Below are 57,671 nucleotides of genomic sequence, written 5' to 3'. Positions count from 1 at the left end.
GCCATGAGAAATTTAGATGATCAAGGAATCCAGCATACACCTGGCTGGGGAAGAGATGCTTTGGAATTTCTGATTCATGAGCGCAGTGTGACTGCGGTAGGTCACGAAACGTTTGATACTGATGCAGGTCTTCCTACGGCTGAGCATGGCTTGGTTAATGAATATTATCTTTTGGCTGAGGATATTTACCAAGTAGAGGTATTGTCTAACTTGGACCAATTACCTGCTAAGGGAGCTCTAATTTCTATCAGTTTCCCTAACTGGCATCAAGCTAGTGGTTCGCCAGTACGAACTTTAGCCATTTTACCATAAGAAAAAAGAGCCTGAAGTTTTACTTCAGGCTCCCTTTTTTACAAAACTTTAGAAATTTTTGAGATTTTCTTGATGAAATCTTGATAAAGAGACTGTAAAATAAAGATTGTAGGATTAACAAGTTAATACGTGTCAAATCTCTCTTTTAGAAACTAAAAATGATGCATGGGAAGGTAAAAATTTTTGAAGAATCCATATAGAATCTTACAAAAATGTAAGATTCAAAAGAAAAATGAAAGATTAGACTATGGAATACTTATATACTTTATAATAAAATAAGGACACAAGTCAAAAAAGGCTTGTAAAACAAACCTTTTCTCTTCTTATCTCATAGTAACGAACTCTTCTGATCCCGTTGGGTGAATAGCCACTGTGGCATCAAAATCAGCCTTGGTTGCCCCCATTTTGATAGCGACAGCGAAGCCTTGAATCATCTCGTCTACCCCATATCCGATACCATGCAGACCAACAACCTTTTCATTCTCACCAGCTGTGATGAGCTTGAACTTAGCCTGTTGGCGATGCTGAGTTACTGCCGAATACATGGAAGCAAAGCTAGATGTATAGAGGTGAATATTATCAGCTCCATAAGTTTTTTTGGCTTCTTCCTCGGTTAGCCCAACAGTTCCAATAGCGGGGTGGGAGAAGACGACAGTAGGAATAGTTGAATAGTCCATCTTTGCGTCTGTTTTAGCGTTGAAAAGCCGCTCGGCTAATGTACGACCAGCCTTGATGGCAACAGGAGTTAGTTCTTTCTCGCCTGTTACGTCACCTAGGGCATAGATACCTGAAACTACAGTGTTTTGGTATTCATCTACAGCGATGAAACCTCGTTCGTTGAGAGTGACACCAGCAGCTTCTAGATTGAGGTCTTGAACATTAGGTTTTCGGCCGATGGCCCAGATGACATGCTGTGCTATGTGGCTACTGCCATCTTCAAAGTGAAGTCGCAGTTGATTGTCATCTAGTTTCTCAAGTTTTGTAGGTACTTTGTGAGTGTGTAGGGCAAGACCTGTCTTATCCATTTCTTCAAGTAAACCATCTACGATATATGAATCAAAGTTCCGCAAGGGACGATCACGTCGGACAAAGAGGTCTGTTTTGACTCCCAGAGTGTGGAGGACTCCTGCCAATTCAACTGCGATATAGCCAGCTCCAACGATGGCCACAGATTCGGGTAATTCTTCCCAAGCGAAGACATCATCAGATGTTTCACCTAATTCAGAGCCAGGAATAGAAGGGATAGCAGCATGAGCACCTGTTGCAATGACAATGTGTTTAGCACGGATTAGCTCACCGTTAACCTCGACAGTGTTAGCATCAACAAAGCGACCGCGTCCTTCAATCAATTCAACTCCATTGCGCTTAAAACTTCCATCGTAAGAAGATCGAGCACGATCAATATAGGCTTCGCGATTTTTACGCAAAGTGGCAAAGTCAAACGCTTGTTTGTCTGAAGTAAAACCATAGTCAGGACCGTAGTATTGGATGGCCTCAGCAATTTGAGCACCATACCACATGATCTTTTTAGGGACACAGCCAACATTGACACAGGTGCCACCTAACTTCTTTTCCTCAATGACAGCGACCTTGGCCCCATGTTCACCAGCTCGATTCATGGTAGCGATACCTCCGCTACCACCTCCGATAGCAATCATATCAAATTCTTTCATAATGTTTATTCTCCTTCTTTCAATATGAGGTAATTGTACCCTTTTTAAGAAATGAATGCAAAAATCTGCTACGAGAAAAATTGACATTTGAGAAAGATAAAATGTCATTTGAAAATTGCTAAGTTCAAAACAATAGTTTCAGGTTATAATGTATGTTATAATGAAAAAAATTAATTAGATTTCATTTTTAAAGGAGATTCCAATGAAAAAATTGAAAAAGTGGCAGTTGACTGCTCTGATTGCTGTTCCTCTTGCCATTGTAGTAGTTGTTCTTGCTATGCTATTTTTGAATCAGAAAAATGGCAATCAAGAGGCTTTAGATTCGAAACCTCTGGTTCAAAAGGCCAAAGAAGGATCAGTAGCATCTTCTGTACTTTTGTCAGGACAAGTATCTGCTAATAATGAGCAGTATATTTATTATGATTCGACAAAGGGGGATCTAGAAGGCGTCCTTGTTAATGTGGGTGATCAAGTTACAGTCGGACAAGCTTTGGTCCAATATCGAAACACTGAGGCACAATCTAACTATGATTCCGCTGTTCGAGCTCTCAATAAAATTGACCGTCAAATTTACGAACTTCAAAATAATGGGACAGCTCCTACCCCAAGCCCAACAGCAGAAGGAGAAGAATCTGGCGAAAGCACTGCACCAGCAGTTAATACACAACAATCCTTGGATTCTCAATTAAAAGATTTGCAAGACAACCGAGCTGATGCTGCGGATAAAGTCAATAGTTCCAAACTTTTACTTGATGCTACAACTGTATTAAGTACTGTTGAAGGAACAGTAGTTGAAGTTAATCGTGATGTTTCAAAATCAACAACAGGATCTAATCAAACATTGGTCCATATTGTTAATAATGGTAATCTCCAAGTTAAGGGTGAGTTGTCAGAGTACAATTTAGCTAATCTGTCAGTTGATCAAGAAGTCAGCATTACTTCAAAAGTTTATCCCGATAAGACTTGGACTGGTAAAATTAGCTATATCTCTAACTATCCAAAAGATGCTCAGCAAGCAAGCTCAAGTGCGTCAGCTGCTGGAGGATCAGGTGGAGGATCAGGTGCTAAATATCCCTTTACCATTGATTTCACTAGCGAAATAGGTGATTTAAAACAAGGATTCTCTGTAAATATCGAAGTGAAGAATAATAGCAAGGCTATTCTTATTCCGGTAAGTAGTGTTGTTACTGATGAAGATGGGAAAAATTACATTTGGAAACTAGATGATAAGGGTATAGCTAAAAAAGTTGAAGTCACACTTGGCAATGCTGATGCTGAAAATCAAGAAGTAACATCTGGCTTAGCAAAAGATGATAAAGTGATTATAAATCCAACTGCTGATTTAAAAGATGGGCAGGAGGTAAAATCCTATGAAGAAATTAATTGATTTAAGTGGCATCAATAAGAGCTATCGCAATGGAGATCAAGAACTGCAGGTTTTAAAAAACATTAATCTTCAAGTTGAGGAAGGTGAGTTTTTAGCCATTATGGGGCCATCTGGATCTGGTAAATCAACTTTGATGAATATTATTGGTATGTTGGATCGTCCTTCTAGTGGAACCTATCATTTAGATGGGAAGGAAGTGGCTCGTTTGGGTGAAAAGAAATCAGCCAAAGTTCGTAATCAGGCAATTGGATTTGTCTTTCAGCAGTTTTTCCTCTTGTCCAAGTTAAATGCTCTTCAAAATGTTGAATTACCCTTAATTTATGCAGGAGTTTCTCAGTCTAAACGTAAGGCTTTGGCAGAACAATACTTGGAAAAAGTTGAGTTAGGAACTCGGATGCATCACTTACCATCAGAATTATCAGGTGGGCAAAAGCAGCGTGTTGCGATCGCTCGTGCCCTAGTAAATCGTCCCTCTATTATTTTGGCAGATGAGCCAACAGGGGCCTTGGATACAAAAACAGGTGAACAGATTATGGAATTGCTGACTGAATTAAATAAAGAAGGCAAAACCATCATTATGGTTACCCATGAACCAGAAATTGCAGCCTATGCTAAACGACAAATTGTCATTCGAGATGGCGTAATTTACTCTGATTCAGCGCAGAAAGGAGAAGCATAGATGCAAAACTGGAGATTTGCTATTGGATCTATTATGGGCCACAAAATGCGCTCCTTTCTAACAATGATTGGAATTATCATTGGGGTCGCTTCTGTTGTAGTTATCATGGCCTTAGGAAATGGGATGCAACAGGGAGTTACCAAAAGTTTCACGAAGGATCAACAATATGTCGCTCTGAATTATTCACCAACAAAGAGTAATTATGTTATGGGGATGAATCTTATGGAAGGTCCTGCAGGAAATGAGGGAGGCAGCCAAGAAGTTGATAACGAAGAAAACGAAGCTCCACCAGTTATTCAAGATGCTTGGGCTAAAGAGCTCTTAAAAATTGATGGAGTGAAAGGTTACTATACAACCAATGGAGGTCCATCTGCAACATTCTCTTATCAAAATAAGAAAGCGGATGGAGTATTTATTACTGGAGTTAGCCAATCTTTCTTTCAAATTAGAAAATACGAGATCTTGGCAGGTCGTACCCTCCTTCCTGTGGATTACCAGCGCTTTTCTAATGTGATGATGATTGATGAAACAGTTGCAACCTCACTTTTTGGAAGTAGCGCAGAAGCCTTAAACAAAATCGTATCAGTTGGAGATAGCAACTATCGGGTTATTGGAGTCTTTAAAGATCCCAATGCTGGTCAAAGTATGAGTATGAGTTCAGGAAGTGCTCTAATGGCGAATACCCAAGTAGCATCTGAGTTTCATTCAGAAGAAATATCGACTGTTTATGTCTATGTGCCAGAAGTCAGCCGTGTCAACGAAGTTGGGATAGAAGCAGCTAAAAAATTGACCCAGATTTCAGGAGCTCGCCAGGGTGAATATCAAATCTTGAATATGGAGAGCATGCTGGAACAGTACAAGCAGATTACAGGTACCATGACAGGAGTTATTGGTGCGATAGCAGGAATCTCACTCTTTGTCGGTGGTATCGGGGTTATGAATATCATGCTGGTGTCAGTTACCGAGCGGACTCGTGAAATCGGTCTGAGAAAAGCTTTAGGAGCTACAAGAGGAAACATCTTAACCCAATTCTTGATTGAATCCATGGTTCTTACCCTAATTGGAGGAATGTTGGGCTTAGGACTGGCTTATGGTATTAACGCGTTAATTGCTGCGGTCGTACCAGAAGATGTCTTTGGTGGACCTCCGATTGTGTCTACTACAGCTGCAGTAGGAAGTCTTGTCTTCTCAGCAATGGTTGGTGTTGTTTTTGGAATTCTACCTGCGAATAAAGCTTCCAAGTTGGATCCAATTGAAGCACTGAGGTACGAATAATGAAATTAGGAAAAGAGTTTAGGAACCTAAACTCTTTTTTTGTTTATAAAAAACACTGCTGAAGTCTAGCAGTGTCTGAATGTGAAAATTATTTCATTGTCGGGAAGAGAAGGACATCGCGAATGGTAGTCACATCTGTTAATAACATAACCAGACGGTCGATCCCAATACCCAGACCTCCAGTTGGTGGCATACCATATTCTAAAGCTTCGACATAGTCGTAGTCAATGCCAGTTGCTTCATCATCACCAAGCTCTTTAGCTTTAGCTTGGGCTTCAAAACGAGAAAGTTGATCAATTGGATCGTTCAATTCGGTGAAGGCGTTGGCATATTCTTTGGTCATGATGAAGAGTTCGAAACGGTCAGTGAAGCGTGGATCTTCTGGATTTTTCTTGGCTAGAGGAGATACTGCAACAGGATGACCATAAACAAAGGTTGGTTGAGTTAAGGTTTCTTCCACAAATTCTTCAAAGAAAGCATTAATAATATGGCCGACTTCTGTGAAGTGTTTTTCAAGGGGAACTTTCTTTTCCTTAGCCAAGGCAGTAGCTTCTTCAAAGCTCATATCTTGCCAGAAATCCACGCCAGTAATTTCCTTGATGGCATCTACCATATGAACGCGTTTAAATGGTTCATTAATCTTGATTTCAGTTCCCTGATAGTTGATAGGTCCATCTCCGCATACAGAGATAGCAGCGTGTTGAATAATGCCTTCGGTCAAGTCCATAATATCTTGGAAATCTGCATAAGCTTGGTAAACTTCAATAGATGTAAACTCTGGATTATGAGTGGCATCCATTCCTTCGTTACGGAAGATGCGGCCGATTTCATAGACTCGTTCCATACCACCTACAATAAGGCGCTTAAGGTGCAGTTCAGTCGCAATTCGAAGCACCATATCAATATTTTGGGCATTGTGATGAGTAATGAAAGGACGGGCAGCAGCACCACCTGCTTCATTGTGGAGAACAGGAGTTTCGACTTCAAGGAAGCCTTGCCCATCAAGGTAACGGCGAATTTCAGAAATGATTTTTGAGCGAGTAACAAATCGATTGAAGCTCTCACGGTTAGAAATCAAATCCAAATAGCGTTTGCGATAAATAGTCTCCACATCTGTCAGTCCATGGAATTTTTCAGGAAGGGGACGAAGTGCTTTAGAAAGGTGGGTAATATGGGTAGCTTTGATAGATAATTCTCCCATATCAGTACGCATCACTTCACCTTCAACTCCAAGGAAGTCTCCTAAGTCAGCTTTTTTAAAGATTTCATAGTTTTCTTCACCGACTTCATCTTTGCGGACGTAAATTTGAATTTGGCCCTCACGGTCTTGGATGTGAGCAAATCCAACTTTTCCTTTACCACGTTTAGTCATGAGACGTCCAGCAATAGTAGCTGTATCAGCTAAGTCGTGCAACTCTTCTTTACTTTTATCTGCGTATTTTTCTTTTAATTGTCCAGAGTTTGCAGTGCGCTCAAAACGTTTCCCGAAAGGATCAATTCCTTGCTCAGCCAGCGCAGCCATTTTTTCACGGCGAATAATTTGCTGGTCATTTAATTCTTCAAAATGTTCAGTAGTCATGTTTTCCTCCAAAAGTATTCCAATTTATTTTATCACAAAATCTATGGAAATTCACCTATATTTAGCTTTTAAGAAAGAAAAAACTGCGAATTTAAAGATTCACAGTATCAAGATTTTCAAGATGGTCAGTATTGTTCCAGTCTAGTAGAGAAAACTTCTCAAAATCAGTTGTTTCGAGGATAGTGACACTTCCATTACTGAGACCACCATTTTTTCGTATGCTACCAACTTCATAGCCAAGAAGAGTTCGAATTGAAGCCGTAAGATTAGCTCCATGTCCAACAAATAAGAGATTCTCTGCCTCTAAATCTTTTAGAGACTTGATAAAATGGATAACTCGATGGGTCGTTTGGTAAACTGATTCTGCATCAAATAAACTATGGTCAAACTGAGCAAGATTGTGCCGAAAGGCATGCATTTGGTGGGGATATATGGCAGCAATAGTTTCCCATTTGGCTCCCTCTAATTTACCTAAATTCCATTCTCGTAATTCTTCTTTTAATATAATTTCTTGCGGAAAATGATTTTCTGAATTAATGATTTGAGCTGTCCTGACGGCTCTGGATAAATCACTAGAGAATATCTTATCAAAGCGAGTCTTAGCAAGGTGCTTCCCTAGAATATGTAATTCTTCAATAGCAGTAGGTAAGAGCGGTGAATCACCTCCAGCACCCTGAAAGCGACCTTCCAAATTCCACTCAGTCTTTCCATGACGGATAAAGTATAGTTTCATAGTTTTCTCTTTCAAATGAAGTGCCTGCTCTAATCTTCTTTTATGTCAGCAAATTCTGCTTTGACAAAATCCGCCAAGTCCTGGGCCTTGATTAGAACGCTACGTCCAACTTCTCCAGCGGATACGATAATAGCTTCTCGTTCTAGAGAAACCTGGTCGATGAAGATAGGGAAGGAGTGCTTTTGGCGGATACCAACTGGATTGTTGGCACCATGAACATAGCCAGTTGTTTTTTCGAGATCCTTTTGAGGAATCATAGCAACCTTTTTATTTCCAGAAATTTTGGCTAATTTTTTCTCAGATAAATGCTCAGTAATGGGGAGAATACCAATAACAGGTCCGGTTTTATCCCCTGACAATGCTAAGGTTTTATAGATCTGAGATCGGTCGTCGATGTCTCCAGTTTCATTTTCGAGGGCATTAATTTGCAATCCTTGGTGGGGAATATTAGCCTTGGTCAAGATCTGTTCGACCAGTGTTTTTTTTAATTTTGTTTTTTTTGCCATTATTTATACTTCTCTTCTAACTGACTCATCCAAATTCCTAGCCAAATACCTAAACCAAAGAAGAAGGCTGTTATGACAAAGGTGATAATAGACGTTCCTGCATAAGTAATGCTTTCACTATTACCAGCATTTGGAATGACAATAAGCAAGGTGCTAGAAAGCACAATACCAATAATGAAATGATAGACTCGCGAATGAAAATTTTTGAGTGCATAGTCCATTGTTTTTGAAAAAGCTATGAGAGCTAAAGCACCTCCGATAGCAATTGGTAAAAATGTTCCAAAAAGATCTAAGGACTTGAAACCAGTCAGCATTGGAGTGTATAAACCTAAAATCAAAAGTAGATTAGAAGGACTAAGTCCAGGAACTAAAATCCCTAGAGCAATCAAGGCTCCCGCTAGCATAAAGGTCAAGAAATTTGCTGGAAGAGTCCCAACCATACTATTGAGAAAATAGAGGAAAAAACCAGACAGGACAAAAGTCAGCCAGAAAATAGCTATATCAATTCGATCACGGTCTGACTCGCGAACAGACTCCTTGACTAGACTAGGAATCGTCCCGATAATAGCGCCTGCAAATCCCCAAAGAACGATAATCTTATAGTGGGCTAGTAAATATTCAACTGGAAGAGAAAAGAGAGCAATTCCAAGAATCATACCTATACCAACCGGAAGGAAAAAGAGGACATTCTCCTTAAAGTTATCTTTGATATGAGCTAGAAAAGATATCATACGCTCATATATTCCCAAAATGGCGGCTAAAACTCCGCCAGAAACACCAGGCAAGATAAAACCAAGTGCGATAATCAATCCTTTAATCATTCTTGTAATCCAAGAAAACATCAAATTCTCCTTAACATGTTCAATGTAGTTTATTATAACATATTTTACTTTTAGTTAGTGAAAATTTAAGTAAAGTCCTAAAATGAGCAGAACTTGCTTAAAGTGAAAAGAAAAAATCAAGTAAAATACTTGATTTTAATTATTGTTTCCCAAATAATTTGGCATGAGTTTCCTCTCGGTTCTTTAAAGTAGAAATCTGGTTTAAGTCTAAAGGATGAGAGAAACCATTTAAAGTTCCTTGGGAAGTATATTGGTGCAAATCATAATCAATGTCAGTCTTAGGAGCAGCATTATAATAACCATTATCGGTTCCATAAGTTGGAATCCAAAGAGCTGTGAATTTCTCAGTATTTATGCTGTGTTCTTCCATGAAGTAAGTGCCTACATAAATCCCAATATTTTTCACGCCTAAAGACTCTAATTTAGCACGGAAGGCTTCGACACCTCCATTCATATCAGACATGGTTTTTTCTTCAACATCTAGCCAGTAGTAGGTCGGCTTGTATTTTGATGCGGCCTTGTAAAAACTTTCTGCCTCGTTTTCCATTTCTTTAGTCGAAGAAGCAGATACATAAGCATAGACTGCTACAGGGATGTTGCGTTTTTGAAATTCCTTGATATGGGTTTTGTATGCTTTATCCAGCCCGTTAGCATAAGTAGCAGCATTCTCTTTTTTAGTATAGGAACCGCTCTGGATACGCACAATGACTCCTGAAACATTTTTAGCCAATTGATCATAATCAATCTCGCTCGGAAGCTGCCAACCAGACAAATCGATGATTGGTTTAGTAAGATCTATTTTTTCCGAAGAGCTTGAAGAAGATGATTGGACAGTTTTTGTTTGTTCTCGTTGACCTTTCGCATTCGATAGTTGCCTACTAACCAATATTGTTAGAATAAAGCAGACAAAGAAAGCGAGTACAACAATTGGTTTTATCTTCTTTCTCATACTTTTTTTATTTTAACCTAAAATAAATAAAAAAGCAAAAAAAATCATTTATAATAGAACTTCTGAACACCTACTGTTCAAGTTTTAGCTTATTAGAAATTTATTCATTTTAAAAGTTCTTGAATATCTTTTTCAATATTTTGAGGAGATGTTTGAGGAGAGTAGCGTTTCATCACATGGCCTTCTTTATCTAAAAGAAATTTGGTGAAGTTCCACTTAATATCTTTAGATAGAAATCCCCCCTTTGCCTCTTTAAGCCATGTATATAGTGGGTCAGCTTTTTTCCATTTACGTTAATCTTTTGAAAACGGGGAAAGCTGGTCTGATAGTTTAGGTTACAGAAATTGTTGATTTCTTCTGCACTTCCTGGAGCTTGATTTTTAAACTGATTGCAGGGAAAATCTAATATTTCAAATCCTTCACCATGATAGCGAAGATATAATTCCTGCAGTCCTTTATACTGTGGAGTAAATCCGCAGCCAGTTGCTGTATTTACAATGAGTAAGACTTTCCCATTAAAACTGTCCAGTGAAAGCTGGCTGCCATCTTGTTTTTCGACAGAAAATTGGTAAACATTCATAGTTTTAGACCTCCAATCAGTTGTTTTCTTACATTTTATCATAAGATTTTGCTACATTGCGAAAAGGATATGGCTTTTTTTTCGTTTTGAAAAATGATATAATGTACAATGAAATTTTAGAAAATTTAGGTGAAGTATGAAGATTGACAAACGACACCTATTAAACTACTCTATCTTAATTCCCTATTTGATTTTATCAGTTTTAGGCTTGATTATTGTCTATTCAACAACCAGTGCGACCTTGGTTCAGTCAGGTGCTAATTCTTTTAAATCAGTTATAAGCCAAGGCATATTTTGGATTCTGAGTTTAATAGCAATTGTTTTTATATATAAGGTAAAGATCGATATTTTTAAGAAACAAGAGGTTTTGTTCGGTTTCATTTTAGTGGAAGTGATCCTGTTACTCTTATCGCGTTTTATAACTCGTGCAGTAAACGGAGCACATGGTTGGCTTTTTATTGGCGGGGTTAGTATTCAGCCTGCCGAGTATCTGAAAATTCTGCTGGTCTGGTTCTTAGCACTGAGGTTTTCAAGAAAGCAGGAAGAGATTGAAATATATGATTATCAAGCTTTAACTTTTAACCGGTGGTTACCCAGAACGTTAAGTGATTGGCGTACTATCACAGGAATTTTGATAGGTATCGTTGTTATCATGCCGGACTTGGGGAATGCTACTATTTTAGCTTTGACTGTCCTAATAATGGTTTCTGTAAGTGGTATTGGACATCGATGGTTCTCAGCCATGCTAGGAATACTGGTAGGAACTTCGACCTTGATCCTATCCAGTATTTGGCTGCTTGGTGTAGAAAAAGTCTCCAAGGTTCCTTTGTTTGGATATGTTGCCAAGAGGTTTAGTGCCTTCTTTAATCCCTTTACAGATGTGTCAGGAGCAGGGCATCAACTTGCGAATTCATATTATGCGATTGTAAACGGAGGCTGGTTTGGATTAGGACTTGGAAATTCAATTGAAAAACGAGGCTATTTACCCGAAGCGCAGACAGATTTTGTTTTTTCAATTGTTATCGAGGAATTGGGCTTTATTGGTGCTAGCTTAATTTTAGCCCTACTGTTTTTCCTAATCTTGCGAATCATTCTGGTAGGTATTCGAGCTAGAGACCCTTTTAATTCAATGGTGGCTTTGGGAATTGGAGGCATGATGCTGACCCAAACCTTTATAAACATTGGAGGGATCTCAGGATTGATTCCTTCAACAGGGGTGACTTTTCCATTCCTATCACAAGGTGGGAATAGTCTCTTAGTTCTGTCAGTTGGAATTGCCTTTGTACTCAATATTGATGCCAACGAAAAACGAAACAATATCAATCGTGTTTTAGAAGAAACTTTGTGAGACCGGCTGGTTGTTAGCTAGTCTTTGTCCTTAAATAGAAAGGTTCAGACCATGTCATTTAATAAGTTAGAAAGCTTTAGTAATAAAGATGTTATTCGAGAAGAAGTTTCCATTTTGACGGACTTACTTACTGATGTTACGCGTAAAATTCTTAGTCCTGAGACATTCGAAAAGATTGAAATGATGCAGGACTTAGCTGTTCACTCCAAATACCAGGAACTAAAGGAAATCGTAGAAGAACTAACAACAGAAGAAATGGTCTATATTTCTCGTTATTTTTCTATTCTGCCACTCTTGATTAATATTTCTGAAGACGTTGATCTAGCTTATGAAATCAACCATCAGAACAATATCGACCAAGATTATCTTGGAAAGCTGTCAACAACTATTGACTTGATTTCAACGCGGGAGAATGCAAAAGAAATTCTAGAGAATTTAAATGTTGTTCCGGTACTGACAGCTCACCCAACTCAAGTTCAAAGAAAGACAATGCTGGATCTGACAAATCATATTCACACCCTTTTGCGTCAGCATCGAGATGTTAAGGCTGGTCTGGTTAATGAGAAGAAGTGGCTAGGCAACCTTCGTCGTTATATCGAGCTCATGATGCAGACAGATATGATTCGGGATAAGAAGCTAAAAGTAACCAATGAAATTACCAATGTTATGGAATACTACAACAGCTCTTTCCTACAAGCCATTACCAATTTTATGGTCGAATACAAACGCTTGGCAGAAGAGCGGGGTATCAAGTTGGATAATCCTAAACCTATTACCATGGGAATGTGGATTGGTGGTGACCGGGATGGGAATCCTTTTGTAACGGCAGAAACTTTGAAATTATCAGCCACTCTCCAGAGTGAAGTCATTCTCAACTATTACATTGACAAGGTTTATACACTTTATCGTACTTTTTCTCTGTCAACAAATCTCTCAGAAACTAGTCAGGCAGTAGCAGAAATGGCTGCTTTGTCAACTGATAAATCTGTTTATCGTGAAAATGAGCCTTACCGCCGTGCCTTCCACTATATTCAGTCCAAGCTGATTCAGACCTTGCTGTACCTGAAAGAAGGAAACTTTTCTAATGAAGGTCAGCGCTTGACTGATCAAGCTGAGAAAACATTATCTGCCAAGACAACTCCTTCTGTGAGTAATAAGGGACGGGAAATTATTCCAAACTATATTCAGTCTCGTATCAGTGAAACCTTAACTGAGTTGAAGAAGGAGGAAACACCTTCTTACAAAACTGCAAAAGAATTCAAAGAAGACTTACAGGTCATTTATGATTCTCTTATCGAACATCATGGTGAGGCTTTAGTGACAGGAGACCTGACTGAACTTTTACAAGCAGTAGATGTTTTTGGCTTCTTCTTAGCCAGCATTGATATGCGACAAGATTCCAGTGTTCATGAGGCTTGTGTGGCTGAACTCTTGGCATCAGCAAACATTGTAAAAGATTACAGCAGCTTATCTGAAGAAGAAAAATGTCAGGTACTACTTAAGCAATTGCTTGAGGATCCTCGCATTTTATCAGCTACTCATGAGCCTAAGTCCGAACTTTTGCAAAAAGAATTAGAAATTTTCAAGACTGCTCGACAGCTGAAAGATGCACTTGGGGAAGAAGTCATCAAGCAGAACATCATTTCTCACTCGACCAGTGTATCAGACCTGCTGGAGTTGGCTATTATGCTGAAAGAAGTAGGACTGATTGATGAAAATGGGACTCGAGTACAGATTGTTCCTCTTTTTGAAACCATTGAAGATTTGGACAATTCATGCGATACAATGGAGAAGTACCTATCTTTACCTATTGTTCAGAAGTGGATTGCCTCTAAGAATAATTACCAAGAAATCATGTTGGGTTACTCAGACAGTAATAAAGATGGTGGTTACCTATCTTCTTGCTGGACTCTCTATAAGGCTCAGCAACAGCTGACTGCTATCGGTGATAAATTTGGTGTTAAAATTACCTTCTTCCATGGTCGGGGAGGTACGGTGGGACGCGGTGGCGGACCAACCTATGAAGCGATCACCTCTCAACCCCTACGAAGTATCAACGACCGTATCCGCCTTACTGAACAAGGGGAAGTTATTGGAAACAAATATGGTAATAAAGATGCAGCCTACTATAACTTGGAAATGCTCGTTTCTGCAGCAATCAATCGAATGGTAACACATAAGAAAAGTGATGCCCATACATCCAATAAATATGAGCGGATCATGGATCAGGTTGTCGAGCGAAGCTATCAGATTTATCGTGATTTAGTCTTTGGAGACGAGCGCTTTTATGATTATTTCTTTGAATCTAGTCCAATCAAAGCGATTTCTAGCTTCAATATTGGCTCTCGTCCTGCAGCTCGTAAAACGATTACTGAAATCGGTGGTCTTCGAGCGATCCCATGGGTCTTCTCCTGGTCTCAAAGTCGAGTGATGTTCCCTGGTTGGTACGGTGTTGGCTCAAGTTTCAAGGAATTTATCGATCAAGATCCAGAAAATAACCTTGCCTTTCTACAACTTATGTACAAGAGATGGCCATTCTTCAAATCTCTATTATCAAATGTAGACATGGTCCTTTCTAAGTCCAATATGAACATTGCTTTTGAATATGCTCAGTTATGCGAAGATCAGAATGTTCGGGATATTTTCAATATTATCTTGGATGAGTGGCAACTAACTAAGAATGTTATTCTTGAGATTGAAGGACACGATGAACTCTTGGCTGAAAATACTTATCTAAGAGACAGCTTGGACTATCGTATGCCTTACTTTAATGTTTTGAACTATATTCAACTAGAGCTGATTAAACGTCAACGCAATGGTCAGCTCACGCCTGATCAAGAGAAGCTGATTCACATCACTATTAATGGTATTGCGACTGGTTTGCGAAACTCAGGTTAATACGAAGAAAAATCGGAAATATTTCCGATTTTTTTTAATCGATTAAATCATTTTTGTAGTTTTCTTAGATCTTTCAAGGAAGTAAGAAGAGAAGCAGATGATGAGTTTTAGAATATACGCTAGCAGTTAACTTGTCTGATATAAGTTGAGCTTTCTATTAGAAAAGGTTAATTCACAAAAAATGTGTAAAAGGCTTGCAATTTCACTAGAATTTGATAAAATAGTAAGGAAAGTTAGACTGTATTGCCTACTGTCTATCTATAAAATATATTTTATTGGAGGCTTTTACTCAAATGGCAAAAGAAAAATACGATCGTAGTAAACCACACGTTAACATTGGTACTATCGGACACGTTGACCACGGTAAAACTACTTTGACAGCAGCTATCACAACTGTATTGGCACGTCGCTTGCCTTCAGCAGTTAACCAACCAAAAGACTATGCGTCTATCGATGCTGCTCCAGAAGAACGCGAACGCGGTATCACTATCAACACTGCGCACGTTGAGTACGAAACTGAAAAACGTCACTACGCTCACATCGACGCTCCAGGACACGCGGACTACGTTAAAAACATGATCACTGGTGCCGCTCAAATGGACGGAGCTATCCTTGTAGTAGCTTCAACTGATGGTCCTATGCCACAAACTCGTGAGCACATCCTTCTTTCTCGCCAAGTTGGTGTTAAACACTTGATCGTGTTCATGAACAAAGTTGACTTGGTTGACGATGAAGAATTGCTTGAATTGGTTGAAATGGAAATCCGTGATCTCTTGTCAGAATACGACTTCCCAGGTGACGATCTTCCAGTTATCCAAGGTTCAGCTCTTAAAGCTCTTGAAGGTGACTCTAAATACGAAGATATCATCATGGAATTGATGAACACTGTTGATGAATACATTCCAGAACCAGAACGCGACACTGACAAACCATTGCTTCTTCCAGTCGAAGACGTATTCTCAATCACTGGACGTGGTACAGTTGCTTCAGGACGTATCGACCGTGGTATCGTTAAAGTTAACGACGAAATCGAAATCGTTGGTATCAAAGAAGAAATCCAAAAAGCAGTTGTTACTGGTGTTGAAATGTTCCGTAAACAGCTTGACGAAGGTCTTGCAGGGGACAACGTAGGTGTGCTTCTCCGTGGTATCCAACGTGATGAAATCGAACGTGGACAAGTTATTGCTAAACCAGGTTCAATCAACCCACACACTAAATTCAAAGGTGAAGTTTATATCCTTACTAAAGAAGAAGGTGGACGTCACACTCCATTCTTCAACAACTACCGTCCACAGTTCTACTTCCGTACAACTGACGTTACAGGTTCAATCGAACTTCCAGCAGGTACTGAAATGGTAATGCCTGGTGATAACGTAACTATCGAAGTTGAATTGATCCACCCAATCGCCGTTGAACAAGGTACTACTTTCTCTATCCGTGAAGGTGGACGTACTGTTGGTTCAGGTATGGTTACAGAAATCGAAGCTTAATTCAATTAAGTTACCAGATTAACAATTTAAGTCAGACACTAAACCCGCTTATGCGGGTTTTTTTATATTCTTTTGAAAGAAGGATTTGTTTACTAATATTCCTAACACCAATGTATTTAGCTTCATAATGGACATATAGCAAGGTCTTTTATAAAATAGAGAGCAGTATTTTAGCCGTTTCAATTTGATAAAAACTTAGCAAGCGCCTTTATTTATTGAGCCAACTGTGATACAATGGAACATGAAAATAAAATGAAAAAAGAGGTATGTGAAATGTCACGTAAACCATTTATCGCTGGTAACTGGAAAATGAACAAAAATCCAGAAGAAGCAAAAGCATTCGTTGAAGCCGTTGCATCAAAACTTCCTTCATCAGACCTTGTTGAAGCAGGTATCGCAGCTCCTGCAGTTGATTTGACAGCTGTTCTTGCTGCTGCTAAAGGTTCAAACCTTAAAGTTGCTGCTCAAAACTGCTACTTTGAAAATTCAGGTGCTTTCACTGGTGAAACTAGCCCACAAGTTTTGAAAGAAATCGGTACAGACTACGTTGTTATCGGTCACTCAGAACGTCGTGACTACTTCCATGAAACTGACGAAGATATTAACAAAAAAGCAAAAGCAATCTTTGCAAACGGTATGCTTCCAATCATTTGTTGCGGTGAGTCACTTGAAACTTACGAAGCTGGTAAAGCTGCTGAATTCGTAGGTGCTCAAGTATCTGCTGCATTGGCTGGATTGACAGCTGAACAAGTTGCTGCATCAGTTATCGCTTACGAGCCAATCTGGGCTATCGGTACTGGTAAATCAGCTTCACAAGATGACGCACAAAAAATGTGTAAAGTTGTTCGTGACGTTGTAGCTGCAGACTTCGGTCAAGAAGTTGCGGACAAAGTTCGTGTTCAATACGGTGGTTCAGTTAAACCTGAGAACGTTGCTTCATACATGGCTTGCCCAGACGTTGACGGTGCCCTTGTTGGTGGTGCGTCACTTGAAGCTGAAAGCTTCTTGGCATTGCTTGATTTTGTAAAATAATGATTAGACATAAGCTTGTTGCTGTAAGGCAACAAGCTTTTTTCTGTCAGAACTTGCTTCAAGAACGAGGCGAGAGGGAATAAGTAAAGATCATTTCCCATTATTTAGTATTTTTGGTATAATAGGTCTATGATTCAAATAGTTTTTACGCTTAGCAGTCATCTACTATTTATTTTTTTGTCTCATCAGTTATTATCTAGCCTTGTTAACTGGGAGAGGCTCTTGAAAGTAAATGCTGATAATGCTTTAAAAATTCGCTTACTCATTCTATTCTTGAGTATTGCGCTTGGTTATCTGGTTAGTCTCTTTTTCCTAAGTATTTATCAAGTGAGTTTTGATATTTTGAATGGAAACGTAAAATAAGAGAGAAACTAGAAACAATGAATGAGTAAGGGAGTATATATGGATAAAATTATTATTCAAGGTGGAAATAATCGCTTAGTTGGAACAGTACAAATCGAGGGTGCAAAGAATGCGGTCTTGCCTCTTTTGGCTGCAACCGTCTTGGCAAGTAAAGGAAAAACGATTTTAACAAATGTACCTGTTCTATCAGACGTCTTTACCATGAACAATGTTGTTCGCGGTTTAAATACTACTGTAGACTTCAATCAGGATGAGCATGAGATTGTGGTCGATGCTAGTCAAGATATTACAGAAGAAGCGCCCTATAAGTATGTCAGCAAGATGAGGGCATCTATTGTTGTCCTAGGGCCTATCTTGGCGCGTAATGGACATGCTAAAGTATCAATGCCTGGTGGCTGTACGATTGGGAGTCGTCCAATTGATTTACATCTGAAAGGCCTTGAAGCAATGGGGGCTGAGATTACTCAGACAGCCGGTTATATTGAAGCAAAAGCAGATAAGTTGCACGGAGCACATATTTATATGGATTTCCCGAGTGTAGGCGCGACTCAGAATATTATGATGGCTGCTACACTGGCTGAAGGAACAACTGTTATTGAAAATGCTGCTAGGGAACCAGAGATTGTTGATCTAGCTGTCTTGCTCAATAAAATGGGGGCAAAGATCCGTGGTGCAGGAACTGAGACTTTAACTATTCTTGGAGTCAAAGAATTAACGGGAACCAAACATAGCGTTGTTCAGGATCGAATTGAAGCGGGAACATTTATGGTTGCTGCTGCTATGACAGGTGGTGATGTTCTGATTCAGGATGCGATTTGGGAACACAATCGTCCTTTGCTAGCTAAGCTACAGGAAATGGGTGTATCAGTAACTGAAGAAGAAGAGGGAATCCGGATTCAATCAGATCTATCTCGCTTAAAAGCCGTTAGTGTTAAAACCCTGCCTCACCCAGGTTTTCCAACGGATATGCAGGCTCAGTTTACTGCCTTGATGACGGTAGTTCGTGGCGAATCAACTATGATTGAGACAGTCTTTGAAAATCGCTTCCAACATTTAGAAGAGATGCGTCGTATGGGCTTGCACTCTGAAATTATGCGGGATACAGCAAGAATTGTTGGAGGGCAGAAGCTTCAAGGAGCAGAGGTCATGTCTACTGACTTAAGGGCTAGTGCGGCCTTAATTTTGACTGGCCTTATCGCTAGTGGGGAAACCAAGGTTAGCAAATTAGAGCATTTAGATCGTGGTTACTATCTTTTCCATGAGAAATTGGCTGCTCTAGGAGCCAACATCAAGCGTGTGAAGGAAGATGACGATGAATGATGAGTTGAAATATGTAGCGAAACAAGTTGGGATTGTTCTCTTAGTGATTTTATTGGGACTCCTTGTCTTTGCTATTGGTTTAGTTATTGGTTATGGTGTGATTGGTGGTGGCGATAATCCTTGGTCCATCTTATCACCTGATAAATGGCAGAGCATTATTAATAAATTCACAGGTAAATAAGGAGTATAGGGCAGTTTGTCCGCTCCTATTTTTATGAGGAAAAAATGAAGAAGAAACAAGAAGAGAAACTCTTTCAAAGCATAGTAGGACTGATTCTGGCGCTTGTTCTGATAGCTGGTGCTAATTATTTCTCAAACCATCAGAATCAGGATAAGATAAAGTCTAATCCACAGGTTCAAAGAACAGGAAGAAGGGATATCTCAACTCCCGAGCAAGCACTATCTCAGAGTGTATTGACTGATTCTGTTCGTAAGCAATTAAAAGGTAGCATAGAATGGAATCAGGCAGGTGCTTTTATTATTAATGGCAACAAGACAGACCTGAATGCTGATATTGCCAGTCAGCCTTATGCACAAAATCAAACGAAGTCAGTTCAGGGACAGTTAGTACCAATAATTGGGAATGCACTGCTTTCTAAACAGACTAGACAATACAAAAATCGAGAAGAAACAGGAAACGGGACGACAAGTTGGGTTCCTGCCGGCTGGCATCAAGTGAGAAATCTTAGTGGAGATTTTAATCATGCTGTTGACCGAGGGCATTTATTAGCTTATTCTTTAGTCGGAGGCTTAAAGAACTTCGATGCTTCTACAAGTAACCCAGAGAATATCGCTGTCCAAACAGCTTGGGCAAATCAGGCAAACAGTCCTTCATCTACTGGGCAAAATTTTTATGAAAGCTTGATTCGGAAGGCTTTGGATAAAAAGAAGCGAGTTCGTTATCGGGTAACCTTGATTTATGCTAATCCTGATGACTTGATAGCAGTAGGCTCTCATTTGGAAGCAAAGTCCAGCGACGGGAGCCTCGAGTTTAATGTCTTCGTTCCGAATATTCAAACCGGGATTCGTATCAACTATAGAACTGGAGAAGTAACAGTAGAGTAGTTATACTTTAAGACAGAAAAAGCACCAATTTTACCCTACCCTAGTCTTTAGATTATTTCTATCTAAATCTTAGGGGGAAGTAAATCTGGTGCTTTTTATCATCTTTCTAAAATTAGAAGAGAGGAAGAAATGTATAAGCTATCTACTTTGATATGAATTAAAAGTGTTTCTCAATATAGTTCCTTGATTAGATTAAAGTTTTCAAGAAAGATAGTTAACTAGTTGTTTCTATATTCCAGTTTTGAACTAACCATTTTATAAAGGAATCATATCTTGATTGAAGAGCATCATGATGTCCATAAGAATCAAAGACAGAGTAAGTGTCAGTTATCTGATTTTGAATGACACTGTGGACCAGTTTGGCATAGAACGGTGCTTTAGCCAAGCGATTAGAATGATGAGCACCTTCTGTCTTTCCATTCTGCAAATAAACCAGACAGTCCTTGTTTTTCAAGTCCTGTGTCTGGCAATAGTCGGTAAAATCTGGATACCAAAAGGAACCGCAGATAGAAAAGACACAGGGAACTTCGCAGACACTATAGAGACTATAAACAGCCGCTAGTCCACCGAGAGAGTAGCCACCATAGGCAATTCTCTTATCATCCAGTAGGTAGTGCTGTCTGATTTCTTTTAATATACCGCTGAAGAGCTTTTGATGGTAACTATCTGCTTTGCCACCAAAATCAGGATTGCCAGGCTTTAGAGCATTGGCTTTCCAGGGTGTAAAATCGTCCAGCCTGTTGTTTGATATCAGTCCAATCAAGATTACCGATGGAGAAAGCTTGCTCAGGTAGTTTATCTGGCCATCATTTAGCAAGATTGCTGGATAAGGTCGTGATCCGTCATAATCTTGGGGCAGAGTAATATTGACAGTGATACCCTCCCAGACAAAGGTCTTATTTATTGACAAAGTCATTGATTTTCTCAAGAGAGTCGATTACAGCAGGACCATAATCCATGAATTCATCATAGGAGATGGTCATGATTTTCTGATTCTTGACCGCTGGGACATCTTCCAGAACTGGATTGGCTTTCATTAGATCAACTGCTTGCTCATCCATGGACTTGTTGCGGTCGCTGGTTACGTAGATGATGACTTCTGGATCCATAGAGACCAGATTTTCCAAGGTTAGGTCAGAGGTTCCAGTCGCTACATTGGTATAGCCGAGCTGGTTAAGCAGGCTCTCCTGCAGGGCAGATTTATAGGCACCGAAAGTCTCATCGTTGTAGGCACACATGATGAGCGCTTTTTTCTTTTCGCCTTGGCTAGCCTTATTAGCTTTCTTGACACTATCAATTCTTGCCTGCAGCTGGTCAGCATACTGATTGGCCTTGTCTTGGACATTAAAGATGGTTCCTATATTTTTAACATCTTCAACGATATTGCCTAGGTCTTGCTTGATATTAGATAGGGAAGCCTTCTGTGTATAGACGGGGATTTTGTTTTCATTCCAGGCACTGATTGTCCCCAGAGACTTCTCAGAAAACATCATGTTTCGACCAAGAAGAGCGTCTGGCTCATAGGATAGCACAGTTTCCTGTGATACGGTTTTCTTGTCGCCGACCTGCGGAATGGTGGCAATATCAGCCTTGTATTTATCTGTGACATCATTGTCTGGATTGAGCATACCAGCAATCTTGTCTTTCAAGCCTAGTTCAATCAAGATTTCGGTCGTTGAAAGGTTATTGGTGATGACCTTTTCCGGTGCCTTTTCAAAGACCTGATCAATCTCTTTTCCTTCGGCATCGTAGGTTTTGATTGTCACTGGATATTTTGTCTCTGCTGTGTTCTTTTTCGCGCTTTGTGTTTTTGAGGAAGATTGCGAAATTGAGCTTTCTTTCGTACTTTCCTTAGATGAGGAATTGCAGGCTGCCATTGTCAGTGCAGCAGTTGCAACGAGTAAGATACTGAGTGTTTTTTTCATATACATTTCCTTTCATGTGTTGTGAATATAGCTAGATTAGGCTAAGGTTTTCAAAAAGTGGCTACCCAAAAGTTTCCATTAATTATAAGAAAGTCACATTGGAAACAATTTTTTCTTCAACTATTCATCTCTGAAAATAGTTTCTTAGAGATACTGAATCATTGCTTGTTGATCGCTGGTCCAAGCGATCTTGCTTTGAACACCAAAAATGACTTGCAGTGATTCTTGACAGATTACTTCTTCAGGGATGCCTTGGTATAGGATTTCACCTCCTTTCATAAGATACAAATAATCTGAGTAGCGACAAGCTAATTGAATATCGTGTAGAACAGCCAATACGTTGATATCTAAGTCTTTAACAATACTTAGAATATCCAGCTGATATCTAATATCCAGATGATTAGTTGGTTCATCTAACAGGAGCAGACTTGGTTGCTGGGCTAGAGCTCTAGCCAACAAGACTCTTTGCTTTTCTCCTCCAGATAGGGAGGAGTAGGAGCGTTTGGCTTTGTCAGCCATGTCTACTTTAAGTAAAGATTGGTGAACCAGGTCATAATCGTCTTCTTGTTCCCTCTGTAAAAAAGATAGGTGGGGGATTCGCCCCAGTAACACGATTTCCTCAACAGTGGTGTCAAATTGCAACTGGTTAAATTGACTGAGAACTGCCATACCTTTAGCGGTTGCTTTTAAACTCAAATTTTTTAATGGACTTCCGTTTAAAAAAATCTTACCAGTGTCTGGTTTAATTTGACGATATATAGTCTTCAATAGGGTTGTTTTACCGCAGCCGTTGGGTCCAAGAATAGTGTGGAATTTTCTCCCTTCGACTTTTAGAGAAATGCCATTTAAAATTTTTTTCTGGCCAATTGAATAGTGAATATCTTCGCAAATTAGATCCATCTCAATTAAGCACCTCCTTTCGACTTTTAGCAACCATATAGATAAAAAAGGGAGCTCCTACTAAAGCGGTAAAAATACCAATCGGAAGTTCAGAGTTTTTTATTAAAATCCGGGAAAAAACATCGGCCCAAAGAACAAAGAGGGCTCCAAGAAGGCTGGCTATGGGTAAGATTTCTTTATAATTGCTTCCTATTAGGGCTCTGGCTAAATGAGGAGTGATCAATCCTACAAAACCAATAATTCCACAAGACGCTACTAGCATAGCAGTGATAATAGCTACAATAGTTATGTAAATATACCAATAAAAGCGTAAGGGCACACCCAATGTTAAAGCAATTTCTTCCCCCATCGTCATGGCGTTAAAAATTCGATATTGAGACCAAAAGAACAAAAGGGAAAGACTAACAATGAAAGCAGGAAAAGTTAGATTCGACCAAGATGCCCCTGCTAGAGAACCCATAGTCCAAAATTTGATAGTCAAGGCGCTATCAGCATTGGCGCCAAGAGAAATGATAAAATTAGCAAAGGCGATAAAGAGGGCGTTAACTACTGTACCGGAAAGAATCAGACTGGATGTTGTCGACTTTCCTTGCATGGTGGCAATTAGTAAAACAGCAGCAGTTGCTAAAAGTGCTCCCGTAAAAGCAGCAACTCCAGTGAACGCTTTAAGACCTAAAATAATACTGAGCGTAGCTCCAAAAGTAGCTCCTGAAGAAATCCCCAGAATGTAAGGTTCGGCAATGGGGTTGTTGACAGTGGACTGCATCACACACCCGCAGATAGAAAGTCCAGATCCTGCTATAATGGCAAGGAGTACTCTTGGGACTCGAATATTCCAAACGATAGCGATACTTGATTTGGATAGATCTCCGGTATCTGAGACCCAGCCTAACTTACTAAATACAATCCGGTAGGTATCTAACAAATTGATTTTAACAGCCCCTAAAGAAACTGATAAAAACAATGAAAAAAGCAAAAATATGATGAGAAATAGTAAGAGAATAAGATAGCTAAGGTAGCCTCTCCTTCTGACTTTCTTGAAGGGCATAGATATCTCCTTAAAACAAAAATATCTTAGAATATTCTGATAATTTAATGGAATTATATCATTTTAAAAAAAGAAGGGCAAGAGAAGACCTGATTTGAAAAGTTAATCATTTATACATATAATAATTTCACCAAATGGTTGTCGACTGTTTTTTAGGATTCTTATTTTTTAGAAAAAAAGCCCAAACAATAGAGTTCAGACTTGTAATTAAGAGCAAGATGATCTAAGAAAGTGTAAAAAATTTCAGTCCAATAACGATTAGAAGCAAAGAAAGGAGTAATCTTTCGTATGGAAACCAAATCAAGCGATGGGAGTCTCGAGTTTAATACTTTCATACCGAATATTCAAACCGGGATTCGTATTAACTATAGAACTGGAGAAGTAACAGTTGACTAAGTAGATTTCAAATTAGAAAAAAAAGCACCGCAATGGGTGCTTTTGGCTATTCTAATCAAAGTAGAGCAAGTCCTTTCTAGTCTCAGTGAAGAGTTCAAATCCGTTTTTAGTGACATACCCACAATCTTCGATGCGGACACCGACCTTGCCAGGAATATAAATACCTGGTTCAACAGAGAAGCACATACCTTCTTCAATAACCATCTCGTTACCTTCCATGATAGACGGAAATTCATGAACATCCATACCGATACCATGACCAAGACGGTGGTTGAAATACTCACCATAACCAGCTTTTTCGATAACTTGTCGAGCAGCTCGGTCTACTTCATGGGCTGTTACACCTGGTTTGATAAAGTCAAGTGCAGCTTGCTGGGCTTCTAGAGTTAGATGGTAGATATCTTTTTTGAACTGGTCAGGTTGGCCAACAGCAACAGTCCGCGTCATATCACTAGCATAGCCATTAACCATACAGCCTAAGTCAAAGAGTAGGAGGGCATTGTTTTCAATTTTGTTTGCTCCTGGGATACCATGAGGGTTGGCCGCATTATTTCCAGTTAGGACCATGGTTTCAAAGCTCATTTCATATCCTTCTTGCTTGATGGCAAAGTCAATTTGAGCAATGATATCAGTTTCAGTTTTATTCAAAGAAATATTGTCAAAACCAATGTTAACAGCCTTATCGGCATATTGGCCTGCTACAAGCATTTTTTGGATTTCATCAGCAGACTTAATGAGTCGCATCCGTTGAATAAATGGTGTAAGGTTTGTAAAGTCAGCCTGCTCAAAAACAGTTTTCAAACCGTGGTATTTAGTTAAAATTAAGTTGTCAAATTCAACAGCCACAGCCTTAACTGCTTCAACTGGTAAGGTGGCCTTAATCTTTTGCCAAGGGTTTTCAGAATCTACATAACCTACTACAGGAAAAGAAACGGTGCTAGAAGCACGCTCTACTTCTAAAGCGGGAACAAAAAGTAGAGGTTCTTGATCTGTGAAGACAAAGAGAAACATTTGACGTTCATGAGGGTCACTATAAAATCCGGTTAAGTAATGAATTGTGACTGGATCTGAAATGATTGCAGCGTCTTTTTTCTCATTTTCAAGAAAATTACGAATTTGATTCAATTTTGTCATAATGAAACCTTCTTTCTATGCCTCTATTTTGGCAAAAAATGGCTAAAAAAGCAAGAGTTTTCAAATAAACTCATCAAAATGCTTGAAAGTGTTTCCAAGAAGTGATAAAATGTTCTTGGTAGGAATATGAAAACGTTATTTTCAACTTTAAGAAAGGAAGCAATATGAACACAGACGATACAGTAACCATTTATGATGTCGCCCGTGAAGCAGGGGTTTCTATGGCGACAGTTAGTCGTGTAGTTAATGGAAACAAGAATGTAAAAGAAAACACTCGGAAAAAAGTTTTGGAAGTAATTGATCGTCTTGATTATCGTCCAAATGCAGTAGCTCGTGGTTTGGCTAGCAAGAAGACTACGACAGTTGGAGTTGTGATTCCAAGTATTACAAATAGTTATTTCTCAACACTCGCCAAGGGAATTGATGATATTGCTGAGATGTATAAATACAATATCGTCCTAGCAAATAGTGACGAGGATGATGATAAGGAAGTTTCAGTTGTAAATACTCTCTTTTCTAAGCAAGTAGATGGTATTATCTTTATGGGTTACCACCTTACTGAAAAGATTCGTTCAGAATTTTCACGCTCACGCACGCCAGTTGTCTTGGCTGGAACTATTGATGTGGAGCACCAATTGCCAAGTGTTAATATAGATTATAAACAGGCTACAATTGATGCTATCACATTCCTTGCTAAGCGCAATAAAAAAATTGCTTTTGTATGCGGACCTTTAGTTGATGATATCAATGGAAAAGTACGCTTATCCGGTTATAAAACGGCTCTTAAGAGTAAAAAGCTGTCATACAGCGAAGGTCTTGTTTTTGAGTCTAAGTATAGCTATGATGATGGCTATAATTTAGCTGAACGAGTAATTGCTTCTAAAGCAACGGCTGCTTTTGTTACAGGTGATGAGCTGGCAGCTGGTCTTTTAAACGGACTAGCTGATCGTGGAGTAAAAATTCCAGAGGATTTTGAAATTATTACTAGCGATGATTCACAGATATCTCGCTATACACGTCCAAATTTGTCGACTATCAGCCAGCCTTTATATGATTTAGGTGCTATTAGTATGCGTATGCTGACTAAAATTATGCACAAGGAAGAGTTGGAAGAACGCGAAGTTGTTCTATCTCATGGTATTTACGAACGGGACTCAACTAGAAAATAAAAGTTAAAGTCACCATTTGGTGGCTTTTTTTGTATGCAGTTTGAGGCTACTTATTGGCAAGAAAAGCAATAGGATTGAGAGATCCATACCTGCTTTTGCCATTTAAAGTTTAATTTTTTTCTGCTTTCAGGTATAATAGTATTTATGAAAGTTTTATTGTATTTAGAAGGAAAATCAGTTCTAGAAAAATCTGGTATTGGTCGAGCTTTGCAACACCAAATGCATGCCTTGGACTTGGCTGGTATTCCGTATACGACAGATATTTTAGGTGATTATGATGTAGTCCATATTAATACTTATGGACCAAGAAGTTTGCTCCTCTTACATGCCGCCAAGAGACATGGGAAGAAGGTTATTATGCATGGCCATTCTACCAAGGAGGATTTTCAGAATTCTTTTATTGGGTCAAATTTCTTTGCACCTTTATTTGGTAAATATCTGGCTCATATGTATCAAAAGGCTGACTTTGTTATTACACCGTCAGAGTATTCTAAAAAGCTTATTGCAGGCTACGGGGTAACGACACCGATTATTGCTGTGTCAAATGGTATAGATCTTGGGAAATACCAAGCGGATCCTAAAAAGGAAAAGGTTTTTAGAGAACATTTTCAAGTTAAGGAAGGCCAAAAGGTTGTTGTCTGTGCAGGTCTCTATTTTAAGCGAAAAGGAATAGAAGACTTTGTTGAAGTGGCTAGAAGGATGCCAGATGTTCGTTTTATCTGGCTAGGCTCAATCAATAAGTGGCTGATCCCAGCTTCGATTCGTAGATTAGTAGAAAAAGATCATCCTTCTAATGTGGAGTTCCCTGGCTATTTTAAGGGAGCTGTTTTTCAAGGAGCTATGTCAGGAAGTGATGCCTTCTTTTTCCCATCATACGAAGAGACAGAAGGTATTGTGGTCTTGGAAGCCCTAGCTAGCAAGCAACATGTCATTCTTCGAGATATTCCCGTGTATGAGGGATGGATTAGCGAAGAATCTGCTGAGCTTTGTCATAATGTTGATGAATTTGTTGAGTCACTTCGAAAGGTTCTAGACGGTCAAGTTGATAAACGTGAAGCTGGTTATCGAGTGGCTCAAAGTCGTTCAATTGATGATGTAGCCTATCAGCTAGTAGAAGCCTATCGAAAAGTATTGGAGATGTAATATGCGAGTTGGTCTTTTTACAGATACCTATTTCCCTCAGGTCTCGGGTGTGGCGACGAGTATTCGGACTTTGAAGACGGAACTTGAAAAGCAAGGACATACAGTTTTTATCTTTACGACAACTGATAAAGACGTGAATCGTTATGAGGATTGGCAGATTATTCGGATACCGAGTGTACCCTTTTTTGCCTTTAAAGATCGTCGGGTTGCATACCGAGGTTTTTCTAAGGCTTTAGAGATTGCTCGCCAGTATCAGCTTGATATCATTCACACACAGACTGAATTTTCATTGGGGTTGTTAGGGGTCTGGATTGCTAAGGAATTAAAGATTCCTGTCCTGCATACCTATCATACTCAATATGAAGATTACGTCCGCTATATTGCAAATGGAATGCTGATTCGGCCTAGTATGGTTAAGTATATCGTCCGTGGTTTTTTGAATGATATGGATGGTGTGATTTGTCCTAGTGAGATCGTCTATGATTTGTTAACACGCTACAAGGTTACAACTGAAAAGAGGGTCATTCCTACAGGGATTGATTTGGCTAAGTTTGAACGACCTGAAATCACCAAAGATCATATTGAAGATTTACGAAAGAAATTGGCAATCAATGACTCAGAAACTATGTTGCTCAGTTTGTCTCGAGTTTCCTATGAGAAAAATATTCAAGCAGTTATTGCAGCTTTACCAGATGTCTTAAAAGAAAATGCTGCTGTAAAATTGGTAGTAGCAGGAGATGGGCCTTATTTGGCGGACTTGAAGGAACAGGCTGAGAGTTTAGGTATTACTGATTCTATCATTTTCACAGGTATGATTCCTCCAAATGAAACTGCCCTTTACTATAAGGCGGCTGATTTCTTTATTTCTGCCTCGACTAGTGAGACACAAGGTCTAACATATTTGGAAAGTATTGCTAGTGGTACACCGATTATTGCACATGGCAATCCTTATCTAGATAATGTTGTGACGGATAAAATGTTTGGGACGCTTTATTATGAGGACAACGACCTATCTGGTGCTATTTTAGAAGCAGTTATGACAACGCCTAAAATGGACGAAGAGAGATTGGCAGATAAACTCTATGAAATTTCAGCAGAAAATTTTGGGCGCCGTGTTTATGAATTTTATTTGGATTTAGGAATTTCTAAGGATTTTCAAAATGAAATTAGGCCGGATGAAACAAGAACAAAGCGCTTTGCAAAATCAATGATAAAACTGCCGGGTAAAATTATCCTTCTTCCGGTAAATGGTTCCACTCGGATGATCAAGGCTTCAAGAAAACAAATTAGAAAAATTCGCAAATACCTAGAATAAGTTGACCCTTTGAAAGGTGAAAAGGAGATGAGGGGATGAAAGACAGAAAAAATGAATTTCTTTTCTTACTTCCCCTTGTTTTTTTCTATTTAATATTTGATATTTTGCCAATATATTTGCCACTTGATTCAATGGTAAGTAAAAACCTTGTGGTTGGAAACATTCTTATCTTTTCACCTCTTGTCACTCTATTAGTATCCTTGCTATATGCAGTAATTTATGGATTTTCATTGCATTTTTCTATTTTAGTTGGCCTTCTGTTTTTGCTGACAATTTTTATCTTTGGAGAATGGATTCCTCTCTATCACTTGGTTTATTTTCTTTCTTCACTGTCTGGTAATGGATTAGGGCATTTGTTTTATCATCTGAGAAAAAATAGCAGAGCTAGAAAAATGTAAAAGTTCTTGCAAATTTTTTCAATCGTGCTATAATGTTTCCTAGAGACATATCACCTGCAGGAAATCTTTTAGAGAGCGCGTGGAGCTGGAAATCGCGTAGAGGATGCAGTTGGGACTACTCTACTGGATTTTATGAAAACATAAAACGGTGGCTACGTTAGAGCCAATCAGAGGTGTCCCTCTTTTTTGAGGAACATAAATGAAGGTGGAACCACGTTGCGACGTCCTTTCGAGGATGTCGCTTTTTGTATGGAGAATAGTTATGACAAAGTTAAAATGAAATTTAGCTAAGAGCTGAATGAGGTGATAGATTTGAAGAAATATTTATCTTGGATGATGGCTTGTACATTCCTTATAGTCTATGTATGGCTAATGAAAACTCTCTGCCTATGGGGCTTAGAGTATATTGTCGTCTTTTCATTTTTTCTACTCATTCCTCTCTTGCCCTTCCTTGCCCCCTTTCTTGGTATCTTAATGTTTTTCAACAACAAGAAACTCATTATAACGGGAAATCTTTTAAGTTTGACAGTTGCTATCTATTTGGTCAATGCGATAAAAAGCTATCCGATAAGGATATACATGGAAGGTGAGATGACTGATGAGCAATACTTGTCTCTAATCCTTTCTTTGGTATGCTATCTATTTATTTCTACAGCTTTCTTTATCTATAGAATGAGAAAGTTAAACTATCATTTATTTAAATAATCAACTGATATCATTCATTGTAAATGACTAGTTTCCCTATTCCTTCAAACCTCAGTTATAAAAATACGATAATTTTTTAAAGGAGAAAACCATGATTAAGATTACTTTCCCAGATGGTGCTGTTCGTGAATTCGAATCTGGCGTTACAACTTTTGAAATTGCGCAAAGCATCAGCAATTCCCTCGCTAAAAAAGCCTTGGCTGGTAAATTCAACGGCAAACTCATCGACACGACTCGTGCTATCACCGAAGATGGTTCCATCGAAATCGTGACACCTGATCACGAAGATGCCCTTCCAATCTTGCGCCATTCAGCTGCTCACTTGTTTGCTCAAGCAGCTCGTCGCCTTTTCCCAGACATTCACTTGGGAGTTGGTCCAGCTATCGAAGATGGCTTCTACTACGATACGGACAATCAAGCTGGTCAAATTTCCAATGAAGACCTTCCGCGTATCGAAGAAGAAATGAAGAAGATCGTCAAGGAAAACTTCCCATCTATTCGTGAGGAAGTTACTAAAGACGAGGCACGTGAAATCTTTAAGAACGACCCTTACAAGTTGGAATTGATCGAAGAACACTCTGAGGACGAAGGCGGTTTGACTATCTACCGTCAGGGTGAATACGTGGACCTTTGCCGTGGCCCACACGTTCCGTCAACAGGTCGCATCCAAATTTTCCACCTTCTCCATGTAGCAGGTGCTTACTGGCGTGGAAATAGCGATAATGCTATGATGCAACGAATCTACGGTACAGCTTGGTTTGACAAGAAAGACTTGAAGAACTACCTTCAAATGCGTGAAGAAGCCAAAGAACGTGACCACCGTAAACTTGGTAAAGAACTTGACCTCTTCATGATTTCACAAGAGGTTGGACAAGGACTTCCATTCTGGTTGCCAAACGGTGCGACTATCCGTCGTGAATTGGAACGCTACATTGTCGACAAGGAAATCGCTGCAGGCTACCAACATGTTTACACTCCACCACTTGCATCAGTAGAGCTTTATAAAACTTCTGGTCACTGGGATCACTACCGTGAAGATATGTTCCCAACTATGGACATGGGAGACGGTGAAGAGTTTGTCCTTCGTCCAATGAACTGCCCACACCACATCCAAGTCTTCAAACACCATGTTCATTCTTATCGTGAATTGCCAATCCGTATCGCTGAAATCGGTATGATGCACCGCTACGAAAAATCTGGTGCCCTCACCGGTCTTCAACGTGTGCGTGAAATGTCTCTTAATGACGGTCACCTCTTTGTTACTCCTGAACAAATCCAAGAAGAATTCCAACGTGCCCTTCAGTTGATTATCGATGTTTACGAAGACTTCAACTTGACTGAGTACCGCTTCCGTCTCTCTCTTCGTGACCCTCAAGATACTCACAAGTACTTTGACAACGATGAGATGTGGGAAAATGCCCAAACTATGCTTCGTGCAGCTCTTGATGAAATGGGCGTGGATTACTTTGAAGCTGAGGGTGAAGCAGCCTTCTACGGACCAAAATTGGATATCCAGGTTAAAACCGCCCTTGGAAAAGAAGAAACCCTTTCGACTATCCAGCTTGACTTCTTGCTTCCAGAACGCTTCGACCTCAAATACATCGGAGCTGATGGTGAAGAGCACCGTCCAGTTATGATCCACCGTGGTGTTATTTCAACCATGGAACGCTTCACAGCTATCTTGATTGAAAACTACAAGGGTGCCTTCCCAACATGGCTTGCACCACATCAAGTGACCCTCATCCCAGTTTCTAACGAAAAACACGTGGACTACGCTTGGGAAGTGGCTAAGAAACTCCGTGACCGCGGTGTCCGCGCTGATGTGGATGAGCGTAATGAAAAAATGCAGTTCAAGATTCGTGCTTCACAAACCAGCAAGATCCCTTACCAATTGATCGTTGGGGACAAGGAAATGGAAGACGGAACTGTCAATGTTCGTCGCTACGGCCAAAAAGAAACACATACGGTAGCAGTAGACGAATTTGTTGAAGCTATCCTAGCTGATATCGCCAACAAATCACGCGTTGAAAAATAGAATTTATTAGATAGCGATGAAACCCGAGCAATTAGCTCGGGTTTCGTTTATAGATATTTAGGAAGATTCCTGATTTCTGCTTGATACCATTCAATTTTATTATCTAATTTTTTTAGTGACATATGCCAACTTTTAATTTGTTCTTGAACAAAACTGCGGTGCTTCTGCAGCATTTCTAAGCGTTCTTTCAGGCTGCCATCACCCTGGTAGCGCAAATCAGCATATCTCTGAATATCTTGCAAATGCATACCCGTATCTTTTAAACGCTGAATAAACTGAACCCAGGCAAGATCGTTCTCGTCGTAGGAACGCTGACCGCTTTGATCTCTATCAACTTTAATCAATCCTCGTTTTTCGTAGTATCGGAGTGTATGCGCTGATAAATTTACTTTTTGCGCAAATAAACCAATTTTCATAAAAAAACTCCTTTAATTTCTTGACTTAGAGTATAGTCTAAGTTTTATAATGGCATTGTAATCGTTTAAGGAGGTAAATGCAAATGAAAAATAAGCGATTTGAACGTGGATTAGAAAGACTCAATCAGATTGATGGTGAGGGCGGTGAGAAGGTCATTTCCTCTCTGAAAGAAATAGCTCCCGATCTAGGAGACTATATTGTAGAATTTGCTTTTGGTGATATCTACAGTCGTGAGGGACTAAATCTACAGGAGCGAGAAATCGTTACTCTTGCTAGCCTTTTGACACAGGGAGGTTGTGAAGCACAGCTTGAAGTACATATTCAAGCAGCTTTAAATGTTGGTTTAACTCCCGAAAAGATTATAGAATGCTTTTTGCAGTGCATCCCTTATGTTGGATTTCCTAGAGTGCTAAATGCTGTTTTTTTAGCTGATAAACTATTTAAGAAAGAATAATAAAGGGGCGCTGAGTGTAACTAAACCAAATAGGTAAACAAATTATTTAAGTAAAGGATTTAGTTCTGTGCTGAATGGGACTAAGTCCTTTTGTTTTAAGCCGATTTATTGATTCTTTATATTGTGGATTTAGACGTGGTTTTCATGAGTTAAGATAGAATAGAATTTCTAAAAGATAGATTTTTTGCTAATTTTGAGATTAGTATTTGGTGGACTCTTTTTGAGTTCTGTTTCTTTTTTGACTGTTAATTTTAGATTTTTTTATAAGCTATTTTTTTACAGTATTGTCACGAATGTCTTTAAATTGTAAGATAAAGAAATAGTATTTTTAATTGGGGAAATTAGTCTATTTTAAGAAAGTTTGTTATAATAAAAGAGACAGAAAAAAAGGTGAAAGATATGAAGAAAATATTAGTTGTAGATGACGAAAAACCAATTTCAGATATTATAAAATTTAATATGGTAAAAGAGGGCTATGAAGTTGTTACGGCTTTTGATGGCCGTGAAGCTCTTGAGATGTTTGAAGCAGAAAATCCTGATATTTTGATTTTGGATTTGATGTTACCAGAGTTGGACGGGCTAGAAGTAGCACGCACCATTCGGAAGACCAGTAATGTTCCAATTATTGTCCTATCGGCTAAAGATAGTGAGTTTGATAAAGTTATCGGCCTTGAGATCGGAGCAGACGACTATGTGACTAAGCCTTTCTCTAACCGTGAGCTCCAAGCTCGTGTCAAGGCTATTTTGCGACGTTCAGAATTTGCTGTAGATACCCAAGAAAGTGAAAAGGGTTCAAATGAGTTGACAGTGGGCGAATTGCAAATTTTACCAGATGCTTTTGTTGCTAAGAAACATGGTGAGGAACTAGAATTAACCCATCGTGAGTTTGAATTACTCTACCATTTGGCTAGTCATGTTGGTCAAGTAATGACACGCGAACACCTACTAGAGACAGTTTGGGGTTATGATTATTTTGGTGATGTACGCACTGTTGATGTGACGATTCGCCGTCTACGTGAAAAGATTGAAGATACGCCAAGCCGACCAGAGTATATTTTAACTCGTCGTGGTGTTGGCTATTATATGAGAAACAATGATTGAAAATATTAGACAATTTGTGTTTTCTGTAGATTTTGTTTTTGTTTTAATTGTTTTAGGTTTTATTTTGGTTGTTGCCCTGCTCTTTTTAGAGAATCGAAGGGATAATCGCCAACTTCGTCTGCTCAATCAAAAGATCAAAGATTTAATCGCAGGAGACTATTCCGAGGTTCTGGATATGCAAGGCAGTCCAGAAATTACGGATATGACCAATAGTATAAATGATTTGTCTGAGGTGACTAGATTAACACAAGAAAATCTGGAGCAAGAAACCAAACGTTTGACTAGTATCCTGTCCTACATGACGGATGGGGTTTTGGCAACCAACCGTAGGGGTCAGATTATCATGATTAATGATATGGCTTCTAAGCAATTAGGTGTTGATCCAGAGGAAGTCCAAAATACAAGTATTTTAGACTTGTTAGATATTGCGGATGAATATGATCTGCGAGATTTAATTACCAAGATGCCGGAATTGACGATTGATTCGCAGGATGAAAATGGAGAATATTTAAGTCTGCGTGTTCGTTTTGCCTTGGTTCGTAGGGAATCTGGTTTTATCTCTGGTTTGGTAGCTGTTCTGCACGATACGACGGAACAGGAAAAAGAGGAACGGGAACGTCGACTTTTTGTATCAAATGTTAGTCATGAGCTCCGGACCCCTTTGACAAGTGTTAAGTCTTACTTAGAAGCTTTGGATGAAGGCGCTCTTTCTGAGCCAGTTGCTCCTGAATTTGTTAAGGTTTCTCTTACTGAAACGAACCGAATGATGCGGATGGTTTCTGATTTGCTTAGCTTATCAAGGATTGATAATGATAGTAGTCATTTGGATGTAGAATTAACTAATTTTACAGCTTTTATCACTTTTATTTTGAATCGTTTTGATAAGATTAAAAGTCAGGATGAAACCAAAAAATATGAGATTGTACGAGATTATCCAATCACGCCTATTTGGGTTGAAATTGATACTGATAAAATGACGCAGGTCATTGATAACATCATGAATAATGCTATCAAGTATTCTCCAGATGGTGGAAAGATTACCGTAGGGATGAAAACGACGGAAGATCAGCTGATTATTTCAATTTCTGATGAAGGATTGGGAATTCCCAAAAAAGACTTGCCTAAGATCTTTGACCGTTTTTATCGAGTGGATAAGGCTCGAAGCCGTGCGCAAGGTGGAACGGGCTTAGGACTTGCGATTGCAAAAGAAATCATCAAGCAGCACCATGGCTTTATCTGGGCCAAGAGTGAGTATGAAGTCGGATCAACTTTTACAATTGTCCTGCCGTATGATAAGGATGCTGTTTTGGATGATGGCTGGGAAAGTGAAGAAGTAGAAAGTAAAGATGACTAAGGAAGGTTTTAAGTATAGCATTTTAGCATCTGGATCTAGTGGTAATTGTTTTTATTTAGAAACAGCCCAAAAGAAGATTTTGGTGGATGCGGGACTATCTGGTAAAAAAATCACTAGTCTCCTAAGTGAAATTAATCGTAAACCAGAAGATTTAGATGCTATTTTAGTAACTCATGAACATAAGGATCACATTCATGGTGTCGGTGTTTTAGCCCGCAAGTATAATTTAGATATCTATGCTAATGAAGATACTTGGAAAGCTATGGATAGTGCCTTAGGAAAAATTGATATCAGCCAAAAGCATATTTTTGAAATGGGTAAGGTTATGACTTTTGGTGATATAGATATTGAAAGTTTTGGTGTTAGCCATGATGCGGCGGCACCACAATTTTATCGGTTTATGAAAGACGATAAAAGCTTTGTCATGCTGACGGATACGGGCTATGTGAGTGACCGTATGGCTGGAGTGGTTGAAAATGCTGATGGTTACTTGATTGAGAGTAATCATGATGTAGAAATTTTGCGTAGTGGAGCTTACCCTTGGAGTCTTAAGCAACGTATTTTATCCGATAAAGGTCACTTATCTAATGAAGATGGTGCTGATACGATGATTCGAACCTTGGGGAACCGTACCAAAAAGATTTATCTAGGTCACTTGAGTAAGGAGAATAATATCAAGGAGCTGGCTCATATGACTATGGTTAATCAGCTGGCTCAAGCTGACTTGGCAGTCAATCATGACTTTCAAGTTTTGGATACTTCGCCAGATACAGCTACGCCTCTGACATCAATTTAATCATGTTGAAAATAAAAAATAACCAGGAGATTTTATGCGTCCCATTTATTTTCTTGTTGGACTAGTGTCCTTGGGGCTGGGAGTTGTTGGAATTCTTCTTCCAATCTTGCCTACAACGCCTTTTTTGCTCTTGTCCATAGCTTGCTTCTCTCGGAGTTCCAAACGTTTTGAAAATTGGCTCTATCATACCAAAATGTATCAGATTTATGTAGCGGATTTTCGGGAGACAGGTTCAATAGCTAAGGAGCGTAAGAAAAAGATTATCGTATCTATCTACATTTTGATGGGAATTTCTATCTTTTTTGCTCCTCTTCTACTTGTAAAGATTGGTCTATTTGCTCTGACAATTTTTATCACCTACTACTTATTTAAGGTCATTCCTGATAAGTAAGAACAATAGAAAAGACAATTGTTATAATTGTCTTTTTTCCTTTGTCTAAAGCAAGAAAAAGAGGGCAGGAAAATTTAATTTTTGGTATAATAGTAGCTGTGCAGTCTTCTTTCTAATAGAAGATTTAAACAGCAGTAGAACTTACTTTTACAGTTTGTTAAGAGTGTCTTTCTACTCTACTTTGCTATAAAGATAGAAAGGATTGGACTTGTGTTTATCAGTTTGAACACAGGTAGAGGTTTATGAAAAAATTAGAAAACCTTTTGTTTGATCGATTTGGCTTGGTTTTTAAGGATGTTTCATTGCTAGAAACAGCTTTTACTCATACAAGCTATGCCAATGAACACCGCCTCTTAAAAATTTCACACAATGAACGCCTGGAATTTTTAGGAGACGCTGTTCTGCAATTAATTATCTCTGAGTATTTATTTGAAAAATACCCCAAGAGACCTGAAGGAGATTTGACTAAGCTTCGTTCAACGATTGTTCGTGAGGAAAGTTTGGCGGGTTTTAGTCGTGATTGTCAGTTTGATCTCTTCATCAAGCTGGGTAAGGGAGAAGAAAAATCTGGGGGCCGTGAGCGCGAAACGATTTTAGGTGACTTGTTTGAAGCTTTCTTAGGAGCTTTGTTACTTGATAAAGGCTTGGAAATTGTGAAGGACTTTATTTATCAAGTCATGATTCCTAAGGTGGAGGCAGGTGATTTTGAGCAGGTGACAGACTATAAGACAAAATTGCAAGAGTTACTTCAGTCTAATGGAGATGTAGAGATTCTTTATCAAGTCGTGTCTGAATCAGGCCCAGCTCATGCCAAAAATTTTGAGGTTAGCGTTTCAGTTGATGGTCGTTTAGTAGGAAAAGGCCAAGGGCGTTCTAAAAAGCTGGCAGAACAAGAGGCTGCTAAGAATGCCTTTGAAAAGGAAAATCATTCATGTATTTAAAAGAAATTGAAATCCAGGGTTTTAAATCTTTTGCGGATAAAACTAAGGTAGTTTTTGACCAAGGGGTAACAGCGGTTGTCGGCCCCAACGGTTCAGGTAAGTCCAATATTACAGAAAGTCTGCGCTGGGCTTTGGGAGAATCCAGTGTTAAGAGTTTACGTGGTGGTAAGATGCCCGATGTTATTTTTGCCGGGACAGAAACACGCAAGCCCCTTAATTATGCGTCTGTAGTAGTGGTTCTTGATAATAGCGACAAATTTATCAAGAATGCAGCTAAGGAGATTAGAGTAGAGCGTCATATTTATCGCAGTGGTGATAGTGAGTACAAGATAGATGGTAAAAAGGTTCGTTTGCGTGATGTTCATGATCTCTTTATGGACACAGGGCTTGGACGGGACTCCTTCTCTATTATTTCCCAAGGTAAGGTAGAAGAGATCTTTAACAGTAAGCCAGAGGAGAGGCGTGCTATTTTTGAAGAGGCTGCGGGAGTACTGAAATATAAGACGCGTCGTAAGGAAACTGAGAGTAAATTGGCTCAAACCCAAGACAATTTGGATCGCTTGGAAGATATTATTTACGAATTGGATGGGCAAATCAAACCTTTAGAGAAGCAAGCACAAACTGCTAAACGCTTTTTGGAGTTAGATCAGGAAAGGCGAGAACTTTACCTAGATGTCTTGGTTGCTCAAATGACAGCTAATAAGGAAAAGTTGAACCAGGCAGAGGAGAATTTGGCCAAGATTCAGGAAGAGCTGTCCGCCTATTATAGCAAACGCGATGAATTGGAACTGGAGAACCAAACTCTCAAATCTAAGCGCCATGAGCTTAATCAGACCTTGGCAGCTGACCAAGCTAAGCTACTGGAATTAACTCGTCTGATCAGTGACTTGGAGCGACAAATTGACCTTTCTAAGCTTGAATCGAGTCAGGCGGCTACTAGCCGTAAGGAAAATGAAGCTCGTATGGCTGTATTAGCAGAGAAGTTGGAGCAAACGGAGAAAGATTGTCAGGCTAAGTCTGAAAATCTGAGTCTTATTTCAGAAAAATTGGATAAGAATCAGCAGGAAATGGCTGAGCTAGAAAAAGAGATTGCCGATTTTTCTGAGGATCCTGATCAATTGATTGAGCATTTACGTGATCAATACGTCAAACTCATGAAAGAAGAGGCAGATTTATCCAATGATTTGACTGCTCTGGAAAGCCGTCAGGCTAATGAGTTGAAACTAAATGAGAGCAAAAAGGCTGATTTTGAAAAAATTAAAAGGGACTTGTTAGAAAGCCAAAATGCTGAAACAGCCCATATAGAAGAGTTGGAAACAGCTCGGAAGAATCTAACAGACTTGTTGAATGCTTACCAGGCGCAGGTGGAAAAAGTACAAGAACTGCAGACAAGTTACCAAAATCAGCAGAAAACTATGTTTGATTTGTTGGACGATTTGAAAAATAAGAAGGCTCGTTCTGCGAGTTTGGAAGCTATTCTTAAAAATCATAGTAATTTCTATGCTGGTGTAAAAAGTGTCCTGCAGGAGTCAGAACGCTTAGGTGGGATTGTTGGTGCTGTTAGTGAAAAATTAAGTTTTGATCCGCATTATCAGACAGCTCTTGAGATTGCTTTAGGAGCTAGCAGTCAGAATATTATTGTCGAAGATGAAGCGGCTGCTACAAAAGCTATTGATTTCTTGAAGAAAAATCGAGCTGGTCGAGCCACTTTCTTGCCACTGACAACGATTAAACCCCGTCAGCTAGCTGATCATCATCGGACAAGCATTGAGTCTAGTAAAGGTTTCCTTGGTTTGGCATCTTCGCTGGTCACTTATGATGCAAGCTTGGATACCATCTTCCAAAATCTGCTTGGGACGACAGCCATTTTTGATACGGTAGACAATGCACGAGCTGCGGCCCGTCAGGTTCGTTACCAAGTCAGAATAGTCACTCTAGACGGGACAGAACTGCGAACAGGTGGTTCCTACGCTGGTGGAGCAAATAAAAACAACAATACAATCTTTATCAAACCGGATTTGGACGCTCTTTTGTCTGATATAAAGGAAAAAGATCTCCAATTGAAGGAAAAAGAAGAGGCTGTCCAAGTCCTACATAATCAACTGAGTCAAGCTAAGCATGTCTTAGATCAAATCAAGGAAGATGGCGAAAGCGCGCGCTTGGCAGAACAAAAAGCTAGTTTAGCTTATGAGCAAATTGCAAAGCGAGTGGAAGAGCTGACGAATCTGAAAGATCTGCAAGAGCAAGAGCTGGAAAGGTTGTCTGGAGTTGATATTTCTGGCGAACAAGCAAAATTACAGGCTCGTTTAGCTGAAATTGAGCAGGCAAAATTGGATGTGACACAGGAAATTGAGCAGGTTAAATCGAATAAAGATGCTGTTCAAGAACGCTTTGATAAACTTTCCAATAAATTGTCAGACTTGAAACTATCTCGGACGGAGCTGACCTCTCTCCAACGTTTTGAGAAAAATGATTTGGAGCGTCTGGAAGAAGAGAAAGCTACTCTCATCAAAGAACAGTCAACACTGGAACTCTTAATGGAACAAAAAGAATCCAGTCTCCAAAAGGTGGATATTACAGTTCTAGAAGATCAGTTGAAGACTGCTAATCAGGAAAAGACAGAATTAAACCAAGGATTGATTCGTCTGAAATTTGAATTGGAAGACTTGGAAGGTCAGTCTGAAGACATCCTCAGTCATTTAGATCAGGCACGTAAGCAAAATGAAGAATTGATACGTAATCAGGCCAAGGCTGAGGCTGAAAAAGAAAAGATTACTGATGTTTTACGTCGTCTCTTAACCAGTCTGACGGAAGAATATCAAATGAGCTTTGACGAAGCCAATCAGAAGGCTCGTCCTCTGGAAAACTTAGCAGTATCTGAAGGGCAAGTCAAAGACTTGGAACGATCTATACGTGCGCTCGGTCCAGTAAACCTGGATGCTGTTGAACAATTTGATGAAGTGAAAAATCGTTTGGACTTCCTCAATACGCAAAGAGATGATGTCTTGTCTGCTAAGGATCTTCTCTTGACAACTATCGAAGAAATGAACGATGAAGTCAAAGAGCGTTTCAAATCAACTTTTGAGGCCATTCGTGAAAGCTTTAAAATGACCTTCAAACAAATGTTTGGTGGAGGATCTGCAGACTTAATTTTAACAGAAGGCGATCTTTTGACAGCTGGAGTTGAAATTTCGGTGCAGCCACCTGGCAAGAAAATCCAGTCCCTCAATCTCATGAGTGGTGGGGAAAAGGCCTTGTCAGCTCTCGCCTTGCTCTTCTCCATTATTCGAGTGAAGACCATTCCTTTTGTTATTTTGGACGAAGTTGAAGCGGCCTTGGATGAAGCCAATGTTAAACGTTTTGGAGACTACCTCAACCGCTTTGACAAGGAGAGTCAGTTTATCGTTGTTACCCACCGAAAAGGAACCATGTCAGCAGCTGACTCTATTTATGGAGTGACCATGCAGGAGTCCGGTGTGTCGAAGATTGTTTCGGTGAAATTAAAAGATTTAGAAGGTATGTAAAATGGATATTAAACTAGTCGCAACCGATATGGACGGTACCTTTTTAGATGGTCAAGGACAATTTGACATGGAGCGTCTGAAAAGTCTTTTAGTCAAATTTAAAGAGAAAGGTCTCTATTTTGCGGTAGCCAGTGGTCGAGGGATTCTGTCTCTGGAGAAGCTGTTTGCTGAAGTTCGTAATGAGATTATTTTCATCGCCGAAAATGGCAGTCTGGTTGAATTTCATGGACAGGATTTATATGAGGCTACGATGAGCCGAGATTTTTACCTTGATACTTTTGAAAAGTTAAAGGAGTCACCATATGTAAATACTGGTAAGCTCTTGCTAACAGGTAAAAAAGCTTGCTATGTTTTAGACAGTGTAGATCCGACCTATCTACATTTTTCAACTCACTACAATGAAAATATTGTAAAGGTGGCTAGTTTAGCTGATATTGATGATGAAATTTTCAAATTCACGACTAATTTCACACCTGAAACTATAGCTGAAGGAGAAGCTTGGGTCAATGAAAATGTTCCTGGAGTCAAAGCGATGACAACGGGTTATGAATCCATTGATATTGTTCTTGATTATGTGGATAAGGGGGTTGCGATTGTCGAATTAGCCAAGAAACTTGGTTTAGAAATGGGCCAAGTCATGGCTTTTGGCGACAATCTTAATGACCTTCATATGATGCAGGTTGTTGGTCATCCGATTGCACCAGAGAATGCCCGTCCAGAGATTTTAGAGTTAGCAACTGAGGTAATTGGCTCTCACAAAGATCAGTCTGTAATTGCCTATATGGAGAAATTAGTATGACAGCTATTAAACTAATTGCGCTTGATTTAGATGGAACCCTGTTGACTTCTGACAAGAAAATTTCTCAGAGGAATTTAACGGCTCTAGCAGCAGCCAGGGAAAAGGGAGTAAAAGTTGTATTGACGACAGGCCGACCACTCAAGGCTATGGAGTTTTTGTTAGATGAGCTGGGAACAGCAGGTTTAGAGGATGAATATACCATTACATTTAACGGTGGCTTGGTTCAGCGAAATACTGGTGAAATTATAGATAAAACCGTCTTTTCCCATGCTGATGTGGTTCGTATTTTTGAAGAAACGCAGAAGCTTTCTTTGCCACTCGATGCTATTAGTGAGGGAGTTGTGTATCAGCTGCAGTCAGAACAGAAATCCCTCTATGCCCAAGCCAATCCTTATCTCCAGTTTGAACATGTATCGCTGAACGATTTATCTGAGGGGGTGACCTACAATAAATGTGTCTCAGCCTTTGATCCATCCAGCATTGATAGGGCTTTACCACAGATTTCACGTGAATTATTTGAGCGATATGAAATTTTTAAATCTCGGGATATGCTGTTAGAGTGGTCTCCGAAAAATGTTCATAAAGCAACTGGTTTAGCAAAATTAAGTCAGCATCTTGGTTTAGATGCCAGTCAGATCATGGCTTGTGGAGATGAAGGAAATGACCGTTCCATGATTGAGTGGGCAGGACTTGGTGTGGCCATGGGGAATGCTACGGAAGAAATCAAAGCAGTTGCCAAGGTAATTGCCCCGCTGACCAACGATGAAGACGCAGTCGCTTGGGCGATTGAAAACTATATTTTATAGAGAAAAGGAGGACAGACCATGGGCTTATTTGACCGCCTTTTTGGCAGAAAAAAAGAAAAAAAAGAAGACATCCGAGAAGAGGAGCCTGTTCAGACGGAAGTTTCTGAAACAGAGGATGCAATAGAAAAACTGGAAAATAAAAATCAGTCTCAAGTAGAAAATGCTGCTGAAGTAAGTTTACAAGAGGAGAATCAACCTTTTGAAGAAGAGGAAAAGCAGGAATTTTACGAAGAGCTAGAAGAGCGCTTAGCAGAAGATCAGGTCTTAAATGAGGTCATAGAAGACAAGACTCAGAATAGATTCGTGGGGCAAGAAGCGGATGTACTCCAGCAAGAAGAGACTGAAGAGAGCGCAAGCATTGCTGAAAAGTCTGAAGAAGCTCAAATTGACAATTCAAGTGAAGAAGAGCTTGCTGAAGAACCAGTCCCAGTCCAAGAGGAGTCTGAGGAAAAACAATCAGAACTTGGCTCAGAAACACCAGCAATTGAAGATATCAAGTTAGAAAACCAAGGACCTCTAACTGTCGATGAACCAAGTCAGGCTGATGAAGATGCGAAAGACTCAAATCAAGCAGAAACCCAAGCAGAAGCTGTTGAGGAAGAGAAGCAAGATTTACCAGATGAAGCGGAGCAAGGTCTAGATACAAGCGAAGAGGCTGAAGTTACAAAGTCAGACCAGGAAGAAGGTCATACTGAAACTGTTCAAGAAAAGTATGATCGCAGTTTGAAAAAAACTCGGACAGGTTTTGGAGCTAAGCTCAATGCTTTCTTTGCTAATTTCCGGACTGTCGACGAAGACTTTTTTGAAGATTTGGAAGAGCTGTTGATTACCAGCGACGTTGGCGTGCAAGTGGCCTCTAATTTGGCAGAAGAGCTACGATATGAGGCTAGATTAGAAAATGCCAAGAAACCTGATGCTTTACGAAAGGTTATCATCGAAAAGCTAGTTGATATCTACGAAAAAGATGGTCGTTACAATGAGAAAATTAATTTCCAAGATGGTTTGACAGTCATGCTTTTTGTCGGTGTCAATGGTGTTGGGAAAACTACATCTATCGGTAAGTTGGCCTACAAGTACAAGCAAGAAGGCAAGAAGGTTATGTTGGTAGCAGCAGACACCTTCCGTGCTGGAGCAGTAGCCCAGTTAGCTGAGTGGGGGAAACGTGTTGATGTACCTGTTGTGACTGGTCCTGAAAAGTGTGATCCAGCCAGTGTTGTTTTTGACGGTATAGAGCGTGCTCAAGCTGAAAATATCGATATTCTGATGATCGATACTGCTGGTCGCTTGCAAAATAAAGATAATCTCATGGCTGAATTGGAAAAGATTGGTCGGATTATTAAGCGGGTCAATCCAGATGCTCCTCACGAGACTTTCCTTGCGTTAGATGCTTCAACAGGACAAAATGCTCTCGTTCAAGCCAAGGAATTTTCAAAGATTACTCCAGTTACAGGAATTGTTCTGACTAAAATTGATGGAACAGCGCGTGGAGGTGTTGTTCTGGCTATTCGTCAGGAATTGGATATTCCTGTTAAATTGATTGGATTTGGTGAGAAGATTGATGATATTGGTGAATTCAATTCAGAGAACTTTATGCGTGGCCTTTTAGAAGGATTGCTTTAAATACAAAAAAAGAAATCCAGATTCCTTGGATTTCTTTTTCTATCTTTAATTTTGAGGGTTCCATTGCCACTCAGCTCCAAACTGAGCCAATAATTCTGCTGAAGCAGCTGGTCCCATTGTTCCAACTGCATATTCATGAAGTGGCGCTTGATTGTTTCTCCAGAGCTCTTCGATTTGATCAATTAATTTCCAGCTGGCTTTTACTTCTTCCCAGTGACTAAAATTAGTTGAGTCATTGTTAAGTACATCAAAAATTAATTTTTCGTAAGGTTCAGGTGAAGCTCCAGAAGCAGTCGCATCTGTACGGTAATCTAAAGAAATAGGGGATAAACTGAAGAGTTCGCCGACTTCTTTGCCATTAACGCTGAGTGAGAAACCTTCTGTTGGCTGAATATAGATGGTCAGAACATTCGGTGCTAGTTTTTCACCAAAAATGGAATCCATTTGTTTGAAGACGATGTTAACATGGGTCCCTTTTTCTGTTAGACGTTTACCTGTACGGAAGAAGAAAGGAACATCACGGAAGCGGTCACTGTCAACAAAGAAGGCACCTGAAACAAAAGTTTCAGTCATAGATTCTGGATTGACATTGGGTTCACTTCTATAAGAAATATATTTCTTACCATTGACTTTTCCAGACTTGTATTGGCCACGAATGAAATATTTTTTCAAATCTTCTTGGCTCGGTTGTGTCAAACGTTCAAAAACCTTGATTTTCTCTGCACGGATCTCATCTTTTGTAAAGCTGTTGGGTTTATCCATGGCAAGAAGAGACAGCAATTGCAAGGTATGGTTTTGGACCATATCTCTTAGGGCGCCGGATTCATCGTAATATCCGCCACGTTCTTCTACACCCAGTTTTTCGGCAAAGGTGATCTGGACATTGTCAATGTGGTCGCGGTTCCAAATATTCTCAAAAAGTGAGTTGGCAAAACGAATAGCAAAGATGCTTTGGATCATTTCCTTGCCCAGGTAATGGTCAATTCGGAAGATTTGCTCTTCATCAAAAGTTGCTAACAAGTCGTTGTTAAGTTGGCTAGCTGTTTCCAAGTCTGTTCCAAAAGGTTTTTCGACGATCAAACGCTCAAAGCCTTTGCCATCGACAATGTTTTCAGATTTGAGATGTTTAGCGATCGTTCCGAAAAACTGCGGAGCCATGGATAGGAAGAAGAGTTTATTGTGTTCTGCTTGATATTCTTCATTGAGTCGGTTTTGAAGCTTGCGTAGCTCAATGTAGTGCTCGGTATCCTGCACATCATGACTTTGATAGTAGAAGTGGCTGGCAAATTCCTGTGCTTGCTCAGGACTATCAGCTAAATCAGCGATAGACTCAACGACAACAGATTCAAAGTACTCCTTGCTCCATGGCCTGCGAGCTGTTCCGATAACAGCAAAATGCTTAGAAAGGTTGCCAGACTTATATAATCTAAAAAGTGAGGGATAGAGCTTACGTTTAGCCAAATCTCCACTAGCTCCAAAAATTGTAACAATAACTTTAGATGACATCCTAATATCCTTTTTTTCTAAAATGATGTATCTATTTTATCACAAATGCCTCAAAAATGGTAAATGACGCTACGAATAGAATATAATTTGTCTGAGTTTAAGAAAAAGAGTTAGACTACTTGTCTAACTCTTCTAAAATACTCGATAAACATAAGGATTGGCTGGTTTTTCTACCTTTTCAAAACTGGAGACCTTTAAGATAGGCAGACTCTGTCCTAAATTCTTATGGTATTGTACAGCAATCTTTCCTTTGGCATGGATCCAAGTATTGTCTTCAAAATGCTGGGTATTTCCAGTTGTCAAGAGGCCATAGACTCCAGAGTCAGCAATACAGTGGATGATACCAAAGCGAAAGAGAAATTGACTTTTCTGATCGCTTGGGTCATTGTAGACAAAACCGGTAAATTCAAGAGTTTTACCAACAAATTCATCTGGATAATCATAGATAACTTCCATGACTTCCATGTAATTTTCAGTCGTGACCTGAATGGTACTTTTATTGATATATTTCTTGGCAGCAGCCCGCATTTCTTTTTCATAAGCCCCTTTTGTAAAGTAGGTGCTAGTGTCCGGTTTCAGGTATTGGCTGGTTGTGCCTTCGTCCTGCTGAATAGCAGTTGAAGTTCCCTCAGCCAGCGGGAAATGAAAACCTTTAGCAGAAACTGTTGTCGAATCCAAGGTAACGGTTGGAAAGAAAATTCCAACAAAAAGCGGAATGATAAGGAGCAGCACGCTACCTAGTTTGGCCCAGCGAGTGTTTAAATGACTGTGAACCTCCATCTTCTTCATCCAGATGATGAGTTGCACCACTGCCAAGACAAAAGACAGAATCATAGACAAGTAGGCCAGATAGGAATAGTGGAGATTGATATATTGATTAAGCTTGCCTGTCAGCTGCAGATACATGGTGATCTCAAAGTAGCCGACTAAGATTAGAAATCGAATCATAGCACTACCCCCACAAGCCAAGAGTAAAGAAAGACGACGACAGTAACTAGACTGATAAATTGCCAGATAAAGCGTGTCTTAAAGTAATTTTTCATCATCAGTAGATTCTTGACATCTAGCATAGGCCCAATGACCAAGAAAGCTAGGACTGGCGATAAGCCAAAGCTAGCAATCAAGGAGCTCCCGATAAAAGCATCAGCTTCGCTGCAAAGTGAGAGCAGGAAGGACAGCAGCATGAGGAGAAGAATAGCAACAGCTGGTGTCGAGCTAATTGATGTCAGGATTCTGGTTGGCACATAGACCTGAACCAGGCTGGCGAAGAGACAGCCAAAGACTAGATAGCGACCTGTATCGAAAAATTCGTCAATGGCCTGCACAAAGACCTGAAAGAACTTTTGTCCTTTGCTGAGATGTGAAAAGTCATGCTCATGAACAGCCTTGCGGTTTTCTTTTTGAATATTGCTGTCTGCAAAGAAACCTAAAAAGATCCCTAAAACGATAGCCACTACCATAGAACCTAAGGCACGAAGCAGAGCCATTCGGAAGGAATTACCAAAGGCTGAGTAGGTCGCAAAGAGAACAATAGGATTGATAACCGGTGCTGTCACCAGAAAAGGAACAGCTGTGTAACTGGGGACTTTTTTTTCTAAGAAGCGGTTAATAATGGGAACAATCCCGCACTCACAGGAGGGAAAGACAATACCGATCAAGCTTCCAAAGAAAATCCGAGCCCATTTATTTTTGGGTAAGAAGTGATAAACCTTTTCTGGCGTGACATAAACCTCAATAAAGCCAGAAATAATACTTCCAATCAAAACAAAAGGTAGGGCCTCGATGATGATGGAGAGAAAGATAGCGCCAGCCTGTAAAACACTAGCAGGTAGATTTGAAAAGAGACTCATGCTTTTTTAGCCTTTTCTTCTGTTTCTTTTTTCTTTTTATCATCAGGGAATTCTACTTTTTCTAGCTTAGGAAGGGTTGCAAATTCCTCGAACATCTTATCTAAATCATCTGTTCTATTATATTTTACAGCCATAGGGCCACCTCATTTCTAAAATAATAATTCTATTATACTACCAAAAAGGAAAAAATGATATTTTGAGACATAGGAACTAGTTTCTAATGAGAACTTAGAGTTATAAAAGAATAATAGAAGTTTGACTTTCTGAATTTTTAAGATCAATCTTGTGGTATAATAGAAACGTTATGGAAAATATAAATATTGAAAAAATTGCTCAGAAATTGGGCCTTAAAGAAAGCCAAGTATCACAGGTCCTAGATCTGACTGCTGAGGGAAATACGATTCCTTTTATTGCTCGTTACCGTAAGGAAATGACGGGAAATCTAGACGAGGTCGAGATTAAGGCAATCATTGATTTAGATAAGAGTATGACTGCTTTAGCAGAGCGCAAAGCAACGGTCTTGTCTAAGATTGAGGAGCAGGGCAAACTAACGGATGCTCTTCGCTCTGAGATTGAGGCTGCAGAAAAGCTGGCTGATGTGGAAGAACTTTATCTGCCCTACAAGGAGAAGCGCCGTACCAAGGCTACTATTGCGCGTGAAGCAGGTCTCTTTCCTTTGGCCCGCTTAATCCTTCAGGATGCGCCTAATTTGCAGGAAGAAGCTGAAAAACTGACTAGTGAAGCCTTTCCGACAGCAGAAGCTGCTCTTGCTGGAGCGGTGGATATTCTAACTGAGGCGATTTCCGAAGATACCAAGCTGCGGGCTTGGACCTACCACGAGATGCAGACCAATTCTTCTATCGTATCCAGTCTCAAAGACGGTGATTTGGATGAAAAGCAAGTCTTCCAGATTTATTATGATTTTTCCGAAAAAGTAGCGACCATGCAAGGCTACCGTACCCTGGCTCTTAACCGTGGTGAGAAGCTAGGTATTCTCAAGGTTGGTTTTGAGCATAATCTTGAGAAAATTTTGCGCTTCTTTGAAGTGCGTTTCAAGGTGAAAAATGCCTATATTAGTGAAGCTATCCAGCAAGCAGTTAAAAAGAAAATCATTCCAGCCATGGAGCGTCGTATTCGGACTGAGCTGACTGAGGCTGCTGAGGATGGTGCGATTCAGCTCTTCTCAGATAATCTCCGTCATCTCCTTCTGATTGCTCCTCTCAAAGGCCGCGTAGTACTGGGCTTTGACCCAGCCTTTCGGACAGGAGCCAAGCTAGCTGTTGTTGATGCGACAGGAAAAATGCTGACGACTCATGTCATCTATCCAGTTCCACCAGCAAAGTCAGCTCAGATTGAAGCTTCTAAGAAAGAGTTGTCAGAGCTGATTGAGGAGTTTGGCGTGGAAATCATCGCCATCGGAAACGGAACGGCCAGCCGAGAAAGCGAAGCTTTTGTAGCAGAAGTTTTGAAATCTCATCCACATGTCAGCTATGTTATCGTCAATGAAAGCGGAGCATCTGTCTACTCTGCTAGTGAACTGGCTCGTCATGAGTTTCCAGATTTGACGGTTGAAAAGCGCTCAGCTATTTCCATTGCCCGCCGTCTGCAAGATCCTTTAGCAGAGCTGGTCAAGATTGATCCTAAGTCTATCGGGGTTGGCCAGTACCAGCATGATGTCAGCCAGAAAAAGCTGTCTGAAAGTCTGGACTTTGTCGTGGATACCGTGGTTAACCAAGTCGGAGTCAATATCAACACCGCAAGTCCTGCACTGCTGGCCCATGTAGCTGGTCTCAATAAGACTATTTCAGAAAATATCGTCAAGTATCGGGAAACAGAAGGCTTGATTCGGTCTCGTGAGGCCATCAAGAAAGTGCCACGTCTAGGTGCAAAGGCTTTTGAACAGGCAGCTGGCTTCCTACGTATTCCTGAAAGTGATAACTTGTTAGATAATACAGGCGTTCACCCAGAGTCTTATAAGGCTGTAGAAGAGCTCTTTAAGCGTCTGGAAATCAGCAGTTTGGATGAAGCAGCCCAAGCCAAATTAAAAGCAGTTCAGACTGCTAGTTTGGCTACTGAGCTGGGCTTGGGCGAAGAAACCCTAAAAGATATTATTGATGATTTGCTCAAGCCTGGCCGAGATTTGCGTGATTCCTTTGACGCGCCAGTTCTGCGGCAGGATGTCTTGGATATCAAGGACCTACGCATCGGTCAAAAGCTGGAAGGTGTCGTACGGAATGTCGTCGATTTCGGAGCATTTGTGGATATTGGTATCCACGAAGACGGTCTCATCCATATTTCTAAGATCAGTAAAAACTTTGTTAAGCATCCCAGTCAAGTCCTGTCTGTTGGTGATTTGGTCACTGTCTGGGTGGATAAGCTAGATGTGGAGCGAGAGAAGGTCAACCTTTCTCTGATAGCACCAAATGAATCTAAATGAGTATGTCAAGCAGGTTTCGCTTGAAGATTTCGGATGGGAATTCCGCCACCAAGCTTTTTGGAACAAGCGTCTTCGGACGACTGGAGGACGCTTCTTTCCCAAAGACGGTCATCTGGATTTCAACCCGAAAATCTATGAAGCTTTTGGGCTGGAAACCTTCCGAAAAATTGTCCGCCATGAGCTAGTTCATTATCATCTCTATTATCAAGGCAAGGGGTATCGGCATAAAGATAGTGATTTTAAGGAACTGCTTAAACAGGTAGGAGGCTTGCGCTATACACCCAGTATTTCTAGTCCAGAAGGCAAGTTACATTACCAATGCCAGCAATGTCATGCAGATTTTTATCGACAAAGACGGATTGATCTCAAGAGATACCGCTGTGGTCGCTGTAAAGGAAAACTACGATTATTAAAGCAAGAAAGATAGAAATTCTATCTTTTTTGTTTGCAGTAGACTAACCTCATTTTTGAAAAAAGAGTGAAAAAGTTGTATAATATAGGGGATATGCAGCGAAAGTTGCAAGACTGTAATTCGACTTGGATTCCAAGGACCGTTAGTAATAAAATATAAATGTATGGAAGGATACAAAATTAATGAGTAAAGTGAAAATCATCGCTTTAGGTGGTGTCAGAGAGAATGGTAAAAATCTCTATATCGCCGAGGTGGATGAATCAATTTTTGTTTTGGACGCAGGTCTAAAATATCCAGAAAATGAGCAGTTAGGTGTCGATGTGGTGATTCCCAACATGGATTACCTCTTTGAAAATAGCGATAGAATTGCAGGTGTCTTCTTGACCCATGGTCACGCGGATGCTATTGGAGCTTTGCCTTATCTTTTAGCTGAAACCAAGGTGCCTGTATTCGGTTCAGAATTGACTATTGAACTGGCTAAACTTTTTGTTAAAAATAATGATGTTGTCAAGAAGTTTAATGACTTCCATGTGATTGATGAAAATACAGAAATTGAGTTTGGAAATGTGGTTGTTTCCTTCTTTAGAACGACTCACTCGATACCAGAGAGCTTGGGTATTGTGATAAAGACTGATGAAGGAAATATTGTTTACACAGGCGATTTCAAGTTCGACCAATCAGCTAGCCAGTCTTATGCGACTGATTTTGGCCGCTTGGCTGAGATTGGACGGGAAGGTGTATTAGCTCTCCTAAGTGATTCTGCCAACGCAGACAGCAATGTTCAAGTAGCAAGTGAGAGTGAAGTGGGCGATGAAATTATGCACACCATTGGCGACTGGGACGGCCGTGTGATTGTGGCTGCAGTAGCCAGCAACCTCTCTCGGATCCAACAGGTTTTCGATGCCGCAGCGGATACTGGACGCCGTGTTGTCTTGACAGGTTTTGATGTGGAAAACATTGTCCGGACAGCCATTCGTTTGAAGAAGCTTTCTTTGGCAGATGAACGTCTCTTAATCAAGCCAAAAGAAATGTCTAAGTTCGAAGACCATGAGCTGATTATCTTGGAGACTGGTCGGATGGGTGAACCTATCAATGGCTTACGCAAAATGTCAATTGGTCGTCACCGCTATGTGGAAATCAAAGAGGGTGACCTAGTTTATATTGTAACGACACCATCTATTGCTAAAGAAGCAGTTGTTGCCCGAGTAGAAAATATGATCTACCAGGCAGGCGGAATCGTGAAATTGATTACCCAGCATTTACGTGTATCTGGTCATGGAAATGCTCGTGATTTGCAATTGTTGCTCAATCTTTTGAAGCCTCAATTCCTTTTCCCAATTCAAGGGGAATACCGAGAACTGGACGCCCATGCTAGGGCGGCTATGGAAATTGGCATTTTACCTGAGCGGATTTTCATTCCAAAACGCGGAACCATTATGGAATATGATCGAGGAGATTTTGTTCCAGCAGGCTCAGTGTCAGCAGGAGATGTCCTTATTGATGGAAATGCTATTGGCGATGTTGGCAATATCGTCCTCAGAGACCGCAAGGTCTTATCAGAAGACGGGATCTTTATCGTTGCAATTAGTGTGAATCGTCGGGAGAAAAAAATTATTTCCAAGGCTAAAGTTCATACTCGTGGCTTTATTTATATCAAAAAGAGCCGTGATATTTTGATAGAAAGTGCTGAATTAATTAATAAAACAGTTGAAGACTACCTTGCAAAAGATGAATTTGATTGGAGTGAACTAAAAGGAAACGTTCGCGATGTACTTTCAAAATATCTCTTCGAACAGACCAAACGTCGCCCAGCTATTTTACCAGTAGTGATGGAAGTAAAATAAATGAAAAACAGCCTCTAGGCTGTTTTTAAATCATAGAATAGGAGACTAAGATGGCTTTTCTTGAAATTGAATATAATTCCAAAGTTTTAGAAATGGAAAGACATGTCAATGTTATCTATCCAGATGCCAGTGAGATTGATCCAGACCTAGTAGAAGATAAAGATATTCCAGTTTTATACCTTCTACATGGGATGGGGGGAAATGAAAATTCTTGGCGTAAGAGAACCAATATTGAACGTTTATTGAGACACACAAATCTGATTGTTGTGATGCCCTCAACTGACTTGGCCTGGTATACCAATACAAGCTATGGGCACCGTTATTATGACGCTATAGTTAACGAGTTGCCCGAGGTCTTACAACGTTTCTTTCCAAATATGAGCCGTAAGCGGGAGAAAACTTTTATTGCGGGTCTTTCTATGGGAGGATATGGAGCCTATAAAATTGCTTTGAAAACCAATCGATTTTCTTATGCAGCTTCCTTTTCTGGTGCGCTTGGATTAGGAATTGATGGTTCTAGTCTTGATGATCTTCCTGGTGACAATCGTGCTTACTGGGAAGGGGTCTTTGGCAACTTGGATTCTCCTGATATGAAGCAACACTTTTTAACAAGTATGGTAGCAGAGTCAGACAAGAAAACTAAGTTTTATGCTTGGTGTGGAGAGCAAGATTTTCTCTATAAGGCTAACCAAGTAGCTGTCAAAGAGTTGAAGAAACTTGGCTTAAAACTGGATTACAAACATAGTCCTGGTAAGCATGAATGGTATTATTGGGAAAAGCAACTGGAATATCTCTTAGAGTGGTTGCCGATTGACTATAAGCCAGAAGAGCGTTTGTCATAAAATTAGAGACGAGTAGAAAGTGGGTAGAAGTCGTTGATTTATCTAGTGAAATCCACTTTCTTCTATTGGTATCTTTAGAAAACTTTAAGCAAGGTCTTTTATAATCTGTTTCTATCTAGGAGTGAGAGGAGGCGAGAATGAGATTTCTTTTAAACCTTTTTCATTTTATATGGCGAATGTTCTGGCGCCTTGTATGGGCAGGAATCGTAGCTTTTATTATCTTAGTGAGCGTTCTCTATTTAACGAATCCTAGTCAAACTGGACTAACAGCTGTAAGACAGGCTGTACAGACAGCGGTTAATCAGTTAGATACTTTTTTAGATCAACAAGGTATTCACACTGGCCTTGGTCAAAATGTTCAGAATCTGGGAGAGCATTTAACTGATGAACATGTAGCGAGTTCGGATGGAGCACGTTGGGAAACTGCTAGAGCGACAGTTTATATTGAGACGGAAAATCCTACTTTTCGAGCAGCTTATCAGGAGGCGATGAAGTCTTGGAATGCAACAGGAGCCTTTACTTTTCAACTTGTAGAGGATAAAAGCCAAGCTAATATCATCGCTACTGAAATGAATGATAGTACTATTACGGCAGCTGGAGAAGCTGAGTCTCAGACAAATGTCTTGACCAAGCGTTTTACTAAAGTAACTGTTCGTTTGAATGCTTATTATCTTTTGAACAGCTACTACGGATATTCTCATGAAAGGATTGTGAACACAGCAGCTCATGAGTTGGGCCATGCCATTGGGCTGGATCATAATGAGTCGGAGTCTGTCATGCAGTCAGCAGGATCTTTCTATAGTATACAGCCAATAGATATCCAAGCTGTTAAGGAATTATACCAAGACTAAAGACAGAAATATTTAAGTTCAGAAGAAATGTTATTCCCCTCTCCTTTTGAAGGAGAGGGGCTTTTCAATTCAAAGACTCGAGCTAAGATCTATTTTTCTTTTATCTAGATCACAGAATTAGGCATCTTTCATTTCTTTCTAAGAAAACTATTTTATCCTTGGAAAAGTTGGATTGGATGGTAGAGGAAAAGCCAGCGAGTTAACAAAAATGTGAGTAGTTATGATAGATTCGTGACGTATTCAGATTTGATTGTCCTTTTAATTTAGAGTTGTGGGATAGAAAAAGAGCTAGTAGCTTTTCTAGTTGGTCGATTTAAGAAGATGAAATACTGATGATAAATCTCTCCTTAGTTTGATACTTTTAGGTTGGGTAATTTTTGTTTAAAATAATACCTATTTTTCCTTGTTAATTGAAAGTATGAGTGCTACAATATAGGCAAAATAGAAGAAAGACAGGTTCTCTGTTCAGGTGAAGAAAATGAAGGAAAGAATAGCTGATATATTTCAAAAAAGTATGGCCATTAAAAGCTTTACTCACACTGCTTTCGAACGGGATATCGAAAATTTTTTGATGAACTATATAGGACAAATCCCTTATTTTCAAACTCATCCAGAACTTTTTGGCTCTTGTCCGATTCCTGAGGATGGTTTGGGGCGTAGTATTAATTGGGCCTTGGTGCGTCGTGATTCGGCTGATACAGTCATACTTTTCCATCATCACGATACAGTGGATACGGAAGACTTTGGTTCATTGAAAGATTTGGCTTTTGATAATCAGGCACTGAAAGAAAAGTTAAAAGAAGAGTCTATACGTCAAGATGTCCTGGCTGACATTTCTTCAGGAGATTGGCAATTTGGTAGAGGTTCCTGTGATATGAAGTCAGCCCTAGCCCTGCAGTTGGGGGTCTTAGAGGAATACTCGTCTGTCTCCACTGGCCAAGCAAACTTGCTTTACCTGTCTGTTGGCGATGAGGAAGCATATTCTCAAGGTATGAGGGCAGCTGTTGGTTTGCTCTATGATTTAAAAGAACGTTTTGATCTTAATTACATTCTTGCCATTGATTCGGAGCCTTTTGAAAGTACATCTGAATCAGAAAAGGTCCTACATGTTGGTACAGTTGGGAAATTGATGCCCTTGATCGTGACCCAGGGTCTGCTTTCTCATATGAAAGAACCATTAAAAGGTGTAAATGCGATTTCTCTTTTAGCTAAAATTGTTGAAAAAATAGACTTAAATCCTTTGCTGTCTGATGCGGCTTACGGAGAACAGTCTCCCTTGCCTTCTTGGTCCTTTATGAGAGACCTAAAAGAGCAGTATGATGTGTCAACAGTCCTACGTGCAGCTGGATACTTTAGTCTACTGTATCTGGATAAAAGTCCTCAGGACTTGCTAGAACTGATCCGAGGACTGATGCAAGAAGCACTAGATGAATTTTATGATAAGTATTCCAACTTGCAGGATCAATATCAGGAAAGCAAATCGATTGCTAAGCCAAGAGTGCTAACCTACCAAGACTTGTTAGAAGAATGCCAAAAAAAGGCAGGTTTCAAAGACTTCATGGAAAGGGTCAATCAAGAAGCTAAAGTAGAATTACAAAAGGGTTTGTCCTATCAAGAAGTTACTCTGTCTAATGTACAAAAAGCTCTTGATTTTTACGATAAAAAAGAAGCCTTGGCTGTACTTGCTGTTGCCCCGCCTTATTACCCAACAATGAATAGCCGACGACTTCAAGAACAGGATCTTGACATGGATCGATTCATTTCTTTCTATCAGAATTATTTGGCAAATAAGGGTAGTTACCAGTTGAAAGTTGAAGAGTTTTTCATGGGTATTTGTGATATGAGTTACTGTGCTTTGGAGAAACCTTTGAGTGACTATCAATCTCTTCTGAACAGTATGGCTGTCTCAAAAGAGATTTACCCGCTTGATTTGGAAAAAATTGCTGGAATTAATGTAGCTGCTGTAAATTTGGGCCCTTGGGGCAAGGACCTTCATCAGTTGACAGAACGGGTTTATGAGAAAGATATGTTAGATACCATACCAGCTTTCTTTCTCTATCTTTTAGAACACCTTGACGAAGTCAAAAGGAACTAATTCAGCCTTTTTATTGTGTAATAAAGGAAAAAACGAACATTATCGTTACAAGAGAGACAAACAATTTTAAAAGATATATAATAAATATATTATAAATAAGAGCGGAGGAACTCTGATGATTGAATTGAAAAATGTAACTAAGGATTACGATGGTCATCTGGCCCTTAGAAATCTAAACTTGACCATTCAAAATGGTGAAATTGTCGGTCTGATTGGTCATAATGGTGCAGGAAAATCAACGACAATCAAGTCACTAGTCAGTGTCATTAATCCAACGAGTGGTCAAATCATTGTTGACGGACAAGAGTTGTCTGCTAACCGACTGGCCATCAAGAAGAAAATTGGTTATGTCGCAGACTCACCAGACCTCTTTCTTCGTTTAACAGCTAATGAATTCTGGGAGTTGGTAGCTACATCTTACGATATGGATGAAGCTGACTGTGAGGAACGCTTGCAGTACTTGTTGGAAACTTTTGACTTTGCAGATCATCGATATGAGGTCATCGAATCCTTCTCACATGGTATGCGTCAAAAAGTATTCGTCATTGGTGCACTACTTTCTGACCCGGATATCTGGGTTTTGGACGAACCTTTGACAGGTTTGGATCCTCAAGCGGCATTTGATCTTAAGAACATGATGCGGGAACATGCAGACAAGGGAAATACTGTTATTTTTTCAACCCATGTCCTAGAAGTGGCTGAGCAGCTCTGTGATCGATTGGCTATCTTGAAAAAAGGGGAGTTAATTTTTTATGGAACGATCGAAGAACTCAAGTCCCAACACCCTGAGCAAAGTCTAGAGACTATTTATCTGGGATTGGCTGGACGGAAAGAAGAGGTGGTCCACGATGCGCTTTAAAGCCTTAAAAAGTTTAATTCGGACGAATATTATCTATACAACACCTCCGTCAAGTCTAACACGCTTTCGTCAGAAGCAAGCCAAAAAGCCTGATAAGAAAATCAATGTTTCTAGACAGTTGATTATGACCCACTTGTTTACAAGTTTACTTTATCTTCTTATCTTTGGAGTGATGAGTGCCTTTTATCCTTTAGTAGATCATCCGGGTATCTTTACCAATATGGTATCTATTTTTAGTCTGATGGTTCTATCACAGGGATTCTTATCTTTCTATAACGTTTTCTATGAAAGTAAGGACTTGCAGTCTTATCGGCCATATGCTTTTAGTGAAGCAGAAATCATGATTGGTAAGAGTATCTCTGTTGTTCTGACGGTTTTGCTTGGAGCTCTTCCGATTTTGGCCTATTTTGTTAACCTTCAGATTCAAAGTGGGAATCCTATTTGGCTGGCTATTCCAATCGTTCTGATTTCGCTAGTGGTTTTGGGATCTGTTCTGGCTTTTGGGATTTTGACAGCTGTTCATTTTATTACTAAAACCTCTGTTTTCCGTCAGCATAAGAAAGTGGCCTCTAA

At 39.8% G+C, this 57,671-nt stretch carries 52 protein-coding genes and 2 pseudogenes (2 of these 54 running past the window's edge); 37 read left to right on the top strand and 17 right to left on the bottom strand.

Going from position 1 to position 57,671, the window contains the following annotated elements:
• A protein-coding gene (locus HMPREF0847_RS04630; RefSeq protein ID WP_008809034.1) for a cyclase family protein crosses the window boundary here: on the top strand, positions 1–312 show its 3' end. Its footprint begins 420 nt before the window's first position; the window shows 312 of its 732 coding nt (coding positions 421–732); the start codon falls outside the window, past its left edge; it ends in the stop codon at positions 310–312.
• A 323-nt stretch (positions 313–635) separates the two neighbouring features.
• On the opposite strand, the gene gorA is transcribed toward HMPREF0847_RS04630, so the two are convergent.
• Positions 636–1,985, bottom strand: a complete 1,350-nt coding sequence (gene gorA / locus HMPREF0847_RS04625) for a glutathione-disulfide reductase (RefSeq protein ID WP_037622343.1) — start codon at positions 1,983–1,985, stop codon at positions 636–638.
• Between the two features lie 202 nt (positions 1,986–2,187).
• Here gorA and HMPREF0847_RS04620 point away from each other — a divergent pair, with 202 nt between their 5' ends.
• The 3 genes from HMPREF0847_RS04620 to HMPREF0847_RS04610 are packed head-to-tail and all read left to right on the top strand — an operon-like array spanning position 2,188 to position 5,326.
• A complete protein-coding gene (locus HMPREF0847_RS04620) occupies positions 2,188–3,372 on the top strand; it encodes an efflux RND transporter periplasmic adaptor subunit (protein WP_008809032.1) in 1,185 nt (394 codons plus the stop codon).
• On the top strand, positions 3,356–4,051 hold the full coding sequence (locus HMPREF0847_RS04615) for an ABC transporter ATP-binding protein (protein WP_037622341.1): 696 nt from the start codon (positions 3,356–3,358) through the stop codon (positions 4,049–4,051). The genes HMPREF0847_RS04620 and HMPREF0847_RS04615 overlap by 17 nt, the downstream gene beginning before the upstream one ends.
• Positions 4,052–5,326: an ABC transporter permease gene (locus HMPREF0847_RS04610; protein ID WP_008809031.1), complete on the top strand. Its 1,275-nt coding sequence runs from the start codon at positions 4,052–4,054 to the stop codon at positions 5,324–5,326.
• 88 nt (positions 5,327–5,414) lie between these two features.
• Here HMPREF0847_RS04610 and lysS read toward each other — a convergent pair whose 3' ends face one another.
• The 6 genes and pseudogenes from lysS to HMPREF0847_RS04580 form a co-directional block, all read right to left on the bottom strand.
• Positions 5,415–6,905 carry a lysine--tRNA ligase gene (lysS, locus tag HMPREF0847_RS04605; RefSeq protein ID WP_008809030.1) on the bottom strand — a complete coding sequence of 497 codons (1,491 nt, stop codon included), beginning with the start codon at positions 6,903–6,905 and terminating at the stop codon, positions 5,415–5,417.
• A 91-nt stretch (positions 6,906–6,996) separates the two neighbouring features.
• Positions 6,997–7,638, bottom strand: coding sequence for a histidine phosphatase family protein (locus HMPREF0847_RS04600; protein ID WP_008809029.1), 642 nt, complete (start codon positions 7,636–7,638; stop codon positions 6,997–6,999).
• Positions 7,639–7,667: 29 nt separating this feature from the next.
• Positions 7,668–8,144, bottom strand: coding sequence for an aminoacyl-tRNA deacylase (locus HMPREF0847_RS04595; protein ID WP_008809028.1), 477 nt, complete (start codon positions 8,142–8,144; stop codon positions 7,668–7,670).
• The gene (locus HMPREF0847_RS04590) at positions 8,144–8,986 is read right to left on the bottom strand and encodes a DUF368 domain-containing protein (protein WP_008809027.1); all 843 of its coding nucleotides are present in this window, start codon (positions 8,984–8,986) and stop codon (positions 8,144–8,146) included. Before HMPREF0847_RS04590 ends, HMPREF0847_RS04595 begins: the two co-directional genes overlap by 1 nt.
• A 139-nt stretch (positions 8,987–9,125) precedes the next feature.
• Positions 9,126–9,935 (bottom strand): glycoside hydrolase family 25 protein, encoded by an 810-nt coding sequence (locus HMPREF0847_RS04585; RefSeq protein ID WP_008809026.1) that lies wholly within the window; start codon positions 9,933–9,935, stop codon positions 9,126–9,128.
• Positions 9,936–10,039: 104 nt separating this feature from the next.
• Positions 10,040–10,515 (bottom strand): annotated as a pseudogene (locus HMPREF0847_RS04580) (glutathione peroxidase).
• 136 nt (positions 10,516–10,651) lie between these two features.
• Between HMPREF0847_RS04580 and ftsW the strand changes: the two are divergent.
• The 8 genes from ftsW to HMPREF0847_RS04540 all read left to right on the top strand — a co-directional run bounded on the left by ftsW (position 10,652) and on the right by HMPREF0847_RS04540 (position 20,031).
• A complete protein-coding gene (gene ftsW, locus HMPREF0847_RS04575) occupies positions 10,652–11,863 on the top strand; it encodes a cell division peptidoglycan polymerase FtsW (RefSeq protein ID WP_008809024.1) in 1,212 nt (403 codons plus the stop codon).
• 51 nt (positions 11,864–11,914) lie between these two features.
• On the top strand, positions 11,915–14,761 hold the full coding sequence (ppc, locus tag HMPREF0847_RS04570) for a phosphoenolpyruvate carboxylase (RefSeq protein ID WP_008809023.1): 2,847 nt from the start codon (positions 11,915–11,917) through the stop codon (positions 14,759–14,761).
• Positions 14,762–15,054: 293 nt separating this feature from the next.
• Positions 15,055–16,251: an elongation factor Tu gene (gene tuf, locus HMPREF0847_RS04565; RefSeq protein WP_020992675.1), complete on the top strand. Its 1,197-nt coding sequence runs from the start codon at positions 15,055–15,057 to the stop codon at positions 16,249–16,251.
• 273 nt (positions 16,252–16,524) lie between these two features.
• On the top strand, positions 16,525–17,283 hold the full coding sequence (tpiA, locus tag HMPREF0847_RS04560) for a triose-phosphate isomerase (protein WP_020992674.1): 759 nt from the start codon (positions 16,525–16,527) through the stop codon (positions 17,281–17,283).
• Positions 17,284–17,412: 129 nt separating this feature from the next.
• Positions 17,413–17,646, top strand: coding sequence for a DUF1146 family protein (locus HMPREF0847_RS04555; protein WP_037622338.1), 234 nt, complete (start codon positions 17,413–17,415; stop codon positions 17,644–17,646).
• A 39-nt stretch (positions 17,647–17,685) separates the two neighbouring features.
• Positions 17,686–18,966 carry a UDP-N-acetylglucosamine 1-carboxyvinyltransferase gene (gene murA, locus HMPREF0847_RS04550; RefSeq protein ID WP_012000226.1) on the top strand — a complete coding sequence of 427 codons (1,281 nt, stop codon included), beginning with the start codon at positions 17,686–17,688 and terminating at the stop codon, positions 18,964–18,966.
• Positions 18,959–19,147 carry a DNA-directed RNA polymerase subunit beta gene (locus HMPREF0847_RS04545; RefSeq protein ID WP_020992673.1) on the top strand — a complete coding sequence of 63 codons (189 nt, stop codon included), beginning with the start codon at positions 18,959–18,961 and terminating at the stop codon, positions 19,145–19,147. Before murA ends, HMPREF0847_RS04545 begins: the two co-directional genes overlap by 8 nt.
• Before the next feature lie 44 nt (positions 19,148–19,191).
• Positions 19,192–20,031, top strand: a complete 840-nt coding sequence (locus tag HMPREF0847_RS04540) for a DNA/RNA non-specific endonuclease (RefSeq protein ID WP_008809017.1) — start codon at positions 19,192–19,194, stop codon at positions 20,029–20,031.
• A gap of 214 nt (positions 20,032–20,245) precedes the next feature.
• Here the strand turns inward: HMPREF0847_RS04540 and HMPREF0847_RS04535 are convergent, their stop codons facing one another.
• The 4 genes from HMPREF0847_RS04535 to HMPREF0847_RS04520 all read right to left on the bottom strand — a co-directional run bounded on the left by HMPREF0847_RS04535 (position 20,246) and on the right by HMPREF0847_RS04520 (position 23,904).
• Positions 20,246–20,947: an alpha/beta hydrolase-fold protein gene (locus HMPREF0847_RS04535; protein ID WP_008809016.1), complete on the bottom strand. Its 702-nt coding sequence runs from the start codon at positions 20,945–20,947 to the stop codon at positions 20,246–20,248.
• Positions 20,928–21,956 carry an ABC transporter substrate-binding protein gene (locus HMPREF0847_RS04530; RefSeq protein WP_008809015.1) on the bottom strand — a complete coding sequence of 343 codons (1,029 nt, stop codon included), beginning with the start codon at positions 21,954–21,956 and terminating at the stop codon, positions 20,928–20,930. Before HMPREF0847_RS04530 ends, HMPREF0847_RS04535 begins: the two co-directional genes overlap by 20 nt.
• Before the next feature lie 144 nt (positions 21,957–22,100).
• The gene (locus tag HMPREF0847_RS04525; protein ID WP_008809014.1) at positions 22,101–22,856 is read right to left on the bottom strand and encodes an ABC transporter ATP-binding protein; all 756 of its coding nucleotides are present in this window, start codon (positions 22,854–22,856) and stop codon (positions 22,101–22,103) included.
• A 1-nt stretch (position 22,857) separates the two neighbouring features.
• Entirely contained in the window at positions 22,858–23,904 is a 1,047-nt protein-coding gene (locus HMPREF0847_RS04520) for a FecCD family ABC transporter permease (RefSeq protein WP_008809013.1), read from the bottom strand.
• A gap of 288 nt (positions 23,905–24,192) precedes the next feature.
• On the opposite strand from HMPREF0847_RS04520, the pseudogene HMPREF0847_RS11430 reads away from it, so the two are divergent.
• Positions 24,193–24,300 (top strand): annotated as a pseudogene (locus tag HMPREF0847_RS11430) (DNA-entry nuclease); the annotation flags it as partial.
• Between the two features lie 51 nt (positions 24,301–24,351).
• On the opposite strand, the gene HMPREF0847_RS04515 reads toward HMPREF0847_RS11430, so the two are convergent.
• Entirely contained in the window at positions 24,352–25,434 is a 1,083-nt protein-coding gene (locus HMPREF0847_RS04515) for a M24 family metallopeptidase (RefSeq protein WP_008809012.1), read from the bottom strand.
• A gap of 164 nt (positions 25,435–25,598) precedes the next feature.
• Between HMPREF0847_RS04515 and ccpA the strand changes: the two genes are divergently transcribed.
• The 6 genes from ccpA (at position 25,599) to thrS (ending at position 32,199) form a co-directional block, all read left to right on the top strand.
• Entirely contained in the window at positions 25,599–26,603 is a 1,005-nt protein-coding gene (gene ccpA, locus HMPREF0847_RS04510; protein WP_008809011.1) for a catabolite control protein A, read from the top strand.
• A gap of 144 nt (positions 26,604–26,747) precedes the next feature.
• Positions 26,748–27,746 carry a glycosyltransferase family 4 protein gene (locus HMPREF0847_RS04505; protein ID WP_008809010.1) on the top strand — a complete coding sequence of 333 codons (999 nt, stop codon included), beginning with the start codon at positions 26,748–26,750 and terminating at the stop codon, positions 27,744–27,746.
• Between the two features lies 1 nt (position 27,747).
• Positions 27,748–29,061, top strand: a complete 1,314-nt coding sequence (locus HMPREF0847_RS04500; RefSeq protein WP_008809009.1) for a glycosyltransferase family 4 protein — start codon at positions 27,748–27,750, stop codon at positions 29,059–29,061.
• 35 nt (positions 29,062–29,096) lie between these two features.
• A complete protein-coding gene (locus tag HMPREF0847_RS04495) occupies positions 29,097–29,459 on the top strand; it encodes a hypothetical protein (RefSeq protein WP_008809008.1) in 363 nt (120 codons plus the stop codon).
• A 333-nt stretch (positions 29,460–29,792) separates the two neighbouring features.
• Positions 29,793–30,164, top strand: coding sequence for a hypothetical protein (locus HMPREF0847_RS11425; RefSeq protein WP_008809007.1), 372 nt, complete (start codon positions 29,793–29,795; stop codon positions 30,162–30,164).
• 91 nt (positions 30,165–30,255) lie between these two features.
• A complete protein-coding gene (gene thrS, locus HMPREF0847_RS04485; protein WP_008809006.1) occupies positions 30,256–32,199 on the top strand; it encodes a threonine--tRNA ligase in 1,944 nt (647 codons plus the stop codon).
• 47 nt (positions 32,200–32,246) lie between these two features.
• Here thrS and HMPREF0847_RS04480 read toward each other — a convergent pair whose 3' ends face one another.
• Positions 32,247–32,615, bottom strand: a complete 369-nt coding sequence (locus HMPREF0847_RS04480) for a MerR family transcriptional regulator (RefSeq protein WP_008809005.1) — start codon at positions 32,613–32,615, stop codon at positions 32,247–32,249.
• 77 nt (positions 32,616–32,692) lie between these two features.
• Here HMPREF0847_RS04480 and HMPREF0847_RS04475 point away from each other — a divergent pair, with 77 nt between their 5' ends.
• From HMPREF0847_RS04475 to ftsY, 10 genes are all read left to right on the top strand, one after another.
• The gene (locus tag HMPREF0847_RS04475) at positions 32,693–33,070 is read left to right on the top strand and encodes a carboxymuconolactone decarboxylase family protein (protein WP_002899930.1); all 378 of its coding nucleotides are present in this window, start codon (positions 32,693–32,695) and stop codon (positions 33,068–33,070) included.
• 399 nt (positions 33,071–33,469) lie between these two features.
• On the top strand, positions 33,470–34,171 hold the full coding sequence (yycF, locus tag HMPREF0847_RS04470) for a response regulator YycF (RefSeq protein WP_008809004.1): 702 nt from the start codon (positions 33,470–33,472) through the stop codon (positions 34,169–34,171).
• Positions 34,164–35,525, top strand: coding sequence for a cell wall metabolism sensor histidine kinase VicK (vicK, locus tag HMPREF0847_RS04465; protein ID WP_008809003.1), 1,362 nt, complete (start codon positions 34,164–34,166; stop codon positions 35,523–35,525). The genes yycF and vicK overlap by 8 nt, the downstream gene beginning before the upstream one ends.
• A complete protein-coding gene (locus HMPREF0847_RS04460; protein ID WP_008809002.1) occupies positions 35,518–36,321 on the top strand; it encodes an MBL fold metallo-hydrolase in 804 nt (267 codons plus the stop codon). The genes vicK and HMPREF0847_RS04460 overlap by 8 nt, the downstream gene beginning before the upstream one ends.
• 34 nt (positions 36,322–36,355) lie before the next feature.
• The gene (locus HMPREF0847_RS04455) at positions 36,356–36,712 is read left to right on the top strand and encodes a YbaN family protein (RefSeq protein ID WP_008809001.1); all 357 of its coding nucleotides are present in this window, start codon (positions 36,356–36,358) and stop codon (positions 36,710–36,712) included.
• 242 nt (positions 36,713–36,954) lie between these two features.
• On the top strand, positions 36,955–37,653 hold the full coding sequence (rnc, locus tag HMPREF0847_RS04450) for a ribonuclease III (protein ID WP_008809000.1): 699 nt from the start codon (positions 36,955–36,957) through the stop codon (positions 37,651–37,653).
• On the top strand, positions 37,644–41,177 hold the full coding sequence (smc, locus tag HMPREF0847_RS04445) for a chromosome segregation protein SMC (RefSeq protein ID WP_008808999.1): 3,534 nt from the start codon (positions 37,644–37,646) through the stop codon (positions 41,175–41,177). The genes rnc and smc overlap by 10 nt, the downstream gene beginning before the upstream one ends.
• A gap of 1 nt (position 41,178) precedes the next feature.
• Positions 41,179–41,976, top strand: a complete 798-nt coding sequence (locus HMPREF0847_RS04440; RefSeq protein ID WP_008808998.1) for a Cof-type HAD-IIB family hydrolase — start codon at positions 41,179–41,181, stop codon at positions 41,974–41,976.
• The gene (locus HMPREF0847_RS04435) at positions 41,973–42,782 is read left to right on the top strand and encodes a Cof-type HAD-IIB family hydrolase (protein WP_008808997.1); all 810 of its coding nucleotides are present in this window, start codon (positions 41,973–41,975) and stop codon (positions 42,780–42,782) included. Before HMPREF0847_RS04440 ends, HMPREF0847_RS04435 begins: the two co-directional genes overlap by 4 nt.
• An 18-nt stretch (positions 42,783–42,800) precedes the next feature.
• A complete protein-coding gene (gene ftsY, locus HMPREF0847_RS04430; RefSeq protein WP_020992670.1) occupies positions 42,801–44,402 on the top strand; it encodes a signal recognition particle-docking protein FtsY in 1,602 nt (533 codons plus the stop codon).
• 45 nt (positions 44,403–44,447) lie between these two features.
• Here the strand turns inward: ftsY and zwf are convergent, their stop codons facing one another.
• From zwf to HMPREF0847_RS11230, 4 genes are all read right to left on the bottom strand, one after another.
• A complete protein-coding gene (zwf, locus tag HMPREF0847_RS04425; RefSeq protein WP_008808995.1) occupies positions 44,448–45,908 on the bottom strand; it encodes a glucose-6-phosphate dehydrogenase in 1,461 nt (486 codons plus the stop codon).
• 132 nt (positions 45,909–46,040) lie between these two features.
• Complete coding sequence (locus HMPREF0847_RS04420; protein WP_008808994.1) at positions 46,041–46,856, bottom strand: TIGR03943 family putative permease subunit; 816 nt, start codon at positions 46,854–46,856, stop codon at positions 46,041–46,043.
• Positions 46,853–47,758: a permease gene (locus HMPREF0847_RS04415; protein ID WP_008808993.1), complete on the bottom strand. Its 906-nt coding sequence runs from the start codon at positions 47,756–47,758 to the stop codon at positions 46,853–46,855. The genes HMPREF0847_RS04420 and HMPREF0847_RS04415 overlap by 4 nt, the downstream gene beginning before the upstream one ends.
• A complete protein-coding gene (locus HMPREF0847_RS11230; protein ID WP_020992669.1) occupies positions 47,755–47,892 on the bottom strand; it encodes an SPJ_0845 family protein in 138 nt (45 codons plus the stop codon). The genes HMPREF0847_RS04415 and HMPREF0847_RS11230 overlap by 4 nt, the downstream gene beginning before the upstream one ends.
• Before the next feature lie 170 nt (positions 47,893–48,062).
• Between HMPREF0847_RS11230 and HMPREF0847_RS04410 the strand changes: the two genes are divergently transcribed.
• From HMPREF0847_RS04410 to HMPREF0847_RS04375, 8 genes are all read left to right on the top strand, one after another.
• The gene (locus HMPREF0847_RS04410; protein WP_008808992.1) at positions 48,063–50,195 is read left to right on the top strand and encodes a Tex family protein; all 2,133 of its coding nucleotides are present in this window, start codon (positions 48,063–48,065) and stop codon (positions 50,193–50,195) included.
• Complete coding sequence (locus tag HMPREF0847_RS04405; protein WP_008808991.1) at positions 50,182–50,622, top strand: SprT family protein; 441 nt, start codon at positions 50,182–50,184, stop codon at positions 50,620–50,622. The genes HMPREF0847_RS04410 and HMPREF0847_RS04405 overlap by 14 nt, the downstream gene beginning before the upstream one ends.
• A 167-nt stretch (positions 50,623–50,789) precedes the next feature.
• Entirely contained in the window at positions 50,790–52,451 is a 1,662-nt protein-coding gene (locus HMPREF0847_RS04400; protein WP_008808990.1) for a ribonuclease J, read from the top strand.
• Between the two features lie 50 nt (positions 52,452–52,501).
• A complete protein-coding gene (locus HMPREF0847_RS04395) occupies positions 52,502–53,293 on the top strand; it encodes an alpha/beta hydrolase (protein ID WP_008808989.1) in 792 nt (263 codons plus the stop codon).
• 137 nt (positions 53,294–53,430) lie between these two features.
• Positions 53,431–54,144: a matrixin family metalloprotease gene (locus tag HMPREF0847_RS04390; protein WP_008808988.1), complete on the top strand. Its 714-nt coding sequence runs from the start codon at positions 53,431–53,433 to the stop codon at positions 54,142–54,144.
• 478 nt (positions 54,145–54,622) lie between these two features.
• Positions 54,623–56,239, top strand: coding sequence for a M20/M25/M40 family metallo-hydrolase (locus HMPREF0847_RS04385; RefSeq protein ID WP_020992668.1), 1,617 nt, complete (start codon positions 54,623–54,625; stop codon positions 56,237–56,239).
• Positions 56,240–56,354: 115 nt separating this feature from the next.
• A complete protein-coding gene (locus HMPREF0847_RS04380) occupies positions 56,355–57,098 on the top strand; it encodes an ABC transporter ATP-binding protein (RefSeq protein WP_008808986.1) in 744 nt (247 codons plus the stop codon).
• Positions 57,088–57,671 carry the 5' end (the start) of a hypothetical protein gene (locus HMPREF0847_RS04375; RefSeq protein WP_008808985.1) on the top strand. 1,045 nt of this gene lie beyond the right edge of the window, so 584 of the gene's 1,629 nt are visible here — the first part of the coding sequence; the start codon lies at positions 57,088–57,090; the stop codon falls past the right edge of the window. Before HMPREF0847_RS04380 ends, HMPREF0847_RS04375 begins: the two co-directional genes overlap by 11 nt.

Source organism: Streptococcus sp. 2_1_36FAA (assembly GCF_000161955.2).
Taxonomy (GTDB): Bacteria; Bacillota; Bacilli; order Lactobacillales; family Streptococcaceae; genus Streptococcus; species Streptococcus gordonii.
This window is presented reverse-complemented; position numbering and strand designations above follow the sequence as displayed.

What these genes read in the sequence shown, in the direction of transcription:
- gorA (WP_037622343.1), bottom strand. Translation starts at nt 1,985, where the DNA reads ATGAAAGAATTTGATATGATTGCTATCGGAGGTGGTAGCGGAGGTATC.
- HMPREF0847_RS04620 (WP_008809032.1), top strand. Translation starts at nt 2,188, where the DNA reads ATGAAAAAATTGAAAAAGTGGCAGTTGACTGCTCTGATTGCTGTTCCT.
- HMPREF0847_RS04615 (WP_037622341.1), top strand. Translation starts at nt 3,356, where the DNA reads ATGAAGAAATTAATTGATTTAAGTGGCATCAATAAGAGCTATCGCAAT.
- HMPREF0847_RS04610 (WP_008809031.1), top strand. Translation starts at nt 4,052, where the DNA reads ATGCAAAACTGGAGATTTGCTATTGGATCTATTATGGGCCACAAAATG.
- lysS (WP_008809030.1), bottom strand. Translation starts at nt 6,905, where the DNA reads ATGACTACTGAACATTTTGAAGAATTAAATGACCAGCAAATTATTCGC.
- HMPREF0847_RS04600 (WP_008809029.1), bottom strand. Translation starts at nt 7,638, where the DNA reads ATGAAACTATACTTTATCCGTCATGGAAAGACTGAGTGGAATTTGGAA.
- HMPREF0847_RS04595 (WP_008809028.1), bottom strand. Translation starts at nt 8,144, where the DNA reads ATGGCAAAAAAAACAAAATTAAAAAAAACACTGGTCGAACAGATCTTG.
- HMPREF0847_RS04590 (WP_008809027.1), bottom strand. Translation starts at nt 8,986, where the DNA reads ATGTTTTCTTGGATTACAAGAATGATTAAAGGATTGATTATCGCACTT.
- HMPREF0847_RS04585 (WP_008809026.1), bottom strand. Translation starts at nt 9,935, where the DNA reads ATGAGAAAGAAGATAAAACCAATTGTTGTACTCGCTTTCTTTGTCTGC.
- ftsW (WP_008809024.1), top strand. Translation starts at nt 10,652, where the DNA reads ATGAAGATTGACAAACGACACCTATTAAACTACTCTATCTTAATTCCC.
- ppc (WP_008809023.1), top strand. Translation starts at nt 11,915, where the DNA reads ATGTCATTTAATAAGTTAGAAAGCTTTAGTAATAAAGATGTTATTCGA.
- tuf (WP_020992675.1), top strand. Translation starts at nt 15,055, where the DNA reads ATGGCAAAAGAAAAATACGATCGTAGTAAACCACACGTTAACATTGGT.
- tpiA (WP_020992674.1), top strand. Translation starts at nt 16,525, where the DNA reads ATGTCACGTAAACCATTTATCGCTGGTAACTGGAAAATGAACAAAAAT.
- HMPREF0847_RS04555 (WP_037622338.1), top strand. Translation starts at nt 17,413, where the DNA reads ATGATTCAAATAGTTTTTACGCTTAGCAGTCATCTACTATTTATTTTT.
- murA (WP_012000226.1), top strand. Translation starts at nt 17,686, where the DNA reads ATGGATAAAATTATTATTCAAGGTGGAAATAATCGCTTAGTTGGAACA.
- HMPREF0847_RS04545 (WP_020992673.1), top strand. Translation starts at nt 18,959, where the DNA reads ATGAATGATGAGTTGAAATATGTAGCGAAACAAGTTGGGATTGTTCTC.
- HMPREF0847_RS04540 (WP_008809017.1), top strand. Translation starts at nt 19,192, where the DNA reads ATGAAGAAGAAACAAGAAGAGAAACTCTTTCAAAGCATAGTAGGACTG.
- HMPREF0847_RS04535 (WP_008809016.1), bottom strand. Translation starts at nt 20,947, where the DNA reads ATGACTTTGTCAATAAATAAGACCTTTGTCTGGGAGGGTATCACTGTC.
- HMPREF0847_RS04530 (WP_008809015.1), bottom strand. Translation starts at nt 21,956, where the DNA reads ATGAAAAAAACACTCAGTATCTTACTCGTTGCAACTGCTGCACTGACA.
- HMPREF0847_RS04525 (WP_008809014.1), bottom strand. Translation starts at nt 22,856, where the DNA reads ATGGATCTAATTTGCGAAGATATTCACTATTCAATTGGCCAGAAAAAA.
- HMPREF0847_RS04520 (WP_008809013.1), bottom strand. Translation starts at nt 23,904, where the DNA reads ATGCCCTTCAAGAAAGTCAGAAGGAGAGGCTACCTTAGCTATCTTATT.
- HMPREF0847_RS04515 (WP_008809012.1), bottom strand. Translation starts at nt 25,434, where the DNA reads ATGACAAAATTGAATCAAATTCGTAATTTTCTTGAAAATGAGAAAAAA.
- ccpA (WP_008809011.1), top strand. Translation starts at nt 25,599, where the DNA reads ATGAACACAGACGATACAGTAACCATTTATGATGTCGCCCGTGAAGCA.
- HMPREF0847_RS04505 (WP_008809010.1), top strand. Translation starts at nt 26,748, where the DNA reads ATGAAAGTTTTATTGTATTTAGAAGGAAAATCAGTTCTAGAAAAATCT.
- HMPREF0847_RS04500 (WP_008809009.1), top strand. Translation starts at nt 27,748, where the DNA reads ATGCGAGTTGGTCTTTTTACAGATACCTATTTCCCTCAGGTCTCGGGT.
- HMPREF0847_RS04495 (WP_008809008.1), top strand. Translation starts at nt 29,097, where the DNA reads ATGAAAGACAGAAAAAATGAATTTCTTTTCTTACTTCCCCTTGTTTTT.
- HMPREF0847_RS11425 (WP_008809007.1), top strand. Translation starts at nt 29,793, where the DNA reads ATGATGGCTTGTACATTCCTTATAGTCTATGTATGGCTAATGAAAACT.
- thrS (WP_008809006.1), top strand. Translation starts at nt 30,256, where the DNA reads ATGATTAAGATTACTTTCCCAGATGGTGCTGTTCGTGAATTCGAATCT.
- HMPREF0847_RS04480 (WP_008809005.1), bottom strand. Translation starts at nt 32,615, where the DNA reads ATGAAAATTGGTTTATTTGCGCAAAAAGTAAATTTATCAGCGCATACA.
- HMPREF0847_RS04475 (WP_002899930.1), top strand. Translation starts at nt 32,693, where the DNA reads ATGCAAATGAAAAATAAGCGATTTGAACGTGGATTAGAAAGACTCAAT.
- yycF (WP_008809004.1), top strand. Translation starts at nt 33,470, where the DNA reads ATGAAGAAAATATTAGTTGTAGATGACGAAAAACCAATTTCAGATATT.
- vicK (WP_008809003.1), top strand. Translation starts at nt 34,164, where the DNA reads ATGATTGAAAATATTAGACAATTTGTGTTTTCTGTAGATTTTGTTTTT.
- HMPREF0847_RS04460 (WP_008809002.1), top strand. Translation starts at nt 35,518, where the DNA reads ATGACTAAGGAAGGTTTTAAGTATAGCATTTTAGCATCTGGATCTAGT.
- HMPREF0847_RS04455 (WP_008809001.1), top strand. Translation starts at nt 36,356, where the DNA reads ATGCGTCCCATTTATTTTCTTGTTGGACTAGTGTCCTTGGGGCTGGGA.
- rnc (WP_008809000.1), top strand. Translation starts at nt 36,955, where the DNA reads ATGAAAAAATTAGAAAACCTTTTGTTTGATCGATTTGGCTTGGTTTTT.
- smc (WP_008808999.1), top strand. Translation starts at nt 37,644, where the DNA reads ATGTATTTAAAAGAAATTGAAATCCAGGGTTTTAAATCTTTTGCGGAT.
- HMPREF0847_RS04440 (WP_008808998.1), top strand. Translation starts at nt 41,179, where the DNA reads ATGGATATTAAACTAGTCGCAACCGATATGGACGGTACCTTTTTAGAT.
- HMPREF0847_RS04435 (WP_008808997.1), top strand. Translation starts at nt 41,973, where the DNA reads ATGACAGCTATTAAACTAATTGCGCTTGATTTAGATGGAACCCTGTTG.
- ftsY (WP_020992670.1), top strand. Translation starts at nt 42,801, where the DNA reads ATGGGCTTATTTGACCGCCTTTTTGGCAGAAAAAAAGAAAAAAAAGAA.
- zwf (WP_008808995.1), bottom strand. Translation starts at nt 45,908, where the DNA reads ATGTCATCTAAAGTTATTGTTACAATTTTTGGAGCTAGTGGAGATTTG.
- HMPREF0847_RS04420 (WP_008808994.1), bottom strand. Translation starts at nt 46,856, where the DNA reads ATGATTCGATTTCTAATCTTAGTCGGCTACTTTGAGATCACCATGTAT.
- HMPREF0847_RS04415 (WP_008808993.1), bottom strand. Translation starts at nt 47,758, where the DNA reads ATGAGTCTCTTTTCAAATCTACCTGCTAGTGTTTTACAGGCTGGCGCT.
- HMPREF0847_RS11230 (WP_020992669.1), bottom strand. Translation starts at nt 47,892, where the DNA reads ATGGCTGTAAAATATAATAGAACAGATGATTTAGATAAGATGTTCGAG.
- HMPREF0847_RS04410 (WP_008808992.1), top strand. Translation starts at nt 48,063, where the DNA reads ATGGAAAATATAAATATTGAAAAAATTGCTCAGAAATTGGGCCTTAAA.
- HMPREF0847_RS04405 (WP_008808991.1), top strand. Translation starts at nt 50,182, where the DNA reads ATGAATCTAAATGAGTATGTCAAGCAGGTTTCGCTTGAAGATTTCGGA.
- HMPREF0847_RS04400 (WP_008808990.1), top strand. Translation starts at nt 50,790, where the DNA reads ATGAGTAAAGTGAAAATCATCGCTTTAGGTGGTGTCAGAGAGAATGGT.
- HMPREF0847_RS04395 (WP_008808989.1), top strand. Translation starts at nt 52,502, where the DNA reads ATGGCTTTTCTTGAAATTGAATATAATTCCAAAGTTTTAGAAATGGAA.
- HMPREF0847_RS04390 (WP_008808988.1), top strand. Translation starts at nt 53,431, where the DNA reads ATGAGATTTCTTTTAAACCTTTTTCATTTTATATGGCGAATGTTCTGG.
- HMPREF0847_RS04385 (WP_020992668.1), top strand. Translation starts at nt 54,623, where the DNA reads ATGAAGGAAAGAATAGCTGATATATTTCAAAAAAGTATGGCCATTAAA.
- HMPREF0847_RS04380 (WP_008808986.1), top strand. Translation starts at nt 56,355, where the DNA reads ATGATTGAATTGAAAAATGTAACTAAGGATTACGATGGTCATCTGGCC.